Source organism: Pseudoduganella violacea, assembly GCF_014191875.1.
In the GTDB taxonomy this organism is placed as follows: Bacteria; Pseudomonadota; Gammaproteobacteria; order Burkholderiales; family Burkholderiaceae_D; genus Rugamonas; species Rugamonas violacea_A.
In genome coordinates this window covers 226,018-278,599 of record NZ_JACHXD010000010.1, presented here as the reverse complement: position 1 = coordinate 278,599, position 52,582 = coordinate 226,018, and the positions used below count along the sequence as shown (strand labels likewise).

Genomic DNA, 52,582 nt, shown 5'->3' with positions numbered 1-52,582 from the left:
CATGGCCGATGGCGAACAGTGGGGATGCCGCTATTGTCTCAGGTCCGACTGCCGCGCGGAGCAGCGCCTGATGAATTAATCAGTGCTTCCCTAGAGAGGGCGGGAAGGCTTGCGGGGCCGACGTTTCGGAGGAATGCCGTTGCCGCCGTTCCCTACCTTCAATTATGGGGCCATAGTCGGGGCCAAATTAGACTGGCAATCGGATCGAGACAAGTAAAAATGGTGCTATTACGCTAGGGTGGTGATCTTGCCGATGAAGGTCTGAAGGTCAAGCATAAAAAGGCTATGCCCGCCGCGCAAGGGATTGAAAACTTTAGCGGCGGCGCCGCCTGTACAAGGCTGGGCTCGGCGGCTAGTATGAAGGAGTCACTTTTGTTGAGTGACCAACTCTGAGCAGGAGGTCATCATGGATCTTTCCATGCCTCGGGGCTGGGCCACCGCCGCACTGGCCTGCCTTGTCACATCCGCATTCGCACAGCAAGCCCCGGTCGCCGACCGGCCTGAACGCACGCAGGAAACCGTGCAGGTGTCGGCTCGGGCCATTGCAGCCTACCGCCTGGCGCCGCAGGAGTTCTACAACTACGAACAGCGCTACCTGCTGGAAAACGGCATGGTGCTTAGCTTCCACGAGAAGCGGCGGCATTACTATGTCCAATATAAGGATGAAACACCGCTGGAAATCTTTCCGCTGGCCGAAGGCGTCTTCATGACCGCCGCCGGCAGCCGCATGGAATTCAAGGAAGAGGGCGACATCATCGCCATCAGCCATCTCGAGCTGCTGCCGTATGCCGGCGGCCCCGCCATCGATCCTGCCCGCGTCTACGTCGCGCGCAGATAAAGCAGCAGATTCGCCTCCCCTGAAGTGCAGGCAGCATGGCGCCGCTTATCGGCGCGCCATGCGCTTCGTCGTGCCGATCCGGCCGTTCGTCGCCTGCACCGTGCGTTGCGCATGGTCGCTTGCTACCTTGAAAGCGTCCCCGCATATTCCAATACAGGGCGGCGACAATCCGGTAAACCACCTTCCCCAGGGAGCAAAAGCCATGAAAGCCTCGACCCTCAGCGCGCTGCTTGCGATCGCGCTCGCCGCCACCGGCGCCGCCTATGCCGCGCCGCAAACTGAACAGAACAGCGATGTGGTGCGCATCAGCGCCCAATCCACCTACCGCCATTCCAGCAGCGAATTCGCCAGCTACGAAAGCGCCTATCAGCTCAGCAATGGCCAGACCATGAAATTCACCCAGTTCGGCAACCACTTCTATGCCACGCTCAAAGGCGAACCGCGCCACAAGATTTTCGGCCAATCACCAGGGGTGTTCTTGACCGAGAGCGGTGCACTCATCGAATTCCGCGAGGACGGCGAAAAGCTGACTATCACCAATTTCGAGCGCATGTCTCCCCTGGCGCAAACGGGCCAGAACATCACGATGTACGCCAGCCGCTGAGTTGAGCGCCAGGCCCGCCATGGAGTGCCGCGACGGGCCTGGCCGCGCGCCGCCTCAATCCAGGCGGATCACCACTTTGCCGAATACCGCGCTGCTCTGATAGCGCTCGAAGGCGCGCTGGAAATCGGCCAGCGCGAAGACCTCGCCCACCACCGGCTTGAGCTGGTGCTGGCCGATGGCGCGCAGCATGTCTTCATACACATCGCGGCTGCCGGTCAGCACGCCGCGGATGCGCGCATTCTTGAACAGCAGCGGCAGCGTGAAATCGGGCGCCGTTCCCATGCCGGCCAGCAGGCCGACAAAGCCGATATAGCCGCCCTGGCGCAGCACCGAGAGGGAAGTCTGCATGCCGCTCAGGCCCGTCACCTCGATCACCATATCGACGCCGCGGCCGTCGGTGGCGGCCAGGATTTCGCCCGCCAGGTCGGTGCTGGTCTTATAGTTGAGCACCACGTCGGCGCCCAGCTCCAGCAGACGCGCGCGGCGCTCTTCCTTGCTGGTCGTAATGATGACGCGCGCGCCGAACAGCTTGGCCAGCTGCAGCGCCGCCAGCGACACGCCGCCGGTCCCTTGCAGCAGCACCGTGCGGCCCGGCGCGGCGCCGCCTTCGGTCAGCGCATTCCAGGCGGTCAGCGCGGCGATCGGCAGGGTCGCCGCTTCCTCATAGCTCAGGTGGGCCGGGAAGGCCACCAGGGCCTGTTCCGGCAGCACCGCGTACTCCTGCAGCATGCCGTCCAGCGGGCCGCCGTTCTGCGCGGCCTGGCGTTCCGGCGTCAGGTCGCCGGAGATGAAATCGCGCGTCATCATGCTGGTCACGCGGTCGCCCACCTTGAAGCGGCTCACGCCGGCGCCGACCGCCACCACCTCGCCGGCGCCGTCGGAAACCGGCACCAGGGGCAGCGCGTCGGCGGGAATGCCGTACATGCCGCTGGCCACCATATGGTCGCGGTAATTGAGCGAGACGGCGCGCACGCGCACCTTCACCTCATGCGGGCCGATGGCCGGTTCGGCGCGTTCGGCCAGCACCAGGCCGTCCTTGGTAAAGCTGCGCAATTCGACTGCTTTCATGTTTTCTCCGAAAGTGAGGGGTGAAGCCGCCAATGTACAATCGGACATTGCACTCGGTAAAGCGGGTAATATGCAATTCACTCTTGCAAGGAACGCTGGAATGAAAACGGAAGACCGCTTTGCCGAAATCTCGGCCTTTGTCGCCACGGTCAGGCATCAGAGCTTTGCGCTGGCGGCGCAGGCCATGACCTTGTCGTCGTCGGCGGTGAGCCGGCGCGTGTCGGCGCTGGAGGCGCGCCTGGGCGTGCGCCTGCTGACGCGCACCACGCGCAGCCTGCGCCTGACCGAGGCGGGCGAGCACTATTACGCCGACTGCCGCCGCCTGCTGGCCGAGATGGACGCGGCCGACCAGTCGCTGCGCGATGCGGCCGGCGCCGTGAGCGGCCGCCTCAAGCTGGCGCTGCCCGTCAGCTACGGCCACCTGCATGTGCTGCCCACGCTGCCCGGCTTCATGCGGCAGTATCCCGAGGTGGAAATCGACGTCTCGCTGTCCGACCGTTATGTGAATATCGTGGAGGAGAATGTGGACCTGGCGGTGCGCATCGGCAAACTGGTCGATTCCAGCCTGGTGGCCAAGCGCCTGCGTCCGGACGTGCGGCGCATCTGTGCCACGCCGGCCTATCTGGCCGAACATGGCACGCCCGCCACCCCGGCCGAACTGGGCCGGCACCGCGTGCTGCAATTCTCGCTGACGCCTTTTGGCGATGTGTGGCAGCTGACGCGGCGCGGCAAGACGGAATCGGTGAAGGTCAAGCCGCGCCTATGGGCCGACAGCGCGCAGATGACGCATGCGGCCGCGCTGGCGGGCCAGGGCATCGCCATCGTGCCGGCCTTTCTGGCGGCGGCCGATATCGCCGAAGGGCGCTTGCAGGTGGTCCTGCCGGAATGGAAGTTCGCGCCGACCGGGATCTGGGCCGTCTATCCCGGCGGGCGCCATTTGCCGCTGAAGGTGAGAAAACTGATCGCCTATCTGGAGCAGCACCTGCCGGTCTGCCCCTACGATCTGGGCGAGTGAAGGTCCCGGCGCTTACGCTGCGCGCGGCAGCGGATGCAGGGCGGCGACGTCGAGGCGCTCTTCCAGCAGCGCGAAGACGGCGTCCTTGGACAGCACATAGCGCTCCAGCAGCACATCCTTGATCGAGTCCATGACGGCGCGGTAATCGCCGATCGCCTGCAGGGTGTGGCTGTACAGCTCATCGGCCTTGGCTTCCACCTGGCCCAGCGTGTGTTCGGCCCCGCTCTCGCTCTTGAACTGGCTGTAGTCGAGCTTGGAGCGCGAATACATGGAGAGGCGGTTGACCATGGTGTCCAGCATCGAGGTGGCTTTCTGGATATCGTTCTGGCTGCCCACCGAAATGCCGCGCGCGCCGTAGAACAGCTCTTCGGCCGCCACGCCGCCGTACAGCTGCATCACGTCGCGCTCCATTTCCTCCAGGGTGCGCAGCGACATATCGTCGCCGGCCGACAGCACATAGCCCAGCGCATTGAGCTTGGACACCGACTCCGTGCTGATCTTCAGCAGATGCGATTTCTCCTTCACCTCGGCCAGGCTCAGGCCCGCGCGCAGATAGGGATCGATCTGCATGAAGAAGTGGCCCAGCTCGTGCAAGGCGATGCGCTCGCGCTGGCGGGTTTTTTCCGCCGTGGTGGCGCGGTCGGTCAGGCCGATGGTGGCGCGCTCGAAAGCGCGGAACAGCAGATCGGTATTGATTACGGCCTTTTCCTGGATCGAGAGCATGGAGGCGCGCTCCACCACCGTTTCCAGCAGGGCGGGACTGAGATTGTTGGTGATCTCGGCCACCTGGTTCAGGTCTACATCGTTCCAGTCGACGCAGCCTTCTTCCTTGCGCCGCAGGAAGGAGCGCAGCAGCTCCTGGCGCTCGGTCTTGTTGGGCAGGCGGAAATTGATCTTCACCGAGAAGCGGCGCAGCATGGCTTCATCCATCTGCGTCGAGGCGTCGTCGAAGTTGGAGGCCACCACCCAGATCACGCCCTTGCCTTCCTCGCTTTTCACGCCGTCCAGCAGGCCAAGCAGGGTGTTGGCGGTATCGTCTTCCCATTTCTTTTCGCCGCGGCCGCGCGGCATGAACAGGGCCTGGGCCTCGTCCAGGAAGATGATGCAGTTGCCGCGCGCGCAGGCCTTGCGGTACAGCGCGTTCAGGGCCTTGGAACCGCCGCCGATATAGCCCGATTCCAGCGCCGAACCGGATGCCTGGATCAGCGGGTAGTTGAGGCGCTTGGCCAGGTAGCCGGCCAGCTTGGTCTTGCCGGTGCCGGCGGGGCCGGTCAGCATCACATTGAACGGCTTGTCGATATTGTGCGATTTGTAGACGGCGCGGTTGCGTATCATGTCTTCCAGATGCAGCACTTCCTGCTTGATATCGTCCATGCCGATCAAGTCGTCCATGCTGCCTTTCAGCTTGTCGGGCGAGATCACGCTGGCCGACATGCCCATGCCGGGCAGGCCGGATTTGAGCAGGAACAGCACCACGGCCAGCACGAAGATGTCGAAGGCATGACGGCGCAGGAATTCGCCGCTGCCGGCCAGGGCGCCGCCCTCGTCCTGCAGCACGGCCTTGTGCGAGGCCAGGTACTCGTCCTTGGCGATGGCATACGGCAGGCCGTTGCGCAGCAGGACTTCGCGTTCCAGGCTCAGATGCGAGGTGCTGGGCACTTTCACCACATGCAGAGTGGCGGCGTTCTTGAATTTGTAGATATAGCGCGGCGCCTCCGACAGCGGGCGCGCGATCAGCAGGTAGTCGAGCTTCTCGCGCTGGGCCACCAGGGCGGTGATTTCGGAAATGTCCTGCGAACGCAGCACGGGGCTGCCGTCCTGCACGGCCTCGCGGCCCAGGGCGGCCCAGGCCACCAGGGCGCCCGTGAGCAGCAGCAGGGCGACGCGCACCCAGGTATTTTTAAGCGCCAGCTGAAGTTTGTAGAAATTAAACATGGACGTTCGGGCAATCAGGGAGTAACGAAATGCGCGGCGGCGGGGCGCAGGCGGATTGTCGTCGTGACGCTGTGCATGAACGCTGCTTGGGATGCAGCTTTTACTTTCAGACTTGGAAATATGCTGAGCGGCTACGCGGTGTATGGTGGGAATATAGCTCGCTTGCGCGGCTTTGTGTTTGGCTATCGCAAGAAAAAATTTTTCGACGCAACATCAATGGACAGCCTGTTAACATAAGGCTTAGTTGGGCGTTGTCCATTTTTCATACTTGCGGTCCAGGCGCTGGAAACTGCCGTCGTGGCGCATCTCGTCCAGGCTGGAATTCATGCGTTCGATCAAGCGGTCCGGCACCGAAGGATTGCACGCCAGATAAACTTTCACGCGATGAAAAACCAGCAAGGGCACGATCTTGCCCGTCAGTTTTTGCTGGGCCAGCAACTGGCTGCCGGTGCGCATGCCGACCGCCCACAGGTCGATGCGCTTGAGCAGCAGCTTTTGCGGATTGAGCGCGTCGCTCGCGACCGGCTCGACGCGCAAGCCGCGCGCCTGCAGATACTCTTCGCGCGCGTCGCCGTTATAGGTGCCGATGCGCAGGCCGCGCGCGTCGTCCAGGCTGCGCAGGCGCAGGCGCGCATCGGCGCGGCCCATCAGCACCCACTCCGACACGTCGGTCGGCCCCACCCATTTGAACAGGACTTCGCGCTCGGGCGTGCGTGCCGTCGAATACACGCAGGTGTGCGGCGCATGCTGGGCCAGGGTGTAGGCGCGCTTCCACGGCAGCAAGTCGAAGCTGTGCGGGATGTCGCTGCGTTCCAGCATTTCGCGCAGCTTGTCGGTTTCGCGGCCGCCGACGCGGCCTTCGACCAGCATGCTCGCTGGCGGCGAATGCTCGGTGGTCAGGTGCAGTTCCGGCGCCGCGGCTGGCCGGCAGCGGGCCATTGCGGAAATCGGCCAGGGTCTCGGTGTGCAGGCTGGCCGGCGAGGCGGCCCACGCCAGCGCCGGCGCGGCCAGCAGCAGGGCCGCCAGGCCGTGGCGCGGGCGCGCGCCTTTGGCGGCTGGCCGGCTTGCGGCGTCCGCGCCTGGCCGCCATGGGCCGCGCGGAGGGAAGGGAAGCGGCGTGGCCATGGCGGGCGCAGGGCGGGGTTGCGGGACGGGTTCAGTCAACGCGGCGGAACAGGCGGAAACGTTCGCTGCGGTCGGAGGCGCGGCGGCCTTCCCAGACCAGTTGCCAGTGCGGCGCGGGCGGCGCCGCCAAGTCTTTTTTGCTGCGGCCGCGCGTGCTGTCCTGCCACAGCAGCATGGAGCAGTTGCCGTCGTCGACGCGGGCGAAGGGCAGGTGGCCGAAGTAGGCGAAGGAGGCGCGCTGCGCCGGTCCCACATTGCTGTCGATGCAGCGCGTGCCGGCCGGCACGCTGGCCGCCGCCTGGTGCGCCACGGCCGCGTAGCTCTTGCTGTAGTTCATATGCGGCAGGAATAGGGTCATCAGCAGAATCCAGATCAGGATCAAGCCGCCCGAGGACAGCACCACGGCGCGCCACAGCACCGAAGGCTGGCGCGAGATGCGCCAATGCACCAGGGCGAACCAGCCGGCGGTGGCGATGCCCGCCACCACCAGGGCCAGCACGTGCAGCTCGGGCTGGAAGCCGGGCAGCAGCTTGAGCACATTATGCGCCGGACGCGGCGGCCAGCCCGTCAGCTGGGCGTACCAGAAGATCCACAGCACGGCGGCGCACAGGGTCAGCACCATGACCGAGAACCAGTCGATGGCGTTGATGGCGCCGCGCTTCATGGTCAGCAGGCCGAAGGCGGCCATGATGGCCAGCGGCGGCAGCAGCATCAGGAACTGGCCCTGTTCGGGATTCGGGTGGCACAGGGCCAGCAGCGAGGCCACGCTGACGAAGGCGGTCGGCACCACGATGTGCAGCAGATTGCTTTGGCGGCGCCAGGCGTACACCGCCCACAGCGCGAACGGCCAGGCCGGCCAGAAGAACCAGACGCCGACGCGCAGGAAGGCGCGCAGCGAATAGGTGCCGGGCAGGGCCAATTGGTTCAGGTTCCAGGCGGCCCAGGCGGCCAGCGGTTCCTGGCCATAGGGGCGGCTCAAAACGGCAGCCAGCAGCCAGGGCAGCGTCACCAGCAGGGCGGTGGCGGCGGCCAGCGCCAAGTCGCGCAGGGCGCGGCCCACGGGCAGGGCCAGGAAGCGGCCGCACAGGAACAGGGCCAGCAGCAGGGCGGCCGGCGTGACCCAGCCACGCGTCAGCGTCATCAGGCCCAGGGCCAGGCCGATCAGGGCCGCGTTGCGCAGCGAAGGCTTCTCCATATAGCGCACGGCGCGGTACAGGGTCAGGGCCAGCAGCGAGGTTTGCAGCGCCTCGGAGGTCGATTCATGGCTGTGCACCAGCAGGCCCAGGCAGCCGAGGTAGATCAGGGCGGCGGCATCGGCCAGGGTGCGGCCGAAATCGTTGGGTTCGGGCTGGCCGCCGAAGGCCAGGCGCAGCGGCTGGGCCTCGGGCCGGCGGCCCAGATTGAAGGTGGCGTACCACAGCGACAGGGTGCCGAGCAGGAAGACGCCGATGGTGGCCACGCGCGCGCCCAGCACATCGCCGAGCAGCCAGCCGAACAGCTTGATGCCGAGGGCGCCCAGCCAGAAGGCCAGCGGCCCTTCTTCCGGCATGGACAGGCCGGCCACGTTCGGCCACAGCCAGTCCTGCCAGCCGCCTTGGGCCATGGTCCACATCACGCCGAAGCTGGCTGCGTCATCGTTCTTCCACGGTTCGCGCCCGATCAGGCCCGGCAGGATGTACAGCAGGCCCAGGGCATACAGGGCCCAGCGGGGCAGGGCAAGGGTGGCGGCGGCAGGCAGACGGACTGGCTTCATCGGCGTTACAAGTAAGGGAAACGGGAAGAGAGTAGCAGCGATAATAAAAAAAAGGCAGCCGTAGCTGCCTTTTTTTCGCTGAGCGGCAGATTAGCCTGCTGCAACGGCGGTTTTGGAACCGACTTTGCCGAACTTCTGGCGGAATTTTTCCACGCGGCCGGCGGTGTCGACGATCTTGTGTTGACCGGTGTAGAACGGGTGCGATTCAGCGGACACCTCGATCTTCACCAGCGGATACTCTTTACCTTCGTGGGTAGCGGTTTCGCGGGTCTGGATGGTCGAACGGGTGATGAATTTGAAGTCGCAGGACACGTCTACGAACAGGACTTCACGGTAATCTGGATGGATTTCGGCTTTCATGTGCTTCTCTCTCAAGGTTTGGTAGCCAAACAGCACTTCGTCGGTCCTTGCTGCCTCTCGACCCGATTGCCGCTCACTTGCCAGGTGGTTAAAAAATCAACCGCTGATTATACATTGGATGCAAAAAAGCGGCAAGCCGGCTGGTGCCGGGCTTGCCGCTTTGACAGCGCAGGGGCGGAAAATCAGCCGCCGCGGCGCATCAGGTCGAAGAATTCCAGATTGGTCTTCGTCGACTTCATCTTGTCGAGGATGAACTCCATCGCTTCGATCTCGTCCATCGAGTACAGCAGCTTGCGCAGGATCCAGATTTTCTGCAGCTGGTCCGGCTTGATCAGCAGCTCTTCGCGGCGGGTGCCCGATTTGTTCAGGTTGATCGACGGGTAGACGCGTTTTTCGGCCAGGCGGCGCTCCAGGTGCACCTCCATATTGCCGGTACCCTTGAATTCTTCGTAGATCACGTCGTCCATGCGCGAACCGGTTTCGATCAGCGCGGTGGCGACGATGGTCAGCGAGCCGCCTTCTTCCACATTACGCGCGGCGCCGAAGAAGCGCTTCGGACGTTGCAGGGCGTTGGCGTCGACACCGCCGGTCAGCACCTTGCCCGAAGCCGGGATCACGGTGTTGTAGGCGCGCGCCAGACGGGTGATCGAATCCAGCAGGATGACCACGTCTTTTTTCATCTCGACCAGGCGCTTGGCTTTTTCCAGCACCATCTCGGCGACCTGCACGTGGCGGGTGGCCGGTTCGTCGAAGGTGGAGGCCACCACTTCGCCGCGCACCGAGCGCTGCATCTCCGTCACCTCTTCCGGACGTTCATCGATCAGCAGCACGATCAGGGTGACGTCGGGGTGGTTGGCGGTGATGGCGTGGGCGATATGCTGCAGCATCACGGACTTGCCGGACTTCGGCGACGCGACCAGCAGGCCGCGCTGGCCTTTGCCGATCGGCGAGATCAGGTCGATGATGCGGCCGGTGATGTTCTCGGCGCCGTTCATCTCGCGCTCCAGGCGCAGCGGTTCCTGCGGGTGCAGCGGCGTCAGGTTCTCAAACAGAATGCGGTGTTTCGAGGCTTCCGGCGATTCGCCGTTGACCTTGTCTACCTTGACCAGGGCGAAATAGCGTTCGCCATCCTTGGGAGTGCGCACCTCGCCCTCGATCGAGTCGCCGGTGTGCAGATTGAAGCGGCGGATCTGGGATGGGGAGATGTAGATGTCGTCGGTCGAGGCCATGTAGCTGGCGTCGGGCGAGCGCAGGAAGCCGAAGCCGTCCGGCAGCACTTCCAGGGCGCCGTCGCCGAAAATCTGCTCGCCGGCTTTGGCGCGTTTCTTCAGGATTGCGAACATCAGTTCCTGCTTGCGCAGGCGAGCCGCATTGTCGATGTCAAGACCAATGGCCATTTCCAGCAAGGCGGAAACGTGCATAGCCTTAAGTTCAGATAGATGCATATGTGTTGAGTGTCCCGTGACGGGAAATTAGGTAGGGGAGGGAACTGCGTGGATTATTATCAAAAAGGCCAGAGTCTGAGCCCTAGGCCGGCCAGGCAGGCGGCGCTGCGGGCGCAGCGCCGCCTATCTTACTCAAAGATTGCTGTCAATGAAAGAGGTCAGCTGGCCTTTTGCCATCGCGCCGACTTTTTGTGCCTTCATCACGCCACCGGCGAACAGCATCAGGGTCGGAATGCCGCGGATGCCGAATTTAGCCGGCACGGACTGGTTGCTGTCCACGTCCATCTTGGCGACGGTCAGCTTGCCGTCGTATTCCTTGGCCACTTCTTCCAGCATCGGCGCGATGCTCTTGCAAGGACCGCACCATTCGGCCCAGAAGTCCACCAGCACGGGACGGTCAGCTTTCAGCACGTCGGCTTCGAACGACGCGTCGGTAATATGTTTGATGTTTTCGCTCATGTTTTGCCTCAATCGAGGGTGAAATCAATAACGCCTGGGCACGCCATCTTGCCAGCTTTCGCCATCAGGGCCGTCTGTGTTACTGCTTGTATGCAGGAGATGGAGCTGATGCGCGCTAATTCAATATTGGGGTGGCAAGAGGGAATCAGGCGGGGAATGAATCAAATAATAACCCATTTTGCGCGCTTGTGCGGAAGATTGCTCCCCGGTTATTAGTGTTTATTATCTAATGCGGCCGATCCGGGCGCTGCCGCAGGCCGCGCGCCAGCGCCACCAGGTCGCCCAGTTCCCCGGCCGCCAGCGGTTTGCTGCAGGCGCCGAGAATGGTCAGCCCCTGGGCCATGGCCAGCATTTCGGCCGCCTGCAGGATGCGCGGGTCCATGCCAGACAACAGCACCACGCCGCCGCGGAAATCGCTTTCGGCGGTCAGGCGCAGGAATTCGATGCCGTCCATCTCGGGCATGGACAGGTCGCAGATCAGCAGCTCCGGGCGGTGCTTGCCCAGCGCCTGCAGGGCGGCGCGCGCATCGCGCTCGCTGCGCACATCGATGTCGCCATCCACCTCCTCCAGGATATCGCCCAGCATGGACAGCATGAAGGGGTCGTCGTCCAGCAGCAGGACGCGCAAGGGGGCGGTGCTGGCCAGCGCGGCTTCAGTCATCATTGGCGAAAGAGGTGTTGGTCATGATCTGCTCCACGATACGTTCCAGCAGGGGCCACAGACGGGCCAGGATGGCGCGCGCCTGGGCCGCTTCCTCGGCCGGCGCGCCAGCCGGCAGGTTTTCCAGATTTAAGCACAATTCAGCCATGCCCAGCGCACCCACCGTGCGCGCCGAGGACTTGATGCGGTGGCCCAGTTCGCGCATGCGCTGGATTTCGCCGTTGGCCAGCGCCGTTTCCATTTCGCGGAAGCCCGCTTCCGTCGTCTGCAGGAATTTAAACGCGAATTTGCGCACCTTCTGCGGGTGGTAGCCCAGCAGCTTGGCCAGGATCGACAGGTCGATGATTTCCGGATCACCCGCCAGCGTGGGCGTGAAGGCCGGCGCGCGCGCGGCCGGCGGCGTGCCGTCCTGCTCCGCGCGCGGCGGCAGCCAGCGCGCGATGGTGCGGTACATCAGGGCCGGCTGGATCGGTTTCGAGATGAAATCGTCCATGCCGGCGTCGATGCAGCGCGCGCGGTCGTCGCTGGTGGCGGTGGCCGTCATGGCCAGCACCCGCATCTCGGCCAGGCGCGGATCGGCGCGGATGCGGCGCGTCGCTTCCAGCCCGTCCATGAGCGGCATCTGCACATCCATCAGCACGCAGTCGAACGGCGTCTGGCGCAGCAGGTCGAGCGCTTCCGCGCCGTTATTGGCCAGGCACACCGAAGAACCGGCTTCCTCCAGCATTTCCAGCGCGATCTGCTGGTTGAAGGTATTGTCTTCCACCAGCAGGATGCGGGCATCCTTCAGCGCCTGCATCACGGTGGCGCTGCGCGCGCTGTCGACCAGCTCGGCCGCCGCCTCGCTGACCTGGCTGATCAACTGCGGCACGGCGCGGCTGGACACGCCCAGCTGGGCGGTGAACCAGAAGGTGGAGCCGGCGCCGGGCGCGCTGCGCACGCCCACTTCGCCGCCCATCAGCTGGGCCAATTGCTTGCAGATGGCCAGGCCAAGGCCGGTGCCGCCGTATTCGCGCGTGGTGGAGGTGTCGGCCTGCTGGAAGGACTGGAACAGCTTGCCCATTTCCGCGTCCGACATGCCGATGCCATGGTCGCTCACCTCGAACAGCAGCACGCAATGCTGCTCGTCGCCCACCACATGGCGCACGCGGACATCGATGCTGCCTTGCTCGCTGAACTTGATGGCGTTATTGGTGTAGTTGATCAGCACCTGGCCGATGCGCAGCGGGTCGCCGCGCAGCACGGCCGGCAGCGCCGGATCGAGGTCGAAATTCAGGGTCAGCTCCTTGCTGGCTGCCTTCGGCGCCACCACCGTGGTCAGGGTCTGCATCACATGGTCGAGGGAAAAGTCGACCTGCTCGATTTCCAGCTTGCCGGCCTCGATCTTGGAAATGTCGAGGATATCGTCGATGATGCCCAGCAGGTGCTCGCCGGCGAAACGGATCTTTTCCAGGTAGTCGCGCTGGCGCGGATCGAGTTCGGTCTTCAGCGCCAGATAGGCCATGCCGATCACGCCGTTCATCGGCGTGCGGATCTCGTGGCTCATATTGGCCAGGAACTGGCCCTTGGCCTGGCTGGCTTCCTCGGCGATCTTGCGCGCCTCGTCCAGCTGGGCGGTGCGGCGCTGCACGCGCTCTTCCAGGGTTTCGTTCAATTCGCGCAACTCGCGCTCGGCGCGCTTGCTGTCCGTGATGTCGATGCACATGCAGATCAGATAGGCGGGCAGGCCGCGCTCGTCGAACACCGGCTTCTTGAAGGTGCGCAGGTGGCGCAGCTGGCGCATCACCGGATTCCAGATCGCTTCCTCATAGTCGATCAGCACGCCACCGGCAAACGCTTCGCGGTCCTTGCGGCGGATGGTTTCCAGATCCTCGGGCGCATGGAAGGCGCTGTCGTCGCCGCCGTTGAGTTCATGGAAGTGGAAGCCGAACTGCTGTTCGCAGGCGGGATTCATCAGCAGGAAGCGGCCCTGCGGGTCCTTGATGAACAGGCCGGTCGGCATCATCTTGATGATTTCCTGCAGGCGTTGCTCGCCCTGGCGCACCGCGTCCTCGCTGCGCTTGCGGTAGCTGATGTCGGTCAGGCTGGCCACGGCCATGCTGGCGCCGCCGTATTCGTTGCGCAGCGGCTCGACGTTCACCGACAGCCAGCTGGTGCCGCCGTCGGCCTGGGTCACGCCCATCACCACATCGCGCACCGAGCGGCCGCTGGACAGGGCCTCGTGCACCGGATGCTCGTTGTAGTCGAAGGCTTCGCCGTTTTCGCGCACGCCCGGCCACAGCGCCGCGCCGCCCACCGCGGCCGGCCCCAGCATGCGCGCCGCCGCCGCATTGCTTTCCAAAATCGTGCCTTCGCTGTTGAGTACCACCAGGCCATTGGTCACGGTGTTGAAGACGGACGCCATGCGCTGGCTGGAATTGCGCAGCGCCATCTCGGCCAGGCGGCGGTCGGTGATGTCGGTGATCATGGCCAGCGTGCCGGCATAGGCGCCGTCGTCGGCATTGATGACGGTGGTCGAGAGCAGGCCCCACATGGCCGACCGGTCCTTGCGGTAGAAGCGCACGTCGCCCTGCTCGGCCACGCCGGACGGGTAGCGCCGCTGCTGCTGGCGGCGCAGCAGTTCCTGCCCTTCGCTGTCCATGAATTCGCCCATCGGATGGCCCAGCATTTCCTCCATCTCGTAGCCCAGCATGCGCGCCATGGTGGGGTTGACGAAGGTCGTCATGTCCTCGGCGTCGGTCATCCAGATGCCTTCGGCGGCGGTCTGCACGATCAGGCGGTAGCGCTCCGAACTGGCGTGCAGGGCTTCCTCGGTGCGCTGGCGCTGGGTCATGTCGCGCAGCGCGATGACGGACAAGCCCTGGCCCGCGATCTGGATCGGCGACAGGTGGACCATGGCCGGGAAACGGCTGCCATCCTCGCGCCGCGCCGTCAGCACGCGGCCCGGCAGGCGCGGACGGGAAAACAGCTCGCGCGGTCCGCCCGGCGCGCTGCGCATCATGTCCGGCACCAGTTGTTCCAGCGACAGGCCGGCCATCTGGTTCTCTGCATAGCCGAAGCAGCCGCTGCAGGCCGTATTGGCATAGCGCACCCGCCCGTTGCGGTCGGCCACCAGCATGGGGCCGGGCGTGGCCTCCAGCACGGCGGCCACGCGCGCCTCCTCGGCCTGGGCGCGGTCGCTGATGTCGCCCAGGGTGCCGCTCACGCGCAGCGGCTTGCCGTTGGCGGCGCGCGCGATCACCATGCCGCGCGCCAGCACCCATTTATGGCTGCCGTCGCGGCAGCGCATGCGGAATTCCCAGTTGAAGGGGGCGGGATGGGCTTCCGGCTGGTCGAAGGCGGCGATATCGTGGACCAGGCGCGGCCGGTCGTCTTCATGCACATGCTGCAGCCACTCTTCCGCATTGGCCGGGCGCAGCTCGTCCGCCTCGTAGCCGAGGATGGCGCAGTAGCGCGGCGACAGGTGCAGATGCTGCTGTGCCGGCTGCCAATCCCACACGCCTTCGCCCGAGCCCTGCAGCGCGAAGTCGACCATGCGTTCGGCCTCGGTGGCCTGGGTGCGCGCGCCGTGCAGCTCGCGGCGCAGGCGCTGCAGGCGCCATACCATGGCGCCGACCAGCAGCAGCACGACCGCCGCCACCCCGCCGGCCAGCACTTCCCAGGCGCGCCAGGCCGAGGGCGGCTGATACAGAAAATCGTCGAGATCGACCTCGCCCTTGAGCATGTCCAGGCTGGCGTAGGTATTCAGGATGGCGCGCCAGCGCGCCGGGCTGCTTTCGCCCAGGCCGGCGGCGGGCCGGTCGAGCAGGGGGATGGTCTGGTGCGCCTCGTACAGCAGGTGTTCGCGGCTGTTGCGGTCCGGGTAGCGGGCGCGGATCAGGTCCACGATTTCGGCCGGGTGTTCGATCGCATACTGCCAGCCGCGCAGGGTGGCGGCGCGCATGGCGCGCGCGCGCGCCGGATGCTCGCGCAGCTCACTCTCGGTGGTATACAGCACGTCGCCGTAGAAATCGATGCCGACCGTGCGCGGCGACAGCACGTCATAGTGCAGGATGCTGCGGTCCAGCACGAAGGGCGCGTCGGTCACATAGGCCGAGGCGGCGTCGATGCGGCCGGCGATCAGCTCTTCCAGGCTGCGGCGCGCCGGCAGCATTTGCAGGAAGCCCAGATCGACGCCATCCTGCTTCAGATAGGCCAACAGCTCGCCGTTGTTCGGCGCCAGCATGATGCGGCGGCGCGCCCACGGCAGCGGTTTGCCGTCCTCGCCGCGGCGCTTGAGCCAGACGGCGGGCGAATGCTGGAAGATCGAGGCCAGCACCACCAGCGGCTGGCCGGCCGCGCGCTGCAGCAGCAAGCCGCTGTTGCCGACGCCATACTGGGCCTGGCCCGACAGCACGTTCTGCGTCAGGTCGGCGTCGGCCTGCCCTTCGAGCAGGGTCACGTCCAGGCCGGCCTCGCGGTAAAAGCCCTTGTCCTGGGCGGCGTAGTAGCCGGCGAATTGGAACTGGTGGCGCCATTTGAGCTGCACCGTGACTTTCTCCGCCGCCCCGGCCGGCGCCAGCGTGCAGACCAGGACCAGCACCGCGGCCCGGCAAGCGAGGCGGCGCAGGGCGGGAGCTGGGCTGCTTGGTCGATGGCGATGCAACAAGGGCTTCCCTTTCTGGCAGCTGGAAGACGTGCTGGCGCGATGGGCCCGGCTCGGCTAGCGGGGCCAAACAACTATAGCATCGAAATTTTGCTCGTGGCGACTACTTTTTGCGGAGGAAAAGCGGGGATCTTTCCCAGCGCACCAGGGCGTGGAAAAAGCGGCAAGCCGGCGCGCGCGGCCGGCTGCGGCCCGGGCGGCGTTCGGGGAGGCTCGGAGAGATTTGGAGAGATTTCCCGCCCTCAGGCGAAACTGCCGGCGAACTGGTAACGGTGGCCTGGATGCCACATGGTGGCAAGGGAGGCGATGCGCCCGGCCGAGCGGGTCTGGCGGCGTAGCACCAGGCAGGGCTGGCGCGTGTCGATGGCCAGCATGTCGGCGATGTCGCGCGGCGGCGCCAGCGCCTCGATGCTGTAGGTCGCGCCCTGCAGCGGAGCGGCGGCCATCAGGTATTCGTTGGGCGTGATATGGGCGAAGTCCTGCTCCATATAATCGGGGGCGCACAGCGGGTTGACCCAGCGGTCCTCGACCTGGATCGGCACCCCGTTTTCGTAGTGCACGATCACCGAGTGGAACAGCAGGTGGCCGGGCGCCAGGTCGAACTGCTTGGCCAGCAGCTCGCTGGCCTTGCCGCGTTCGAGCTGCTGCAGGCTGCTGCGGTGGGCGTGGCCGCGCGCGCGCACTTCCTCGGCGATGCTCTTGATTTCGAGCAGGGTGGCCTGGTATTTTTGCTGGGCGACGAAAGTGCCCGAACCCTGGCGCCGGGTCAGCACCTGTTCGGCCGTCAGTTCGCGTACGGCGCGGTTGACCGTCATGCGCGAGACGCCGAATTGCTTGGTCAGGGCCTGCTCGGAGGGGATCACATCGCCTTCCTTCCAGTGCCCGGCGGCGATCTGCTCCAGCAGATAATCCTTGATGCGCTGAAAAATAGGGGTATGGTCTAGTGCTGTTTGTTCCATCCGTTCTCCGAAGCGGCAATGCGGCAGGCCCGTGCCTGCGCGGCGACCCGTGCTTGCGCGGCGATTTTAGCACCGGCCTGGGCGAATTCAAAAGCAAGAGGCGGGATGCGGGCGCGCGGCGGGCTGGCTATGATGGGAACATCAGACGATTTCATGGAGTAGCGGCATGGGCAAGAGTCAATTCAAGAGCGAGGCGCAGCGCTGGGCCGCCGTCCAGCAGCGCGATAGCGCGGCCGACGGCCAGTTCTATTATTCGGTGCGCACCACCGGCGTGTTTTGCCGCCCTTCCTGTGGCGCGCGGCCGGCTCTGCGCAGCAATGTGAGTTTTCACGACAGCATCGCGGCGGCCGAGCAGGCCGGCTTCCGGCCCTGCAAGCGCTGCAAGCCGGACCAGCCGCCGCTGGCCGAGCGCCACGCCGCCATGGTGGCGAAAATGTGCCGCCTGATCGACGAGGCCGAGAGCGAGCCGGATCTGGACAGCCTGGCCGAGGCGAGCGGCATGAGCCGCTTCCACTTCCACCGCATCTTCAAGGCCCAGACCGGGCTGACGCCGAAAGCCTATGCCAGCGCCGTGCGCCAGCGCCGCATGCAGGAGGGCCTGGCGCAGGAAGAGTCGGTGACGGCGGCCATCTACGCCTCCGGCTTCAATTCCAGCGGCCGTTTCTACGCCGCCTCCCAGGGCGCGCTGGGCATGACGCCGAGCGCCTTCCGCAGCGGCGGCAAGGGCGCCACCATCCGCTTCGCCATCGGCGCCAGTTCGCTGGGCGCGATCCTGGTGGCCAGCACCGCGAAGGGCATCTGCGCCATTTTGATGGGCAACGATCCCGACGCCCTGGCGCGCGACCTGCAGGACCGCTTCCCGCAGGCCGAAATCATCGGCGCCGAACCGGATTTCGAGCAGGTGGTGGCGCGCGTGGTGGGCATGGTCGAACATCCCGAAATCGGCCTCGACCTGCCGCTCGACGTGCGCGGCACGGCCTTCCAGCAGCGCGTCTGGCAGGTCTTGCGCGAAATTCCGGCCGGGCGCACCGTCAGCTATAGCGAATTGGCCGAGATGGTCGGCGCGCCGAAGGGCGCGCGCGCCGTGGCCGGCGCCTGCGCCGCCAATGCGATCGCGATCGCCGTGCCTTGCCACCGCGTGGTGCGCAACGACGGCTCGATTTCCGGCTACCGCTGGGGCGTCGAGCGCAAGCAAATCCTGCTCGAACGCGAGGGTTCGAAGTGAGCGAGGCCGATTCGCCGGCGGCGCAGGAATCGGCGGCGCGCGAGGCGCAAGGCGGAACGGCCGCCAGCCGCGTCGACTGGACGCGCATCGGCGCCGAGCTGGATGCCTGCGGCTGCGCCGTGGTGCGCGCCGCCCTCTCGCCGGCGCAGTGCCAGGCGCTGGCGGCCGGCTACGCCGATGCGGCGCAGTTCCGCAGCCGGGTGCTGATGGAGCGCCATGGCTTCGGCAAGGGCGAATACCAGTACTACGCCTACCCGCTGCCGCCGCTGGTGGCCCAGCTGCGCGAACGCATGTATGGGCCGCTGGCCGCCATCGCCAACCGCTGGCATGCGGCGCTGGGCATCGACACGCGCTTCCCGGAACGGCACGCCGACTATCTGGAACGCTGCCACGCGGCGGGCCAGCTGCGCCCCACGCCGCTGCTGCTGCAATACGGCGCGGGCGACTACAACTGCCTGCACCAGGATCTGTATGGCGAGCATGTCTTCCCCCTGCAGGCGGCGTTCCTGCTGTCGCGCCCCGGCCAGGATTTCGAAGGCGGCGAATTCGTGCTGACCGAGCAGCGCCCGCGCATGCAGTCGCGGGTCGAAGTGGTGGCGCTGGGGCAGGGCGACGCGGTGATCTTCCCCGTGGCGCAGCGCCCCGTGAACGGCACGCGCGGCGTCTACCGCGTGAATATGCGGCATGGCGTCAGCCGCCTGCGCAGCGGCACCCGCCACACCCTCGGCATCATCTTCCACGACGCACAATAATCAGGGCAGCTCGCCGCTGGAATGCGGATCGATGGAATAGGGGTGGTGCTCGTCGAGGAAGCCCGGCTGGGCGCGCACGCGTTCGATCCAGGCGCAGACATGGGGGGAATTCGCGCAAGGGCAGACCGGCTTCGTCGGCCCGGTGCGTGTAGGCGAACAGCGAGATATCGGCAATGCTGTAGTCGTCGCCCGCGATGAAGGAGCTGCTGGATAGCTCCCGCTCCAGAATCTGCAGCGCGCGCAGACCGCCCGCGCGGCGCATCTCCACCAGGGCGGCGGGCCGGCGCGCCAGCTTGCCGGTCGTCGTCCAATGGCGCAGCGAGGCGATATTCACTACATAGTCCTGCTCGAACGACATCCACTGCTGCACCTTGGCCGCCGCAAAAGCATCGGCCGGCAGGTAGCGCGTGCCGTGCGCAAGGAACGTCAGAATGGCATTCGATTCGGCCAGCACGCGCCCATCGTCCAGGCGGATGGCCGGCACGGCGCCGGTGGGGTTGATGGCCAGGTATGCTGGCGCATGGCCCTCTCCCTCGAAGATGCTGACCAGCTCCGTGCGATAGGGCAGGCCAAGATGGCTCAGAAGCAGGCGTACTTTATAGGCGTTTTGCGAGGGCAGATAATCGAACAGCGTCAGCATGGCGGCAACTCCGGAAGCAAAGGCTTGATTGGACCAGAGCGTGAATTTCGCTACACTCTGGATCTTGCTTTCCAATTCGAGAGGACAGTCCATGCACTTCCGCCGCACCCTGTTGGCCGCCGCCGCGCTGGTAGCCGCCCATGCCGCCCAAGCCGGCACCATGATCGACAACGCCAACGGCTACACGCTGAATGCCGGCGGGGAGCTGCTGCGGTTCCAGGCGCTGGCCTTTGACGACCAGGGCCGCATTGTCGCCGTTGGCGACGCGCAGGAAGTGGCGGCCAAGGCCAAGGGCTACCGACGCGTCGACGTGCAGGGCAAGACTGTGTTGCCCGGCCTGATCGACGCCCACGGCCACGTCTTTGGCCTGGGCTATATCGCCAGCGGCGTGGAACTCTACAGCTCCACCTCGCTCGACGGCGCGCTCAAGACCGTGCAGGCCTTTGCCCAGGCCAATCCGCAGCGCGGCTGGATCGTCGGCAATGGCTGGAACCAGGAAATCTGGAAGCTGGGCCGCTTCCCCACGGCCGCCGAACTCGATGGCGTCACGGGCGAACGTCCCGCCATGCTGCGCCGCGTCGACGGCCATGCCGCCTGGGCCAACAGCAAGGCCCTGCAACTGGCCGGCATTACGCGCGACACGAAAGACCCGGCCGGCGGCAAGATCGAACGCGATGCGGACGGCAACGCCACCGGCATCCTGGTCGACAACGCGATGGAGTTGATGGATGGCGTGGTGCCGCGTCCCGGCGATGTGGAACGCCGCGCCGCGCTCGATGGCGCCCTGGCGGCCCTGACCAAGGTCGGCCTGACCAGCGTGCACGACGCCGGCATGGGCGAAGCCGAGGACGCGCTGTTCCGCGAATATGCCGACAAGGGCAAGCTCACCACCCGCGTCTACGCCATGATCGGCGACACCGGCGAAGCCTTCGACCGCCTGTCAGCGCGCGGCCCGCTGGCATCCTACGCCAACGACCTGTATGCGCTGAGCGCCGTCAAGCTGGTCTCCGACGGCGCCCTGGGCAGCCGTGGCGCCGCCATGATGCAGCCCTACAGCGACGCGCCGCACACCCACGGCCTGCTGTTCTACAAAAACGCGGAGATGCTGGCCAAGATGGAAAAGGCCATGAAGGCCGGCTACCAGGTCAACATCCACGCCATTGGCGACGCCGGCAACCGCCAGATCCTCGACGGCTATGCCGCCCTGCTGAAAAAATATCCCGGCGCCGCCCAGCGCCACCGCATCGAGCACGCGCAGGTGGTGGCGCTGGGCGACATCCCGCGCTTCAAGCAGCTCGGCATCATCCCCTCGATGCAGCCCACGCACGCCACCTCCGACCAGAACATGGCCGAACAGCGCGTCGGCCCGCAGCGCATCAAAGGCGCCTACGCCTGGCACAGCTTCCTCAAGCAAGGCTCGAAGATCGCCTGCGGCTCCGACTTCCCCATCGAATCGCCCAACCCGTTCGAAGGCCTGCACGCCGCTGTCACGCGCCAGGACAGCGCCGGCCTGCCGGTCGGCGGCTGGTACAAGAACCAGGCCATGAGCCGCAAACAAGCCTTCCGCTGCTTCACCCTGGACGCGGCCTACGCCGCCCGCCAGGAAAAAGCCATCGGCACGCTCGAAGCCGGCAAATGGGCCGACTTCATTGTCGTGGACGCCGACCTGTTCAAAGTTCCCGCCAGCGCCATCGGCAAAATCCGCGTCCAGCAAACCTGGCTCAGCGGCAAACCCGTCTACACCGCCCCCTAAGCTTTGCGCCAAATCAAACAATGTCCCACCCTGGTGTCAGGCACTGGAGTAGGACATTCTTTGATCTAAATCAGTAAATGTCCGACCGTGGTGCCTGACACCAGGGTGGACATTGTTTGCGGTAGATCAAAGCCGGTGGGGTAGAATTCGGTTGACTTGGTTGTATAGACAACTTATGCTTGGCGCATATGTGGGCATTGCTGCCTGCGTGTTCCCTATTTTATGGAGACGATATGAGCACCCCTTCGAGCAGCCTGGAAAATGATCCCCGTTTCGATGCTTCCCGCGAGATCCGCGCGCCGCGCGGTTCTGAGCGGGTGTGCAAGACCTGGGGCGCGGAAGCGGCCTACCGCATGCTCCAGAATAATCTGGACAAGGAAGTGGCGGAGAATCCGAAGCATCTGGTGGTCTACGGCGGCATCGGCCGCGCTGCCCGCAACTGGGAGTGCTTCGATCAGATCCTGGCTTCGCTCAAGGAGCTGGAAGAGGACCAGACGCTGCTGATCCAGTCCGGCAAGCCGGTGGGCGTGTTCCAGACCCACGCCGATGCGCCGCGCGTGCTGATCGCGAACTCGAACCTGGTGCCGAAGTGGGGCAATTGGGAGCATTTCAATGAGCTGGACCGCAAGGGCCTGTTCATGTACGGCCAGATGACGGCTGGCAGCTGGATCTATATCGGCACCCAGGGCATCGTGCAGGGTACCTACGAGACCTTCGCCGAAGCGGGCCGCCAGCATTTCGGCGGCGACCTGAAAGGCCGCTGGATTCTGACGGCGGGCCTGGGCGGCATGGGCGGCGCGCAGCCGCTGGCCGCGACCATGGCGGGCGCGGTGTCGCTGACCATTGAGTGCCAGCAGAGCAGCATCGACTTCCGCCTGCGTACCCGCTACCTGGACAAGCAGGCCGCCTCCATCGACGAGGCGCTGGCCCTGGTGCAGCAGCACAAGGCGGCCGGCGAGGCGATTTCCATCGGCCTGCTGGGCAATGCGGCCGAGGTGCTGCCGGAGCTGGTCAAGCGCGCTAAGGCCGGCGGCATCATCCCCGATATCGTGACCGACCAGACCTCGGCCCATGACCTGATCAACGGCTATCTGCCGAACGGCTGGAGCGTGGCCGAGTGGAAGGCGGCGCAGCAGGATGCGGCCAGCCACGAGCGCCTGACCAGCGCGGCCGCCGCGTCCTGCGCCGTCCACGTGCAGGCCATGCTGGACTTCCAGCAGCTGGGCGCCAAGGTGGTCGATTACGGCAACAACATCCGCCAGGTGGCCTTGGACCAGGGCGTGAAGAACGCCTTCGACTTCCCCGGCTTCGTGCCGGCCTATATCCGTCCGCAGTTCTGCGAAGGCCGCGGCCCGTTCCGCTGGGTGGCGCTGTCCGGCGATCCGGAGGATATCTACAAGACCGACGCCAAGATCAAGGAGCTGTTCCCGCACCACGCGCAGGTGCACCGCTGGCTGGACATGGCGCGCGAGCGCATCGCCTTCCAGGGTCTGCCGGCGCGCATCTGCTGGCTGGGCCTGGGCGAGCGCCATATCGCCGGCCTGGCTTTCAACGAGATGGTGCGCAAGGGCGAGCTGAAAGCGCCGATCGTCATCGGCCGCGACCACCTGGACACCGGCTCGGTGGCCAGCCCTAATCGCGAAACGGAAAGCATGAAGGACGGCACCGACGCCGTGTCCGACTGGCCGCTGCTGAACGCCCTGCTGAACACCGCCGGCGGCGCGACCTGGGTTTCGCTGCACCATGGCGGTGGCGTGGGCATGGGCTATTCCCAGCACTCCGGCGTGGTGATCGTGGCCGACGGCACCGACGCCGCCGCCAAGCGCCTGGCGCGCGTGCTGGTCAACGACAGCGGCTCGGGCGTGATGCGCCATGCCGATGCCGGCTACGAATCCGCGGTCGCCTGCGCCAAGCGCAACGGCCTGAATCTGCCAATGATTAAATAAAGAGACAAAGCACATGAACAAAACGCAGAACAACGCCTGGACCCTGAAGCCCGGCAAAATCACCCTGGCCGAATTGCGCGCCGCCTGGAACGCGCACGCGCCGGTGGCGCTGGCCGCCGAAGCCTATCCGGTCATCGAAGCGTCGGCCGCCACCGTGCGCGCCATCGTCGAGAAGGGCGCGGCCGCTTACGGCATCAACACCGGTTTCGGCCTGCTGGCCAAGACCCGCATCCCGGACGACAAGCTGGAACAGCTGCAGCGCAACCTGATCCTGTCGCATTCCGTAGGCACCGGCGAGCTGATGTCCGACCACGTCGTGCGCCTGCTGATGTTGATGAAGATCGGCAGCCTGGCGCGCGGCTTCTCCGGCATCCGTCCGGTGGTGATCGACACCCTGATCGCCCTGTACAACGCCGGCATCGTCCCGGCCATTCCGGCCAAGGGTTCGGTCGGCGCCTCGGGCGACCTGGCGCCGCTGTCGCATATGACGCTGGCGATCCTGGGCGAAGGCCAGGTGCGCGTGAACGGTGAGCTGATGCAGGCGGCCGACGCGCTGAAAGCCGCCGGCATCGCGCCGGTGGTGCTGGCCGCGAAAGAAGGCCTGGCGCTGATCAACGGCACCCAGGCGTCCGCCGCGCTGGCGCTGCATGGCCTGTTCATGGCCGAGCGCCTGCTGGAAGCGGGCATGGTCACGGGTTCCCTGTCGCTGGACGCGGCCAAGGGCAGCGATTCGCCGTTCGACGCCCGCGTGCACGAGGTGCGCGGCCAGCCGGGCCAGATCGCCGCCGCTGCGATCTACCGCCAGCTGGTGGCCAATAGCGCCATCCGCGCCTCGCACCTGGTGGGCGACGAGCGCGTGCAAGACCCGTACTGCCTGCGCTGCCAGCCGCAAGTCATGGGCGCCTGCATGGACCTGATCGCCAACGCCAGCCGTACCTTGCTGATCGAAGCCAATGCCGTCACCGACAATCCGCTGATCTTCTCCGGCGACGATGTGCAGATCGTCTCGGGCGGTAACTTCCATGCCGAGCCGGTGGCCTTCGCCGCCGACACGCTGGCGCTGGCGATTGCCGAAATCGGCAGCATTTCCGAGCGCCGCATTTCGCTGCTGATCGACGCCACCTTGTCCGGCGGTCTGCCGCCTTTCCTGGTGAAAGACCCGGGCGTGAATTCGGGCTTCATGATCGCCCACGTCACCGCCGCCGCGCTGGCGTCTGAGAACAAGTCACTGGCCCATCCGGCCAGCGTGGACACCATCCCGACCTCGGCCAACCAGGAAGACCATGTGAGCATGGCCACCTTCGCGGCGCGCCGCCTGGACGATATGGCGCACAATACCGCCGTCATCGTCGGCATCGAGCTGCTGGCGGCGGCGCAGGGCATCGACTTCCACCGTCCGCTGCAGTCTTCGCCGCAACTGGAGCAAGTGCACGCCCAGCTGCGCCAGAAGGTGCCGTTCTTCGACGTCGATCGCCTGTTCGCGCCGGACATCGAGGCGGCCAAGCAGATGGTGCTCAAAGGTGAGCTGAGCGCCGGCTGCAAAAATCTGTTCACGCCGCTGCATCCTTAAGCGGCAGGGAGGACGTATATGGATTATCAATTCAAGGCCGGCGGCATTCCGCTGCTGGTGTCGATGCCCCATGTGGGCACCGATATTCCGGACGATATCGCGGCCCGCTTCACGCCGGGCGCGCTGGACAAGCCGGACACCGACTGGCATCTGGTGCAGCTGTATGACTTCCTGCAGGAGATGGGGGCGTCTACGCTGTCGGCGCGCTGGTCGCGGTATGTGATTGACCTGAACCGTCCTCCCGAGAACACCAATCTGTATCCGGGCCAGGATACGACCGGCCTGTGCCCGCTCGACACTTTCCACCGCGAACCGCTGTACCAGGACGGCCAGCAGCCGGACGAGGCGGAAGTGCAGCGCCGCCTGGCCGCCTACTGGAAACCGTATCACGACCAGCTGCGCGCGGAACTCGACCGCCTGCTGCATCTGCACGGCCGCGTCGTGCTGTGGGACGCGCACTCCATCGCCTCCATCGTGCCGCGCTTCTTCGAAGGCAAGCTGCCCGACCTGAACTTCGGCACGGCCGATGGCGCCAGTTGCGCGCCCGCGCTGACCGAAACCATCGCCGGCCTGGCGCAAGCCCATGGCGGCTATACCGTGGCCGTCAACGGCCGCTTCAAGGGTGGCCATATCACGCGCCACTACGGCAAGCCGGAACGCGGCGTGCATGGCATCCAGCTGGAGATGTGCCAGTCCACCTATATGAATGAAACCCTGCCTTTCGCCTATCGCGACGATCTGGCGGCGCGGGTGCAGCCCTTGCTGCGCCAGCTGACCCAGGCCGCCGCCGATTGGACCAGGCAATGACGGCGCTGTTCGCGCGCAATGCGCTGCTGCCGGACGGCTGGCATCGGAATGTGCTGTTGCAGTGGGACGCGGCGGGCAGCCTGACAGCGGTAACTCCGGATGCGCAGCCCGGCCAAGGCGTCGAAACCGCGCACTACGTCATGCCGGGCATGATCAATCTGCATTCGCACAGCTTCCAGCGCGCGCTGGGCGGCCTGACCGAGAAGGCAGGCGATAGTCCGGACAGCTTCTGGACCTGGCGCGACCTGATGTACCGCTTTGCGCGCAGCATCACGCCGGAACAGATCGAGGCGATTGCCGCCCAGCTGTTCAGCGAATGCTTGCGCCACGGCTATACCTCGATCTGCGAATTCCATTATGTGCAGCGCGCGCCGGACGGCGCGATGTATGCGCAGCCGGCCGAAACGGCGCAGCGCGTGATCGCGGCGGCGCAACTGTCGGGCATCGGCATCACCATGCTGCCGGTGCTGTACAGCTATTCCGGTTTCGGCGAGGCCGCGCTCAAGCCCGAGCAGAACCGCTTCAAGACCGATGCGCAGGATGTGTTGAACATCGTCGGCGCGCTGGAAAGCCAGCGCGGCGCCCAGGTGGAAGTGGGCGTGGCCCCGCATTCGCTGCGCGCCGCCTCGGTGGCGCAGATCCGCGAAGTGCTGGCGGCGCTGCCGGCCCAGCGCCCGGTGCATATCCATATCGCCGAGCAGCAGGGTGAGGTGAAACAGTCGCTCGATTACAGCGGCCGCCGTCCGGTGCAGTATCTGTATGACCATCTGCCGGTGGACCAGCGCTGGTGCCTGGTGCACGCCACCCATCTGGTGGACGAGGAGGTGGGCGCCATCGCCCGCAGCGGCGCGGTGGCCGGCCTGTGTCCGACGACGGAGGCGAATCTGGGCGACGGCTTGTTCCCGCTGGAGCCTTTCCTGCAGCAAGGCGGCCGTTTCGGCGTCGGCAGCGACAGCCATATTTCTCAGGGCGCGGTGGAAGAGCTGCGCTGGCTGGAATATGGCCAGCGTCTGCAGCAGCAGCGCCGCAATATCGCCGTCTCGCGCGAACAACGCAATGTGGGTGACTTTTTATGGCAGGCCGCGCTGCAAGGCGGCGCCCAGGCGGCGGGCCGTCCCGTGGGCGCGCTCAGCGTGGGCAAGCGCGCCGACCTGATCGTGCTCGATAATGAGCATCCGAATCTCGATGGCCTGGATGCGCAAGAGGTTTTGGGCAGCCTGGTCTTCTGCGGAAATGATAATCTAGTCAAAGATGTCATGGTCGGCGGCCAGTGGGTGGTGCGCGGCCAGAAGCACGCGGCGCAACCGGCCATCACCGCGCGCTTCAAACAGACGCTGGCCGAACTGCGCGGACTGGGAACATGACTGCACTGATCCAGTATGCAAGTCTGCACGCTTCGCCATGGAAGAATGGCGGCGGCAGCACGACGGAAATCGCCGTGGCGCCTGCGGGCGCCAGCTTCGATGAATTCGACTGGCGCATCAGCCTGGCGACGATCGCGGCCAGCGGGCCGTTTTCCGTTTTCCCCGGCATCGACCGCACGCTGACCCTGGTGGAAGGCGCTGGCGTGGTGCTGGATGTGGGCAATGAACGGCGCGTGGCGCTCAGCGAGCGCGAACCGGTGGTGGCCTTCCCCGGCGAGACGGCCGTTTCGGCCACCATCGAAGGCATCACCACCGATTTCAATGTGATGACGCGCCGCGCGCGCTGCAGCCACCAGCTGGAGCGGCGCGAGGTGCGCGACTTTTCCACGCTGGAGCGGCGCAGCGAATTGACGGTGCTGTTTCTGGCCGAGGGCGAGAGCCTGACGGTGGCGAGCGGCAGGGAACGCGTGGCGATGGTACGCTACGACGCGCTGGTGCTGGACCGCGAGGATGTGTGGACGCTGGAGGCCGGACAGGCCACCGTGTTCATCGTCGATATCATTCCAAACGAAGAAGAGTAAAGCATGAGTGCAGTGTGGGATCTGCTGATCGTCAATGTGCACCTGGCCACCATGGCCGGCGAAGGCTATGGCGAAGTGCGCGACGGCGCGGTGGCGGTGAAAGATGGCCGCATCGCCTGGCTGGGCGCGCGCGCTGACGCGGCGCGCCATGGCAGCGCGGACGAGGAACGCGATGGCGGTGGCTGCTGGCTGACGCCCGGCCTGATCGACTGCCATACGCATATCGTCCACGCCGGCAACCGCAGCGATGAATTCGAGGCGCGCCTGAACGGCGCGACCTATGAGGATATCGCCCGCGCCGGCGGCGGCATCATGTCCACCGTGCGCGCCACGCGCGCCGCTTCGGACGAAGAACTGTTGGCGCAAAGCCTGCCGCGCATCGCCAGCCTGCTGGCCGAAGGCGTGACCACGATCGAAATCAAGTCCGGTTACGGCCTGGACCTGGAGTCGGAACGCAAGATGCTGCGCGTGGCGCGCCGCGTCGGCGCTGAGCTGCCGCTGCGGGTGGCGACCACCTTCCTGGGCGCGCACGCGCTGCCGCCGGAATATGCAGGACGTGCCGACGATTATGTGCAGGCCGTGTGCGAGATGGTTCCCGCGCTGGCCGCTGAAGGCCTGGCCGATGCGGTGGATGCCTTCTGCGAACGCATCGGCTTCAGCCGCGAACAGACCGAGCGCGTATTCCAGGCCGCGCAGCGGCATGGCTTGCCGGTCAAGCTGCATGCGGAGCAGTTGTCCGACCAGGGCGGGGCGGAGCTCGTGGCGCGCTACGGCGGCCTGTCCGCCGACCATCTGGAGCATTTGAGCGAGAGCGGCATCGCCGCCATGGCGCAGGCGGGTACGGTGGCCGTGCTGCTGCCTGGCGCTTACTACTTCCTGCGCGACACCACGCCGCCGCCGGTTGCCGCGCTGCGCGCCGCCGGCGTGCCGATGGCTGTCTCCACCGACAACAATCCCGGTACCTCGCCCATGACATCGCTGTTGCTGGCGATGAATATGGTCTGTACCTTGTGGCGTCTGACGCCGCTGGAGGCGCTGTCCGGCTGCACCATTCACGCTGCGCGCGCCCTGGGCTTACAGGATGAAGTGGGCAGCCTGGAAGTGGGCAAGCGCGCCGACTTCGCGCTGTGGCGGATCGCCCGTCCGGCCGACCTGTCCTATGCCTTCGGCTTCAATCCCTGCCGCGCCGTGGTCAATGGCGGCGTATGGCGCCAGCCGCTGCTGGATATGGCCAGCCTGGCGGCGGCCCGGACCAGCTCCGGCGGCTGAGTGGGAAGCGCGCGTCCCTGGCTGGTCGCCGCGCTTTTATCCGCCGCGGCGCCGGCGCTGGCCGATGACGCGGTTTTGCGCATCGGCTCCAAGCGCTTCACCGAATCGTATGTGCTGGGCGAGGTGCTGGCGCAGACGGCCGCGCCGCATGCCCGGACCGAACACCGCCAGGGGCTGGGCAATACCGCCATCGTGCTGGCCGCGCTGAAAGCGGGCAGCATCGACGTCTATCCCGAGTACGTCGGCACCATCGACCAGGAAATCCTCAAGCATGCCAAGCCCGCCACGCTGGACGAGATCCGGCGCGAGCTGGCGCAGCAGGGACTGGGGGTATCGCAGCCGCTGGGCTTCAACAATACCTATGCCTTGGCTGTACGTGGCGATGCGGCGGACTTGCGCGCGCTGAGCGATCTGGCGCGGCACAAGGAATTGAAGTTCGGCCTGTCGCATGAATTCATCGGCCGCGCCGACGGCTGGCAGGGGCTGGCGCGCAGCTACGGCATCAGCCAGCGGCCCTCCGGTCTCGATCACGGCATCGCGTATGAGGCGCTGGCACAGCGCCAGGTCGACGTGATCGACATCTACTCCACCGACGCCAAGATCAGTCAATACGGCTTGCGCGTGCTGGACGACGACCGCGCCTACTTCCCGCGTTACGACGCCGTGCTGCTGTACCGGCTGGACGCGGCCAAGCGCTTCCCCGCCGCCTGGCAGGCCATGCGCGGCCTGGAGGGACGCATCGCCGCCGGAGACATGATCGCGATGAACGCCGCCGCCGAAATCGAAGGCAAAAGCTTCAGCGCCGTGGCGCGCGACTGGCTCGCCGCGCAAGCAGCCAAAAGCGCCGTTGCGGACGCTGCGCCGCCGCGCGCGACGCCAGCCAAGGCCGATCGTCCCGGCCTGCTCGCCAAGATTTTTGACGACAATCTGTGGCCGCTGACGCGCCAGCACGTCACGCTGGTGGCGCTGTCCGTGCTGCTGGCCTGTGCCGTGGGCATTCCGCTCGGCGTGCTGGCGGCCTATGCGCCGCGCCTGCGCCAGGCTGTGATGGCGGTGGTTGGCGTGTTGCAGACCGTGCCTTCGCTGGCCCTGCTGGCGATCCTGATCCCGCTGCTGGGCGCCATCGGCACCTTGCCGGCGCTGATCGCCCTATTTGTATACGCGCTGCTGCCTGTTGTGCGCAACACATGCACCGGCATTCTCGGCGTGCCAAAGGGATTAAAGACCGCCGCGCTGGCGCTGGGCCTGAGGCCCAATCAGCGCCTGCTGCATATTGAACTGCCGCTGGCCTTGCCCGTGATCCTGGCAGGGGTGAAGACGGCGGCGGTCATGAGCGTGGGCACGGCCACCATTGCCGCCTTTATCGGCGCGGGCGGTTACGGTGAGCGCATTACCACCGGCCTGGCCTTGAACGACAACGATATGTTGCTGGCCGGCGCCTTGCCCGCCGCCGCACTGGCCCTGCTGACGCAAGGCTTGTTCGAACTGGCCGAGCGCATGGTGGTGCCGCGTCGCCGGATTTCAAGCCAGCAGATGTAAGGAAGATGCGACTGTTGGTAAGGAATTGTAAAGGACCGGGATTTCGTCAAAGGGCAGGAATATAGTGAACTCGTTGATTCATCTCCCCTCCCACTTGACAATGGGTTCCGCCCCGCGCAGCGCAAGCTGACGCGGGATTTTTTTTGCCTGGCGTCCGCGTGTAAGCGCCTGCGCCAGCTGGTCCACTTACAACAAGGAGAGAGAGTTCGAAGGAGAGAAAGCCGCGGCGGTGTTTGTCGATGCCAAGCAGCGCGCCGTGGTGACCAATATAGCTTACGACAAGGACAACAAGCCTTTGCGCCGCTACTGCGCCGAACCCAGTCCGGACGCCTTGTCCGCCTTCGCCGCCAAGGCCGGCCTGGATGTCTCGGTTCCGACCAAGGGCGACATCGGTTATTCGCAAGCTTTCTCGGAGGGCGCGGCCAGCATAGGCTTGCGCACGCAGAGCATCCAGCTGCTGCGCGACATCATGTTCACCAACTGCGAGGCCTTCATCAACGCTGGCGTGACCGAATTCGGCCTGGAAACGCTGCAGCGACGCTTCCAGAGCACGATGGTGGCGGTGCTGGCCATCGAGCAGCTGACCGGTGCGGTGAAGGCGCCGGCGGTGACGATCAGCGGCCAGGCCGGCGGCACCAATGCCGATGTGCTGGGCGATGCGATCAAGCTGGTTGAAGTGGCCAGCGCTTCCTTGCAGGCGGCGCAAAGCAGCGAGGACAGCGCCGCCGCCAATGCCAAGACCGCGAAGCAGGAGTTGGAGGACTTCAAGAAAAAGAATCCGGCCGATACCAGCAGCGACGATTACATCGCGGCCAAAACCAAGGCTGACAAGGCCGACGCCACATTGAAGACCGCAAAGGAGCTGACGCAGACGCGACGCACGGATCTGGCGGAAGCTAAGGCTGTACGGGCGGCGGCTGGAACGACGGGCGGCAGCATGTCGAACGCGGTATTCGCCGTGGAGCCCGCGCGCGCGCCGGTGGATGCGGCAACGGCGCAGCATATCAGCCAGGCGGTCACGAAAATCGTGGAATCCACGCTGGAACTGGGCTTTGGCCGCGAGGTCTGCACCACGCTGTTCGGCCAGATGATTTCGCAGTCCGTCACGGAGCGTAAAAAAGAGCTGCTGCAGAACGCGGAAGCACTGCGCAAGTCCTGCCTGCATTTCCTGGATCAGGATGCGCGGTTGGCTGAGGCCGCGGTCAGGCGCGCCGAGTTGCAGATAGATCTGGCCCAGCGTTCCTTCGAGATGCTCGGCAGGATTCTGAATATGGTCGCCATGAAGCAGGTGAGCGCCGCCGACGGCACCACCATGATCGCCGCGCTGCGCGAATCGACGGGTGCGATTGTCAAGAATATGGAAGTGGACGACGTCAAAGCCAAAGTCTTCCTCAAACTGCAAAACTTCCCGGTTCTCAGCAAATTTGGTGTGCCGAGCACGGCTCAATAGGCAGCGTGACGTTGCCCGGCGCCGCTTATGAAGCCTGCTCTAATTCTTCAACATCGGTCTGACCGGCTGGCCTGGGCGCTGCGGCTGGCGTATGCAGCGCCCAGGCCACGCTGGCCAGGCAGACCACCATGCCCAGCCACTGCACGGGGCCGGGCCGGAAATTCTCCATCCGGATCGACAGCAGCACCGAGATCACCGGCGTCACCACGCCGATATACACCGCCTTCTGCGCGCCAAGGCGGTGGATCAGCGTGAAGTAGCAGGCGAAGGCGATCACGGAACCGAACAGCGCAAGGTAGACCAAGCCACCCCAGTAAGTTGGCGAAGGCGGCAGGCGGAACGAGGCGCCGCTGACCACGGCCCACACTACCACCAGCAGCGTGCCCCAGAGCATGGCCCAGGCCATGGTCAGCAGCACGTTGGAATCATGCTCGCGCACTTTCACCACCAGCAGATTGCCGACCGAGCTGGCGACAGTGCCGGTCAGCGCCAGTCCCAGGCCAAGCAGGAAGTGGCCATCGCCGCCGCGCAGGATTTCCTGCCAGGCCGCCCAGATCGATTCATGGAACAGCAGCGAAACCCCGGCCAGCGCGCCGGCGCCGGCGCTCCAGGTGCGCTTGCTGATCCGTGTGCCGAAAGCGATGCGGCCCAGCAGCGGCGTCCAGAATACCATCAGCACATACAGCACGGCCACCAGGGCCGATACCAGATACTGCTCCGACGAATAGGTGCAGATATAACTGAGGGCGAAGGTGCTGCTGCCCTGCAGGAAGGTCCAGCGCTGGGCGGGCCAGGAAACGCGCAGGCGCTGGCCGCGCAGCGCGCACCAGGCAAACAGCGCCGCCGAGGCGAGCGCGAAGCGGTAGACCACCGAAACGGCGGGCGGCACGTCACCCAGTTGCAGCGTGATGGCGAAGAAGGTGGAACCCCAGATCAGGGAAGCGAGAATAAAGAGGACAGGAGAAGACATCCCCTCAGTATACGGTCTTTCTCCGCTCCCTACATGAAGCGGCTCAGTAGGCCAGTTTCAGGCGGCGGTACAGGAAGCTCAGGACGAACAGGGGGCCGATCAGCAGGAAGCGCAGATCCTCGAAGAAGGAAGGCTTCTTGCCCTCGATCTTATGCCCGATAAACTGCCCGATCCAGGCCAACACAAAGACCAGCAAGGACAGCGGCAGCACGGCGCGCGGCGGCAGCGCGGCGAGGATGGCGAGCATCGCCGCCGCCATCAGCAGCATGCCGGCGGCGAAGGGCGGCGACAGCTTGAAGTAATAGACCATGCTCAGCCCCACCGCCACCAGCGCAAGCAGGGGATGCGCGGCCCACAGCAGGCCAAGCACAGTAAACATAATCACCGGCACGCAAACGAAGTGAATCAGTTCGTTCACGGGATGCAGATGGCTTTCGCTATAACGGGCGAGCAGGGTATCGATCGCTCTGGCTTCGGGCATGGCGTATCTCCTGTTTGCTTTTATGGCATTAATTCTACACCCGCTCAGGCGAGCTATTGCTAAATCCGTGGACATCATGGTAGCTGCTTGCCGCCGCACTTCAAGTAGAATTCTGCGAATGAGCAAACCCGCCCCAGACTTAAACCTGCGCAAGCGCTGCTTCGATCCGGTCGTTGACGAGCGCACCCGCCTCCTGATATTGGGAAGCCTGCCGGGCGAGAAGTCGCTGGCGCTCCAGCAGTATTACGGCCATCCGCAAAACAAATTCTGGCAGCTGATGTCGGACGTGATCGATGAGAAAATGACGCCGCTGGTCTATGCCGAGCGCTTGGCAACGCTGCTGCGGCACGGCATTGGCCTGTGGGATGTGGTGGCGGAAGCGCACCGCGCGGGCAGCTTGGACAGCAATATTCGCAATCGTGACGACAACGACCTGCTGGACCTGCTGACCCGCTATCCCGGGATAACCGCGATCGCCTTTAACGGCGGTACGGCGGGCAAACTTGGCCTCAAAGCCTTGGGCCAGCACGCCACGCGCTACCGCATCCTGCAACTGCCATCGAGCAGCCCGGCCTATACGGTGCCATACGCAGAAAAATTGCGGCAGTGGCAGGTGCTGCGGGGCGATTGATTGCTGGCTATGGCTAGTCGCCGATCAGGCACAGAGAGCTGGCTCCATCATGAACGGCAGTCACGACAAGGCGGCGATCGAGTGTCGCTAGCTGGCCACCATGGGTTTGAGCCAGCGCAAGCAGATAACTATCGGTAGTCTGCGCCGCATTCAGTAAACGCATGGTATCGATTTTCCCACTGTCCAGCAGACTGATATCATCGCTCCAAAATACGTGCCCGTTGAGCAAGCGCATGGTGCGTAACAAGGGGGCCACCGCAGCTGGACTTCCAGGCGAGTTGGGATAGCTAGCGTGACCAATAATGCGCAACGCGCCGTTTTCTGTGATAGGGCAGGTGGCCCATGCTTTTTTCCCATCCCTCGCGAACCACTCATGCGCAATGTCGTGCTGGACGTGGCTGGGATCAACCAGTGCGATCAAAACATTTACGTCCAGCAGGTAGGTCATCCTGGGAGCTCGTCGCGCAATTTGTTGACTATTTCCAGTGAGGCCGGTACGGCCCCCGTTTGCGGCTTGAGTAGCGGTACACCGTTGCGCGTGGTGTAACTGGGCTTCTGCGGTTGAAGTGCCTGTCGGGCGAGCGCAGAGATGACCTGACCGACGCTTTTGCGATGAAGCGCAGCAAGCCCTTTCGCGGCAGCGAGCACATCATCGTCGATTGCTAAAGTGGTGCGCATCTTTCTCTCCTTAGCTTGAGCTTCAGGCATTATCCATCATACATCACTTGCATTTACATTTCCTGGCGTTGCGTTGGAGTGCTGCGCTAGGACTGTGTATCGGGTGTCAAAATTAACGAAAACCTCACTCAACTTCTGGCTCTTGATATTGCAAGTGACCGGCATAACGCCCGGCCTCCACTCCCGTTTCAATTCGGCGCTGCCGCCCCTTTCTCCAGCCGCTCCGCCTGCGCAGTCAGTTGCGCGCGTGCTCTGTCGTCGCCGGTTTTTGGAATGACGATCTCGCGCAGGATCCTGGCGTTGGCGACATCGAATGCGCGATCTGCCGGCGTGGCCACATCCGGCTTGACGCCGACCCCTTCCCAATTTTTCTGCGTGACCGGGTTGATCGATTGGCCGGTCGAAATGAAGGCGACCAGGCCCGCGCCTATCGGAAAGGAATCGCCGGGATTGGCGCCGCCGCCGGTCACTTCGCCGACGAGGGTGGCGCGTTTCTGCGTTTGAAAATTGTAGGCGCATTCCTCGGCCGCCGAGAAGGTCTGTTTGGACGTCAGTACATATACTGGACGCGTGTAGTGCACGGCAACGGCGGTGCTGGTCCAGTGCTGTTTGTTGCGATGGGCTTTGCGGAAGACCATATCGTTCAAATGCCGCTGATCGCCCTCGGCGAAAAAGTGGCTCATCAGGTAGGCAACGGTTTCGCCCTCTCCACCGCCGTTCTTGCGTAAATCCAGAATGATTGCCTCGGTATTCTTCAATAGCGTCATCGCCGCGCTGATGGACGCCGCGGAAAACGAGGCCGGTTCGAAACCGCGCAGTTCCAGATAACCCACATTGCCCGGCAGGCGTTCGACCCGGAATACGCCACCCGCCACCCGCTCGGCCTGTCGGCGTTGCTGGTCCAGTTCTTCGGCGCTGGGCGCCACGTCTTCCGGCACCGCTTTGAACTCAGGATCGAAGCGCACGCTAAAATGCAAATCCTGGCCGACGCTGCGCAGATCGGCGGTTAAAAAATCTGCCAGCGCGGCGGCCGTATCGGCGCTGGCATAGGCGTTCTTCGCATGCCTGGCGCGCAGGTGCGCGGCTACTTTCTTTGCCACCTGCGGGAACACGTAATTGTCTTCGACCGATTGTGCCAGTTCCTTGACGATGGCTTGGCGCGCCGCGGCATCCAGCGCCGCGCTGGGCGATGGCGCTTCGTGTGCGGATGCGTGGGCGGCGGCGGCGAGCAAGAGCGTGATTAGCATGCGGGGCATAGAACCTTCCTTTGTCTCTTCGATGGTCGTTTGAGTGATTATTGAATGATTGCGCGGCATTGCCGCCGTGCCGTCGATCATAGCAATCCCCGCTTGTTTTTTCTGCGGATTTTCTGTGTAATATCCGGGTTTTTCCGAGATAAACTCAGTCATGGATCAAATCGATGCGAAAATCGCTGCCATTCTCCGCAACGACGCCAGAATCAGCTACAAGGAGATCGCGGAACGCATCCATCTGTCGGCCAATGCGGTGGCCGAACGGATGCGGCGTATGGAAACCGCTGGCGTGATCCTGGGCTACCATGCGCGCCTTGATCCGCATGCGCTCGACTTGTCCCTGCAGGCCGTCATCGACGTCAAGATGCTGCCCGGCGTGACGGCGCAAGCGTTCGAAGCGACGCTGCAAACCATTCCGGGCGTGGTGGAAGCGGTCCTGATGACCGGCAGCTTCGATTACATGGTGCGCGTCGCCTGCGCCAACCAGGAGGCCTTAGTGCGGCTGACCGAAAATCTCAGGGCGCGCGGCGGCGTGCAGGACACCAACACGCGAATCATGCTGCGTTCGCTCCAGATCGCGGCGCCGCTCATCTGAAGCTTTCATCCCCGATCAACCCACGTCACGGATCTTATGCACCGACGGGTCATTTTTCTTTTTGCGTTCCTGCTCTTCTGCAAAACCGCGCTTGCCGCTGAACTCAACTACCCCATCATCACCCAGCACCATACTGCCTGGAGCGCGAAGGACGGCGTGCCGGGACGGATCACGGGCCTGGCGCAGACCCCGGATGGCTGGCTGTGGATGGCGAGTTCGCGCGGATTGTTCCGCTTCGATGGCGTGAGCTTCGAAAAATACCAGGACATCAAGCAGCCGCTCGCCTCATCCAGCGTACTCACGGTCGGCACTCTGCCTTCCGGCGCGCTGTGGGCCGGTTATCGCTTCGGCGGCTTCAGCGTGCTGCAGGACGGAAAGCTGAGCCACTTTGGCGCCAAGGACGGCCTGCCACCGTCAACCGTCCGTACCGTCGTGCATGATCTGGATGGCGGTGTCTGGGTGGGCACGGCGAGCGGCCTGTATCACCGCGCGCCGGGCGCGCCAGCCTGGCGCCTGGCCCAAATCGATGGCGTATCCGCCAAAGCGCGGGTGGGCGCCATCCTGCTGGACGATGCTGGCACGCTGTGGGTGCGGACGGTGGACGCGACTGTTGCCCGCGCGCGCGGCGAGAGCGCTTTCCGCCGCGCGGCCGATGGCGGCAGCTATGGCCAGATCGTCAAGGCGCCGGACGGCAGCATCTGGATGTCCGATCTGGACAAGGCCGGCCTGCAGATGCTGCATGCTCCAACCGGGCGGCCGGTGTTCCAGCCCCCGGCCTTGCCGGCAATCTCGTATCTGGCCTTCGATCAGCAGGGCAATGCCTGGGCCGCGCCCAGCAAGGAATTCGGCGTGCTGCGCGTCGGCCGCGCGCAGGCTCCCGACCGCGTCACCTGGCTGGACGAGCCGCAAGGCTTGAGCGGCACCGTGAACGCCATGCTGGTGGACCGGGAGGGCAATACCTGGATCGGCACGGGCAAAGGGCTGGACCGCTTCCGCGCCAATCGCCTGGAATCGATCGACGTGCCGGACTATCTGGCCGACGCGCGCCCCATCGCCGCCGGTCCGAACGGCAGCCTGCGCGTAGACCGCTATGTGCTGGAGCGGCCCGGCCAGGGTAGGGAGGCCGCCACCTTGATTGGTCCGCCGCCCACGGCCAAGAACATCGTGACCAATGTGTATAGCGATCCTGACGGCAGTTTCTGGATCGGCTCCCTCACCGAGCTTTTCCATGTGGTCGATGGGAGGAGCCAGACCATCGATCTGCCGCCCACGGAAAAAAAGGAGGCCGCCATCAGCGGCATGGCGAAGGACGCCACCGGCGCGCTATGGATCATCCGCTCCAGGCTTCAGCGTTATCGGAACGGCGTCTGGCAGTCGGGCGGCGGCCATCGCCAACTGGAAGACTTCAAAGCCATCGCCATCTTTTGCGATTCCAGAGGGCGCATGTGGTTCGGCTCCACCACCAATGAGATCGCGCTGCTGGATGGCGAACAGCTGCGCATTCTGCAGGAGTCCGATGGTCCGCGGCTCGGCTCCATCAAGCAATTCACGGAATACCGCGGCGAGATCTGGATCGGCGGCGAAGATGGCGTGGCGGTCTACGACGGCAAGCGCTTTGCCACGATCTCGGCGCGCGCGGGCGATGCGTTTTCGGGCGCATCCGGCCTGGTCTTCGACGCGAAAGGCACCTTGTGGATCAACGGCCTGTATGGCATCAGCGGCATCACGGCGGCGGAACTGGCGGCGGCCAGGCGCGACAGCGCCTACAAGGTGCGCTTCAGCCGCTATGATTTTCTCGATGGTTTGCGCGGCACACCGGCGCAGTACGCGCAGACGCCGACGGCGCTGATGGGAACGGACGGCCGGATGTGGTTCAGCACCTCTTTCGGCATCTACAATCTGGCGCCAGAAGCCATGGCGCGCAATCCGCTGCGTCCCACCGTGCTGGTGCGCCGTCTGCGTTCGGGCGAGATGGTCTTCGACGCCACGGGAACGCCGGCACTGCCGCCGGGTTCCACGTCGGCGCAGATCGATTACACGGCCCTCAGCCTGACCATGCCCGAGCGCATGCAGTTCAAGTACCGCCTGGAAGGCGTGGACGAGGCTTGGCAGGAAGCGGGAACGCGGCGCACCGCTTACTACACCGGCCTGGCGCCGGGCCATTACCGCTTTCGCGTGATTGCCTCGAATAACGACGGCCTGTGGAACGAAAGCGGCGCCAGCCTGGATTTTTCGATTCAGCCCAGCTTCGTGCAGACCATCTGGTTCAAGTCCCTGTGCGCGGCGGCTTTCCTGCTTGCGCTGTATCTGTTCTACCGCTGGCGGCTGGCGCTGGCGACGCGGCGCGCGCGCGAGCATTATCACGTCCGCCTGCTGGAGCGGGAGCGCATCGCGCGCGCCCTGCATGACACCCTGCTGCAAGGCGTGCAGATTCTGACCACGCGCTTCCAGCTGGCGATGGCGCCCCTGCCATCCGGCCTGCCGGAACGGCGGATGATGGAAAAGGCGCTGGATGCGGCGGACCAGGTGATCGCCGAAGCGCGCGACCAGGTGAGCGATCTGCGGCTTGGCCCCGAGACTGGCGACAGGCTCCAAAGCGCGTTGCGGCAACTGGCGGGATGGCGCGCCGAGCAGCAGGTGGAATGCGTGGTCGGCGTGACGGGCGCACCGCGCGATGTGCCGGCCCAAGTCTGCGACGAGATGGCGGCCATCGCCAGGGAAGCGTTCAACAACGCGCTGCAGCACGCGCAGGCCGGCCGCGTCGACATCACGCTGGCCTACCGGGATGATGGTCTGCGCCTTGGCGTGAAGGACGATGGCCGGGGCATGGCGCCGGCGATCCTGCAAGCGGGCGGTCGCAGCGGCCATTGGGGCTTGCCCGGCATGCGCGAGAGGGCGGCGGCGCTCAAGGCGGAACTGGAAATCCGCAGCGCGCCGGATGCCGGGACGGAGATCGCCCTGATCGTCCCCGCGCACCTGGCTTACCGCGCAGCCGACCGTGCGGCGCGCTGGGGATGGTTGCGCCGCCGTTGAGCGGCCGGATTGCGGCTGTTCGACGCGGCTTCGCAAGGGAGCGTACCTGGCGCGCGGAGCGGGGCTATCTAAGTCCGGCTGTTTCCACCGTCGTCGGCCGGCTCCAGCACCGCCAGCAGGCGCGCCAGGCTGGCATCGAGCGCGGCCAATTCGCTGCCGCTGTGCGGCGCCAGGATACGGCGCTCGTTGTCCACATGGGCCGCCACCGCGCGGTCGATCAGGAGCAAGCCGTCGTCCGTCAGCTGCACCAGAATGCTGCGCGCATCCTCTGCATTGGCCAGGCGCTGCACCAGGCCGCGCGTTTCCAGCCCTTTCAGGCGGTGGGTCATGGTGCCGGAGGTGATCATCAGCGCCGAAAACAGATGGGTCGGCGCCAGGCAGTAGGGCGCGCCCGAGCGGCGCAGTGTCGCCAGCACGTCGAATTCCCAGCTGCTCAAGCCATGGGCGGCAAACACCGCGTCGAGGCGGCGCTGCACCAGCGCCGCGCAGCGCTTCAGGCGGCCGATCGTCCCCATGGGGGCCACGTCCAGTTCCGGGCGCTCGCGGTTCCATTGTTCGAGTATCTTGTCGACCGCATCGGCCGGCCGTTTCTTCGCCATCGGATTTTCCTTAAATTTATCTTGATCTCAAGATTATAAGCTGGAATAATTATCTTGAATTGAAGATAAATGGAGAGCATGATGCCGCGCATATCCTGGGGAAATGTCTTGCTGACCGCGCTGGCGCCGGTCATCTGGGGTTCGACCTATATCGTCACCACCACCTTTCTGCCGCCGGACCGGCCGTTCACGGCGGCCCTGCTGCGCTGCCTGCCCGCCGGCCTGTTACTCAGCCTGTTCGTGCGGCGCCTGCCGGCGCGGCGCGACTGGGGCCGGCTGGCGCTGTTGGCGGCGCTGAATATCGGCTGCTTCCAGGCCTTGCTGTTTGTCGCCGCCTACCGGCTGCCGGGTGGCGTGGCGGCGGTGGTCGGCGCCATCCAGCCCTTGCTGGTGATGGGCATGGCCTGGTCGCTGGATGGCGCAAGGCCGGCGCGCGTTGCGGTCTGGGCCAGCGTCGCCGGTGTGCTCGGCATGGCGGCCCTGCTGCTGACGCCGGGCGCCGCCTGGGATGCGCTGGGCATCGCCGCCGCCCTGGCGGGGGCGGCCTGCATGGCGGCCGGCACCTATCTGGCGCGCCGCTGGCGTCCCGATGTGCCGGTGCTGGCCTTCACCGGCTGGCAGTTGCTGGCCGGCGGCGCGATGCTGCTGCCGCTGGCGCTGCTGGCCGATCCGCCGCTGCCGGCGCTGGGCAGCGGCGCGGTGATGGGCTATGCCTATCTGTCGCTGGCTGGCGCCCTGGTCGCTTACGCCTTGTGGTTCCGCGGCATTGCGCGCCTGTCGCCGGTGGCCGTGTCCTCGCTTGGCCTGCTCAGCCCTTTGACCGCCGTGATCCTGGGCTGGGCCTTGCTGGGACAGAGCATGCGCGGCTGGTCACTACTGGGATTGATTACTGTGTTCGGCAGCGTGCTGGCCGTACAATGGGCGCAAGCCGCCGCGCCACAACAACGTGTTTTAGGAGCTTGATGTGTACGAAAATATTAAAAACCTGATTGAATCCCGCACCTCGGTCAACAACTTCGACAGCAGCCGCGCGCTGAGCGATCAGCAAGTCGCGGAACTGGTGCGCCTGGCGACGCTGGCGCCATCGGCTTACAACTTCCAGAACTGGAAATTCGTGGCCGTGCGTTCGCCGCAGGCCAAGGCCCGCCTGCTGGACGTCGCCTATGGCCAGAAAAAAGTGGCGGAAGCTGCCGTCACCTTCATCGTCTGCGGCACGCTGGCCGCGCATGAGGGACTGGCCGGCGCGCTGCAGCCTTCGCTCGATGCCGGCATCATCAACGCTTCGATGCTGCAAAGCTGGGTGGGGATGGCGCACGGCGCGCACCACGACAATCCGCAACTGCAGCGCGATGAAGCGATCCGCTCCGCCTCGCTGGCGGCCATGACGCTGATTCTGGCGGCCGAGGGCATGGGTCTGGATACCTGCCCGATGGGCGGCTTCGATCAGCAGGGCGTGGCGCGCGAATTCGGCCTGTCCGAGCGCGATGTGCCGGTGATGCTGGTGACGGTGGGCTACGCCACGCAGGAAAATTGGCCGCAGAAGCCGCGCAGGCCGCTGGCGGAAGTGATGGAGTTTGCCTGAAATGAAAAGGCCACGGTGGATGCCGTGGCCTGTGGATTAACGGTAGAAGGCTTCGACCTTGCCCTTCAGCTTGATCAGCATGGGGCGGCCCTTGCGGTCCAGGGTTTTACCGGCTGGCACCTTGATCCAGCCTTCGCTGATGCAGTATTCCTCGACGTCGAAGCGGTCTTTGTCATTGAATTTGATGCCGATATCGAACTCGAACACGGCCGCGACATGGTGCGGGCTGCGTGGGTCGACGGACAGGTGATCGGGCAGTGGGGGGCGGGTAGTAGTATCGTTCATGGCCGAAATTATCCGCCAGAACGCGTTCCAGCACAATCTCCGCTTGCCGAACGTTGTGGACAAATCCCCCATCTTTTCATAGACTTGCCCTTCAAAAAACACGGGAGGCAGGCGCATGACGGCAAGACGCAAGGTTCTGGCAGCAATGGCAGCAACGGTGGCAGCGGCGGCATTCAGCCCGCTGCAGGCGGCGGAGGCATTCAGCAAGGCGGCTCCGCTGTCCATCGGCGACACCTTCACCATCGATTCCCGCCATCTGGGCGAAACCCGCCGCATCAATGTGTATATGGCGCGCGGCTGGAACGACGCGCCCGACGCGCCGCTGCCGGTGCTGTATATGCCGGATGGCGGCCTGGCCGAAGACTTCCTGCATGTGGCCGGCCTGCTGCAGGTTTCGGTGGCCAACGGCACCATGCGCTCCTTCATGCTGGTCGGCATAGAAAACACCCAGCGCCGGCGCGACCTGACCGGCCCCACCGAAGTTGCCGAAGACCGCAAGATCGCCCCCGTGGTGGGCGGTTCGGCGGCTTACCGCAGCTTTATCCGGGAAGAGCTGATGCCGCAGGTGAAGGCGCGCTACCGCACCACGCAGGAAAGCGCCATCATCGGCGAGTCGCTGGCTGGCCTGTTCGTGATGGAAACCTTCCTGCAGGAGCCGCAACTGTTCGACACCTATATCGCCATCGATCCAAGTCTATGGTGGAACAAGCGCCAGCTGCTGCAACAGGCCGGCGCCAGGCTGCGCGCCCATAAGCGCCTCGATAAAACCCTGTACGTGGCGGCCAGCGGCGAAAAAGGCATGCCGGAACTGGCGCAGCAGTTGGAGGCCGCTCTGGCCGGCAGCAAGGTCGAAGGCCTGCGCTGGCAGTTGGCGCCGCTGCCCGACGAAACCCACCTGACGGTCTACCACCCGGCCGCGCTGCGTGCCTTCCGCAGCGCGTTCAAGCCCGGATAAGATGAAAATCGACTCGCTTCAGCTGCTGCGCGCCGTGGCCGCGCTGCTGGTGGGGCTGAACCATGCCCTGTTTACGATCAAGCGCAAGGCCGGTGTCGACACCGTGGATATGGCGCAGGCTGAAGCGCTGGGTAAGCTGGGGGTGGAACTGTTCTTTATGATCAGCGGCTACATCATGGTGATTTCGACGCGCGACCGCAGCGCGCCCGGCGCGCAGCCTCTGGCATTTTTCTGGCGCCGCTGCATCCGCGTTGTGCCGCTGTATTGGCTGGCCACGCTGATCTACGCCTTGAAGCTGGCGCTGAGCGGCGAAGCGCCGTCGCTGGCTGCCATGTTCAAGTCCTTGCTGTTTATCCCTTACGAGAACGCCAAAGGTTACTGGCATCCGGTTTATGGGTTGGGCTGGACCCTGAATTATGAAATGCTCTTTTATGCCCTGTTTGCCCTCGCCCTGACGCAGAAGCTGGGGCGCGGCGTGGCCGGCTTGCTGCTCTTGATGGGCGCTGCCGTGGGGGCCGGGCTGTGGCTGAATCCGGCGCCGGGCAGCGGACCTGAACAGCTGCTGGCATTCTGGTGCGCCCCCATCCTGCTGTGCTTCTGCGCCGGGATGGCGCTGGGCTGGTGGCGCCTGGCACTGGGGCAGCGGGTGTGGCGGCTCAGCTTCCGGATCCAGGCAGCATTGGCGCTGAGTTTTATCCTGGCCTACTGCATCGGCATCCAGTGGTGGCAAGGGGCGCAGCTGTTCTCGCCGCTGGCGGCGCTGGGGGCGATGTTCGTTTGCGGCCTGGCTGCGGAGCCGTCGATTGGCGCCGGCCGCGTATCCAGCCTGCGGCGCGGTATTGTATTGTTGGGCGGCGCGTCCTATAGCCTGTACCTGACGCACAGTTTCGTGCTGGGACCGGCCGGCCGCGCTTGGGGACTCGCCGGTTGGCATGGCGGGACATCGGCTTTCCTGGCGCTGACGCTGGTACTTACCGTGCTGCTTGCTTTGGCGGTATATCGCTGGCTGGAGCAACCCCTGCAAGCATTCCTGCTGCGCCGCCTGCCAGCACCGGCGGCGCTGGCGGCGAAACCTGGCTAGTTGCCGCCGGCCTTGCGCCGGCTTGCTCAGTGGCCTGGGCAAATTGCGTCGACAGGAATTGCGCGATCTTGCGCTGCGTGATTTCCAGATAGGGAATATTCATGTGATCGGTGCCGGGCACGGTCTCGTCCAGGTGCAGGCGGTTCAGGCGCGTCACCAGTTCATCGGTGTGCGAGTGCGGCACCACATCGTCGCTGGCGGCGCGCAGCACATAGGTCGGCGCGGTCAGGCGCTCGGCATGCTTGACCGATTCGAAGCGGTGCTTGAGCACCATCCCGATCGGCATGGCGCGGAAGCGGCGCCGCGCCAGCGCCAGGATGGAGTCATAGGGCGTGATCAGCACGATCGAATGCACGGCGCGTTCCATCGCCACCTGCACCGCCACGCCGGAGCCCAGGCTGCGGCCCACCACGGCAATGCGCGCCGCATCGGCGTTGGCGCTATCGCGCAGCCAGTCGAACAGCATGCGCCCATCTTCCACCATATGTTCTTCGCCCGGCTCGCCCTGCGATTCGCCGTAGCCGCGGTAATTCATGGCCAGCACCGCCATGCCGGGGAACAGGGTGCCGGCGTCGCGCGCCACCCAGGACACTTCCTCCGAGCGGCCGCCGAAATAGATCACGGCGGGGTAGGGGCCGGGCTGGCGCGGCGTCATCAGCCAGCCGGCCAATTTGGTGCCGTCGGCCGCGCGCAGCACCACGGCGCGCGTGCGATGGCCGCTGCTGCGCGGGCTGCGCACCTCGCGCTTGACGTTGGGATTGAACAGCAGCTTGCGCTGGCTGGCCGCCACCACGGCCGTCAGCCCGGCCCAGACAAAGCCCATCATGCCTGCGGCCGCCGCCATTTTTCTGGAGTTGTTCATGCCTCCAGTGTAGCGAGAATCGCCGCCGCCTTGCGCGCGGCAGACGAGAAAAAGCCGGCGGCGGCAACAGCCCGCGGGTTCAGCGCGACACGCCGTCCGTCACGGCGGCGGCCTGCACGCTGGTCGGCGCGGCGGTCAGGCGCTTGACCATGGCGTTCACGGCCACCATCTGCTGTCCCGATTTCAGCGCGTAATTGCTGTCGGTGTAGCCGAACCAATCCCAGCAACCGTTCGGGTTGAACGGGATGTCGGACTTGTTCACCTGCGGATACAGCACGATGATGTTATTCGTGTCGGCCCAGGCGTTGTAGCTGGTCTTGCCGTAGAAATCGTCCTGCACAGATTCAGCGGACTGCAGGCAGCCGTGGAAGGCCACGTGCACCTTGCAGGCATTGCCGCTGCCGCTGCAGGCTTTCGGCACATAGGCGAACGCATCCTCCGCCATGCCGCTATCGGCCTTGGCGAACTCGCGCTGGTTGAACTTGATGATCTGGCCCGACAGGTTGCTGGCCGGCGGCCTGGCATTGCCGTAGATGTGGTTGAAGATGGCGCCCGCCTGGTCGTAGGCCTGCTGCTGCACGGTGCAGTGGCTGATATAGGGCGCGGCATTGTCGGCGCAGGGATTGCCGAAGGAGGGCGTCAGCAGCGCGTGGCCGGCCGGCACATTGTTCACGTACTGGACATTCGATTTGTCCACGCCCACCTGTTTGAAGAAGGACACGGTGGCGTTCACCGCCTGCTGGTAGACCACGGTGTCGCGCGTGCCGCTGAAGACGTAGATGCGCGCCTTGTTCAAGCCCGTGAGCGGGTCGATCTGGCCGGCGTCGGCGAAGCTGCGCGCGGCGGACGCCATCAAGGCCGGATTGGGCGGCACGAACGGCACCTGGCCCATGCAGATGGCGGCATAAGCGAGGAAGCCGTTGGCGGCGCAGTAGTAAGGGCCGCCCGCCACCACGCCGGCGCCGACCACGGAATTGGAATAGGCGACCTGGTATTGCACCGCCATGAAAGCGCCGGACGAGAGGCCCGAGACGGAAGTGGCATTCTGGTCGGCGCCCAGCGCCGGCAAGGGCGGGCTGGCGTGGACCCAGGGAGCGGCGGCCAGCAGAATGGCGGAAGCGGCAAGCGAGGATGACAGTTTCATCTTCGGACTCCTAAGTGGCGAACATCGGGGATGGCCCGCCCGTGCACAGGGTTGCAGGGCGGGAGTTTGACGCGCTGCACAATCAGATGCACCGGCGATCATCCCACACAAAACCGCAGCCAAGCATGCTTAAAATTTCGGAGTGGCGAAAATACAAATCACTTGCAGCACCGGCCTTTTCTGACCAGCATAAGGTCTTGCCCGGGACGGAAGGCCGATGCTTCCGGCCCCGGGAAAGGGAGGGGAAACGGCTTAGCGCGCCAGCACTTGCACCGCGATACCGGACGGCGTGGCCGGCGCGCGGTACACGCGCTGGGTGGCTTTCTGGAAGTCCTCAGGCTTCGCTTTTGGAATGTCCATGAACTTTTGCGGATTCAGGTCGATCAGCGGGAACCAGGAACTTTGCACCTGCACCATGATGCGGTGGCCGCGGCGGAAGGTGTGGTTGACGTCGCCCAGCTGGAAGTTCAGCGCTTCCACTTTGCCGGGCGTGAACGCTTCCGGCTTTTCGAAGCTGTGGCGGAATTTGCCGCGCAGGGGATTGCCGCGCACCAGCTGCTGGTAGCCCGCCATCTTCACCGCGCTGGCGCCGTCTTCCTTGGCCGGCGCCGGATACTCCTGCGGATAGACGTCGATCAGCTTGACCACCCAGTCGGCGTCGCTGCCGCTGGTGGAGACGAAGAGCTTGGGCGCGACCGGGCCGGCCAGCGTCACATCTTCTTCCAGCACCTCGCTCTGGTAGACCAGCACGTCGGGACGGCTGGAGGCAAAGCGCTGGTCCGACACCATGTATTCGCGCGGCACGCCGGTGGCCGCGTAGCCGATATACGGCACCGGTTTTTTCGGATCGCTGACGTATTCGTCGTACTCGCCGCCGCCGGCCGCCGGCTGCTGCCAGTGCAGGGTGCCGTTGGCGCCGAAGTAGAGCGTGCGCGCCTTGGCCTGCTGCGGCGGCCAGGCGCTGTACTGGCGCCAGACATTGCTGCCGGTTTCGAAGGCGTTCACATTGGCCGTGGCCTGTTCCGGCTTCACGCCTTTCAGATGCTGCTCGAAGAAGGGGAACTGGATCTTCTGGCGGAAGTGCTCGGAAGTCTTGCTGTCGAATTTCACCGGACCCAGATTGCGGCCCTCGCCGCCGGCCCAGCCGCCATGCGACCAGGGGCCGATCACCAGGCCGTTGAAGATGCCGGGGTTGTTGCGGCCGATGGCCTGGTAGGTGGTGAACGGGCCTTGCAGGTCTTCCGCGTCGAACCAGCCGCCCACGGTCAGCACGGCGGCGCGCACGTTTTTCAGGTGCGGCGCGATATCGCGCGACTTCCAGAACGCGTCGTAGGAGCTGTGCTCAATGGTCGGCTCCAGATAGGTGCGCTGCTTGGGCTGGAGCTGGGCCAGGATGTTGGCCAGGCTCTGATGCTTGAGGAAATAGTCGTAGCCGTCGGCCATGCCGTAGTCGAAGCTTTCCCAGTTCTTCGGCTGGGCGGTGGGATTCTGCTCGCTGGTGAAGGCGGAGTAGAAGTCGAAGTTCGCCGCCAGCATCAGCGCGCCGCCGTGGTAGGCGTCGTCGCCCATGAACAGATTGGTCACCGGCGCCTGCGGCGAGGCGGCCTTGATGGCCGGATGCGAATCGATGATGCTGGCCGAGGTGTAGAAGCCGGGATAGGAAATGCCGTAGATGCCGGCCTTGCCGTTATTGCCCGGCACATTCTTCAGCAGCCACTCGATGGTGTCGTGCATGTCCTGGCTCTCATTGCCTTCGCCGGGCGCGCGCTGGGCGTTGATGTGCGGCGTCATCTCCTGCCATTTGCCCTCCGACATATAGCGGCCGCGCACGTCCTGGCGCACGAAGATATAGCCGGCCTGCTCGAATTCGCGCGAAGGGCCGAGCGACTTGGGATAGAACTCCACGCCGTACTGCAGCTTGCCCTGTTCGCGCACCCCGGCGCTGTAGGGCGTGCGTTCGATCAGGAAGGGATAGCTTTTCGAACTGTCTTTCGGCACATAGACCGTGGTGAACAGGCGCGCGCCGTCGCGCATGGGAATGCGGAATTCGTATTTGGTGTAGTGTTCGCGCGGGCTGCTTTTCGGCGCTGCGGGCGCGTCGTCGGCGGCCAGCACGGCGGCGCGGTCAAAGCCATGGGCGGCGCCGCAGAGCGCCAGGGAAAGGGCCAGTACGGAAAGAGGTCGGATCATGGTCGGCACTGTGGGGTGGAAAGTCCCACAGTGTAAACCGTATGACGGAAAAGGCAATCTTGCCCGGCGCGGCGTATCGCCGCCTCAATCCGGGTCGCTGCCGCGGCCGCCGCGCAGGCGGATGCCTTCGGCGCGCAAGCGTTCCAGCTTGCCCGCGTACAGCTCGTGGTCGCGCCGCGTGGTGCTGTTTTCCAGCGCCAGCTTCAGGTGCTTGTCGGCCAGGCGCAGATCGCCCAGCTTATAGGCCGCCAGGGCCAGCCAGAAGTGGAATTCGTGGTAGCCGGGCTGGCGCTCGACTTCGCGCGCGAACAGGGCGCGCGCCTTGAAGTACTGGCCTTCCTCCATGGCTTTCAGGCCCAGGTTGAAGTAATGGAAGGGCGGATTGGGCTCCATGCGCGCCAGCTGCTCGCGCACGGTCTTGGCTTCGGCGTCGCGGCCCATGCTGTCCAGGATGCGCGCCAGGTTGTACAGCGGCACGGTGCTGGAGGGCGTCAGCTGGGCCATATAGCGCATGGTGCGCTCGGCCAGCGCCAGGTCGCCATGCTGCTTGTAGATCACGCCCAGGGTGTTGTAGGCGCTGTAGAAGTCCGGGTCTTGCAGGATGGCGCCGCGCGCCCACCAGTAGGCGTTGTCCAGCTTGCCCGCCACCAGCGATTCGGCGGCGCGGTTGTTCATGAACATGGCCAGCACGGTCTTTTCGTCGATCTGGCGCGCATCCAGGCTGCGGATGTCGGCCGGCGGCAGGAAGTCGATCACCAGGTAGGCATTGGCGTCATAGCTGGCCTGGTACATCTTGTTGCGGCCCAGGACAATGTTCACATGGCCGCTGGAGATGTACAGGCTGCCGGAGCGGCTCCAGCTTTCGTCCACAGACACGTTCTGGAACTGCACCTGCAGCCCCATTTCGCGCGCCAGCGCCGCCGTCATGATGACCAGGGAAATGCAGTTGCCGGCGCGCGCCTCGAAAGTCTGGGCGGCGGTGCGGGTGTTGGCGGAATCGTATTCGATCTTGAGCTGGTCGCGCCGGTAGAGGGCGTCGAACAGGGCGCGGTGGGGCGGTTTGTCGCGTTGGCTGCGCAGGGCTTCGTCCACATAGCGCTTCATGGCCGGCGTCGCCGCCAGGATCTGCTCGGCGCCCACGTCTTCGCTGGCGACGGCAAAGCTTTGGTCGCTGAAAAGCTGGGCCGCCGGCGGCGCGGCCGGGTGGATGGTGGTGCTGGAACAGGCGCTCAGCAGCAGCGCGCACACAAGGACAATCAGACGTTTCATCATGCACCTCCCTGGGGAAAGTATCCTCGCCTGGGGAGATGCTGTCAAACAGGAAATGCTTATTGCGCAGGCAGCGCGACCACGTCTTCCGGCTGGCCTTGCGCGTCGAAGCGGCGCGCCACAGAGACGGCCTGCACGCCCAGCGTGGCCAGGGCGTCGCGCACGTCCTCGACCTCGGCTTCCAGGTCGCAGCCCAGGTCCAGCGGCCGCGCGCTGGCGGCGAGCAGGGCGCCGCCCGGCGCCGCGTACAGGTTCACGCGCAGTTGCATGCTGCCGCCGCTGTCGGCCGGACCGACGATGGCCGCGGCCTGGGCGGCGGACTGGCCCTGCAGGGCTTGCGCCAGCTCGGCCATCATGGCCAGCATCGCATGTTCGGCCTGGCCCTGCTGCACGGCGCCGAAGAACAGATCCTGGTACAGGAAGTTCAGTTCCAGCGCGCGCTCGCCGGCCAGGCAGCGCCGCACCAGCGGCGCGTATTGCTGGGTCCAGGCGCGGTAGCGTTCCATACGGCTGGCGAAGTAGGCGTCGGCCTGGTCTTCGCCGGCGGGGATGGCGTAAAAGGGATCGTCGGCCCGCTTCAGCGCGAAGCCGAGCAGGAAGCGCAGCTCGACCGCCTCGTCGCCGGCGCCGAACGCGGGGCCGCTCCAGCCGGCGATGCTGCGCTGCAGCGCCGGCGCTTCGCTCATCTTCTTTTCCGTCAGCGAGGCCGCCGCTTCGCGCACCATGGCGTTGAGCTGGCCGTAGCTGATGCGTTCGGCCTCGCCCAGGTCGTAGGCGTGGCGCACCAGCACCAGTTTTGCTTGCGGGCTTTCCAGGCCGCCGCTGCGCAGGCTTTGCAGCAGCGCGTCGTAGGCGGCGTCGTCCTGGAAGCATTGCTCCAGTTTCAAGCCGCCCTGGCTGCGCGCGAACACGGGAATGGCGAAAGCGTCGATTTCCAGCGCCGGGGCGCCTTCGCGGCGCAGCTGCACGGTGCCGGCGGCTTCCTCGATGGCGCTGCGCAGCAGCTGGTAGGCGCCCACGTCTTCATAGCGCGCCTGTTCGATGGCGCCGTACAGGATCTCGTCTTTTTGCTGGTTCAGGTAGCGGCGCAGCAGGCGCGCGAAGTCCTGCTCCTTGTCGCGCAGTTCGGCGCCCAGGCTGTCGCCATCCTCCTGCTCGGCCAGTTCCAGCGCCAGGGCGCACAAGGCCTGGCTCAGGACTTCTTCTTTTTCTTCGGGGGGCGTGCTGGATTTACGCGGGGCGGGGCGCTTATTCTTGGGCATGGGATTCGTGAATGCCCGTTGGCGGGCTTAGTGGTCGAAATGGAAGGATTCGTGCAGCTCGTCGAGCAGGTCGGCGGTTTCGTCGGGGCTCAGGCCCAGATGGCGGCAAGCCGGTTCACCGCCCTTGTCCCACTCCAGCGAGGCGCGGTTGCCATGGTAACGCTGAATGCCGTGTTCGGCCAGTACCGAGGCCGCAACCAGGGAGCGGATGGCGTCGTCGGTGCTGTCGTCCTCCAGCACTTCGTAATCGTGGTGGTGCAGGATGGCCCAGGACACGTCGGGCGAGAGCCCCCAGTTGCGCGCCAGCAGGCAGCCGATGGCGGCGTGGTTGGTGGTGTGGTGCTCGTCCTCGATGGCGGTGATCTTGCGCGTGGCCGATTTGCAGGCCAGCTCGAAAGTCTGGCGGTAGTCGGGGAAGCGCGCCATCAGCAGCGGCACGCCGATATCGCAGAACAGGCCGAAGGTATGGGCGATGTCGGGCGGGGCCACGCGCAGCTTGCGGGCCAGGAACACCAGGGCCTGGGCGCGGCGCGCCGACACTTCCCAGAACTGGTTCAATTCGGCTTGCTGGCCCTCGATGGCCTGGCGCGCCAGCAGCCCGGTGAGCAGGGCGGCGCACTGGTTAAGGCCGAGGAAATTGATGGCCTGTTCCACCGACTTGGCCTTGCGCGCGGCGCCGAAGAACGGCGAGTTGGCCAGCTTCAGCAGGGCGCCGGACATGCCGACGTCGTTGCCGATGATGCGCGCGATGCGGCGCGGCGAGGGATCGTCGGTCCCCAGCTCGCGTTGCAGGTCGACCAGCAGGCTGGGCCGCGGCGGAATGCGGATCGAACGCAGCAAAGCGTCTTCGACCGATGTTTCTTGTACCGGGGCGGGGGCTGCAACTGTCGTCATATCGATATGGGGTGGACTGGCGTACCTGAACTATAGCCTACCTGCAACTATATTGCCCGGGTGGCCAAGCTCCGATTATCGCCGGTTTTGGCGGCTGGACGACGGCCGGAGCGGGGAATATTTCCTCTAAATCAGGGAATTGTTGTCCAAGTGCGGCGATTTCATGGCGAAAAGACAGCAAGAATGGGCAAGCTTGAAGGGATGGCACGATAGCTTGGACGGCGGCAAGCCGGCTGGCGCCAGCCGGGCTAGAATAGCCGGCATGACAACTTTCATCGCCGGCATCGATTTTGCCGCCCCGTCGCGCGAGGTGGCGCGGCGCCTGATCGGCGTCACCGTGCTGGTGGACGGCGTGGGCGGGCGCATCGTGGAAACCGAGGCCTACGACCGGGAAGACCCGGCCTCGCACAGTTTTTCCGGGCCGACGCCGCGCAACCAGGCCATGTTCGGTGCGCCGGGCCACGCCTATGTGTATCTGTCCTACGGCATGCACTGGTGCCTGAACTTCGTCTGCCGCGAGGAGGGCCATGGGGCCGGGGTACTGATCCGCGCGCTGGAGCCGGTGCTCGGGCTGGAGGCGATGCGCGCGCGGCGCGGCCAGCACAATGAACGCTTGCTGTGCGCCGGGCCGGGGCGGGTGTGCCAGGCGCTGGGCGTGACGCGCGCCCATAACGCGCTGGCGCTGAACGCCCTACCGTTTGAACTGCTGCCGCGCAGCGGCCGGGTGCGCATCGCGGTCGGCCCGCGCATCGGCATTTCCAAAGCGGTGGACCTGCCCTGGCGCTTCGGCCTGGCCGGTTCGCGCTTTCTGAGCAAGCCCTTCCCGGGCGCCTGAACCGGGTCGCGCCGCGCGCATGCGGCTGCCGCCGGCGCGCCGCTCCGGCATCGCATACTCCTCGTCCGCGTCCTCCTGTGCCGCCGGCGCGGCCGGCGCTTGCCCGTCCGCCGCGGCGGCCTCCGGCTCCGGCGCGGCCTCGCCCAATTCGAACACGGCCACCGCCTCGCTCAGGCTGATGGCCTGCCGCTGCAGGCTTTCGGCCGCCGCCGCCGCCTC

The 52,582-nt window shown here is 65.3% G+C and carries 47 protein-coding genes and 1 pseudogene (1 of these 48 cut by a window edge); 23 read left to right on the top strand and 25 right to left on the bottom strand.

Annotation, left to right across the window (positions count from 1 at the left end):
• Nucleotides 1–406: 406 nt before the first annotated feature.
• Both FHS03_RS18605 and FHS03_RS18600 read left to right on the top strand, forming a co-directional pair.
• Nucleotides 407–838 carry a hypothetical protein gene (locus FHS03_RS18605; RefSeq protein ID WP_183442435.1) on the top strand — a complete coding sequence of 144 codons (432 nt, stop codon included), beginning with the start codon at nucleotides 407–409 and terminating at the stop codon, nucleotides 836–838.
• Between the two features lie 202 nt (nucleotides 839–1,040).
• Nucleotides 1,041–1,442, top strand: a complete 402-nt coding sequence (locus FHS03_RS18600; RefSeq protein ID WP_183442434.1) for a hypothetical protein — start codon at nucleotides 1,041–1,043, stop codon at nucleotides 1,440–1,442.
• A gap of 54 nt (nucleotides 1,443–1,496) precedes the next feature.
• Here the strand turns inward: FHS03_RS18600 and FHS03_RS18595 are convergent, their stop codons facing one another.
• A complete protein-coding gene (locus FHS03_RS18595) occupies nucleotides 1,497–2,510 on the bottom strand; it encodes a zinc-dependent alcohol dehydrogenase family protein (RefSeq protein ID WP_183442433.1) in 1,014 nt (337 codons plus the stop codon).
• 100 nt (nucleotides 2,511–2,610) lie between these two features.
• Here FHS03_RS18595 and FHS03_RS18590 point away from each other — a divergent pair, with 100 nt between their 5' ends.
• A complete protein-coding gene (locus FHS03_RS18590) occupies nucleotides 2,611–3,525 on the top strand; it encodes a LysR family transcriptional regulator (RefSeq protein ID WP_183442432.1) in 915 nt (304 codons plus the stop codon).
• Between the two features lie 12 nt (nucleotides 3,526–3,537).
• On the opposite strand, the gene FHS03_RS18585 is transcribed toward FHS03_RS18590, so the two are convergent.
• Nucleotides 3,538–5,460 (bottom strand): AAA family ATPase, encoded by a 1,923-nt coding sequence (locus tag FHS03_RS18585; protein ID WP_183442431.1) that lies wholly within the window; start codon nucleotides 5,458–5,460, stop codon nucleotides 3,538–3,540.
• Between the two features lie 75 nt (nucleotides 5,461–5,535).
• Here FHS03_RS18585 and FHS03_RS18580 point away from each other — a divergent pair, with 75 nt between their 5' ends.
• Nucleotides 5,536–5,697, top strand: a complete 162-nt coding sequence (locus FHS03_RS18580) for a hypothetical protein (RefSeq protein WP_183442430.1) — start codon at nucleotides 5,536–5,538, stop codon at nucleotides 5,695–5,697.
• A gap of 3 nt (nucleotides 5,698–5,700) precedes the next feature.
• On the opposite strand, the gene FHS03_RS18575 is transcribed toward FHS03_RS18580, so the two are convergent.
• The 8 genes from FHS03_RS18575 to hutC form a co-directional block, all read right to left on the bottom strand.
• Nucleotides 5,701–6,399, bottom strand: a complete 699-nt coding sequence (locus FHS03_RS18575; RefSeq protein WP_183442429.1) for a substrate-binding periplasmic protein — start codon at nucleotides 6,397–6,399, stop codon at nucleotides 5,701–5,703.
• 218 nt (nucleotides 6,400–6,617) lie between these two features.
• Nucleotides 6,618–8,339, bottom strand: coding sequence for an ArnT family glycosyltransferase (locus FHS03_RS18570; RefSeq protein ID WP_183442428.1), 1,722 nt, complete (start codon nucleotides 8,337–8,339; stop codon nucleotides 6,618–6,620).
• Between the two features lie 90 nt (nucleotides 8,340–8,429).
• Complete coding sequence (locus FHS03_RS18565; RefSeq protein WP_176347368.1) at nucleotides 8,430–8,699, bottom strand: type B 50S ribosomal protein L31; 270 nt, start codon at nucleotides 8,697–8,699, stop codon at nucleotides 8,430–8,432.
• Nucleotides 8,700–8,881: 182 nt separating this feature from the next.
• Nucleotides 8,882–10,144, bottom strand: coding sequence for a transcription termination factor Rho (gene rho / locus FHS03_RS18560; RefSeq protein ID WP_050411450.1), 1,263 nt, complete (start codon nucleotides 10,142–10,144; stop codon nucleotides 8,882–8,884).
• A 132-nt stretch (nucleotides 10,145–10,276) separates the two neighbouring features.
• Complete coding sequence (gene trxA, locus FHS03_RS18555) at nucleotides 10,277–10,603, bottom strand: thioredoxin TrxA (RefSeq protein WP_183442427.1); 327 nt, start codon at nucleotides 10,601–10,603, stop codon at nucleotides 10,277–10,279.
• A gap of 226 nt (nucleotides 10,604–10,829) precedes the next feature.
• Nucleotides 10,830–11,267 (bottom strand): response regulator, encoded by a 438-nt coding sequence (locus FHS03_RS18550; protein ID WP_229426276.1) that lies wholly within the window; start codon nucleotides 11,265–11,267, stop codon nucleotides 10,830–10,832.
• Nucleotides 11,257–15,912, bottom strand: coding sequence for a PAS domain S-box protein (locus FHS03_RS18545; protein ID WP_229426275.1), 4,656 nt, complete (start codon nucleotides 15,910–15,912; stop codon nucleotides 11,257–11,259). The genes FHS03_RS18550 and FHS03_RS18545 overlap by 11 nt, the downstream gene beginning before the upstream one ends.
• A 239-nt stretch (nucleotides 15,913–16,151) precedes the next feature.
• Entirely contained in the window at nucleotides 16,152–16,868 is a 717-nt protein-coding gene (hutC, locus tag FHS03_RS18540; RefSeq protein ID WP_183442426.1) for a histidine utilization transcriptional repressor HutC, read from the bottom strand.
• A gap of 166 nt (nucleotides 16,869–17,034) precedes the next feature.
• Here hutC and ada point away from each other — a divergent pair, with 166 nt between their 5' ends.
• Together ada and FHS03_RS18530 are read left to right on the top strand one after the other, a co-directional pair.
• Nucleotides 17,035–18,093, top strand: a complete 1,059-nt coding sequence (ada, locus tag FHS03_RS18535) for a bifunctional DNA-binding transcriptional regulator/O6-methylguanine-DNA methyltransferase Ada (RefSeq protein ID WP_183442425.1) — start codon at nucleotides 17,035–17,037, stop codon at nucleotides 18,091–18,093.
• Entirely contained in the window at nucleotides 18,090–18,845 is a 756-nt protein-coding gene (locus tag FHS03_RS18530; protein ID WP_183442424.1) for a 2OG-Fe(II) oxygenase, read from the top strand. Before ada ends, FHS03_RS18530 begins: the two co-directional genes overlap by 4 nt.
• Here the strand turns inward: FHS03_RS18530 and FHS03_RS18525 are convergent.
• A complete protein-coding gene (locus FHS03_RS18525) occupies nucleotides 18,823–19,578 on the bottom strand; it encodes a glutathione S-transferase family protein (protein ID WP_221208171.1) in 756 nt (251 codons plus the stop codon). The two genes, FHS03_RS18530 and FHS03_RS18525, sit on opposite strands and share 23 nt — an antisense overlap.
• Between FHS03_RS18525 and FHS03_RS18520 the strand changes: the two genes are divergently transcribed.
• The 9 genes from FHS03_RS18520 to FHS03_RS18480 all read left to right on the top strand — a co-directional run bounded on the left by FHS03_RS18520 (nucleotide 19,577) and on the right by FHS03_RS18480 (nucleotide 31,764).
• The gene (locus tag FHS03_RS18520; protein WP_183442423.1) at nucleotides 19,577–21,238 is read left to right on the top strand and encodes an amidohydrolase; all 1,662 of its coding nucleotides are present in this window, start codon (nucleotides 19,577–19,579) and stop codon (nucleotides 21,236–21,238) included. The two genes, FHS03_RS18525 and FHS03_RS18520, sit on opposite strands and share 2 nt — an antisense overlap.
• A 233-nt stretch (nucleotides 21,239–21,471) precedes the next feature.
• Complete coding sequence (hutU, locus tag FHS03_RS18515; protein ID WP_183442422.1) at nucleotides 21,472–23,184, top strand: urocanate hydratase; 1,713 nt, start codon at nucleotides 21,472–21,474, stop codon at nucleotides 23,182–23,184.
• 13 nt (nucleotides 23,185–23,197) lie between these two features.
• Nucleotides 23,198–24,754, top strand: a complete 1,557-nt coding sequence (hutH, locus tag FHS03_RS18510; RefSeq protein WP_183442421.1) for a histidine ammonia-lyase — start codon at nucleotides 23,198–23,200, stop codon at nucleotides 24,752–24,754.
• 18 nt (nucleotides 24,755–24,772) lie between these two features.
• Complete coding sequence (hutG, locus tag FHS03_RS18505; RefSeq protein ID WP_183442420.1) at nucleotides 24,773–25,561, top strand: N-formylglutamate deformylase; 789 nt, start codon at nucleotides 24,773–24,775, stop codon at nucleotides 25,559–25,561.
• Nucleotides 25,558–26,925 (top strand): formimidoylglutamate deiminase, encoded by a 1,368-nt coding sequence (locus FHS03_RS18500; protein ID WP_183442419.1) that lies wholly within the window; start codon nucleotides 25,558–25,560, stop codon nucleotides 26,923–26,925. Before hutG ends, FHS03_RS18500 begins: the two co-directional genes overlap by 4 nt.
• A complete protein-coding gene (locus FHS03_RS18495) occupies nucleotides 26,922–27,506 on the top strand; it encodes a HutD/Ves family protein (protein WP_183442418.1) in 585 nt (194 codons plus the stop codon). Before FHS03_RS18500 ends, FHS03_RS18495 begins: the two co-directional genes overlap by 4 nt.
• Before the next feature lie 3 nt (nucleotides 27,507–27,509).
• Nucleotides 27,510–28,775 carry an imidazolonepropionase gene (gene hutI, locus FHS03_RS18490; protein WP_183442417.1) on the top strand — a complete coding sequence of 422 codons (1,266 nt, stop codon included), beginning with the start codon at nucleotides 27,510–27,512 and terminating at the stop codon, nucleotides 28,773–28,775.
• Nucleotides 28,776–30,314, top strand: a complete 1,539-nt coding sequence (locus FHS03_RS18485) for an ABC transporter permease/substrate-binding protein (RefSeq protein ID WP_371871734.1) — start codon at nucleotides 28,776–28,778, stop codon at nucleotides 30,312–30,314.
• 229 nt (nucleotides 30,315–30,543) lie between these two features.
• Complete coding sequence (locus FHS03_RS18480) at nucleotides 30,544–31,764, top strand: hypothetical protein (RefSeq protein WP_183442416.1); 1,221 nt, start codon at nucleotides 30,544–30,546, stop codon at nucleotides 31,762–31,764.
• Between the two features lie 25 nt (nucleotides 31,765–31,789).
• Here the strand turns inward: FHS03_RS18480 and FHS03_RS18475 are convergent, their stop codons facing one another.
• Complete coding sequence (locus tag FHS03_RS18475; protein WP_183442415.1) at nucleotides 31,790–32,734, bottom strand: DMT family transporter; 945 nt, start codon at nucleotides 32,732–32,734, stop codon at nucleotides 31,790–31,792.
• A gap of 43 nt (nucleotides 32,735–32,777) precedes the next feature.
• A complete protein-coding gene (locus FHS03_RS18470) occupies nucleotides 32,778–33,215 on the bottom strand; it encodes an Mpo1 family 2-hydroxy fatty acid dioxygenase (protein WP_183442414.1) in 438 nt (145 codons plus the stop codon).
• A 118-nt stretch (nucleotides 33,216–33,333) separates the two neighbouring features.
• On the opposite strand from FHS03_RS18470, the gene FHS03_RS18465 reads away from it, so the two are divergent.
• Nucleotides 33,334–33,846, top strand: a complete 513-nt coding sequence (locus FHS03_RS18465; protein ID WP_183442413.1) for a DNA-deoxyinosine glycosylase — start codon at nucleotides 33,334–33,336, stop codon at nucleotides 33,844–33,846.
• A gap of 13 nt (nucleotides 33,847–33,859) precedes the next feature.
• Here FHS03_RS18465 and FHS03_RS18460 read toward each other — a convergent pair whose 3' ends face one another.
• The 3 genes from FHS03_RS18460 to FHS03_RS18450 all read right to left on the bottom strand — a co-directional run bounded on the left by FHS03_RS18460 (nucleotide 33,860) and on the right by FHS03_RS18450 (nucleotide 35,933).
• On the bottom strand, nucleotides 33,860–34,294 hold the full coding sequence (locus FHS03_RS18460) for a TA system VapC family ribonuclease toxin (RefSeq protein ID WP_183442412.1): 435 nt from the start codon (nucleotides 34,292–34,294) through the stop codon (nucleotides 33,860–33,862).
• Nucleotides 34,291–34,524, bottom strand: a complete 234-nt coding sequence (locus tag FHS03_RS18455; protein WP_183442411.1) for a CopG family transcriptional regulator — start codon at nucleotides 34,522–34,524, stop codon at nucleotides 34,291–34,293. Before FHS03_RS18455 ends, FHS03_RS18460 begins: the two co-directional genes overlap by 4 nt.
• A gap of 188 nt (nucleotides 34,525–34,712) precedes the next feature.
• Complete coding sequence (locus tag FHS03_RS18450; RefSeq protein WP_183442410.1) at nucleotides 34,713–35,933, bottom strand: S41 family peptidase; 1,221 nt, start codon at nucleotides 35,931–35,933, stop codon at nucleotides 34,713–34,715.
• Here FHS03_RS18450 and FHS03_RS18445 point away from each other — a divergent pair.
• Nucleotides 35,932–36,372 carry an Lrp/AsnC family transcriptional regulator gene (locus FHS03_RS18445; protein ID WP_183442409.1) on the top strand — a complete coding sequence of 147 codons (441 nt, stop codon included), beginning with the start codon at nucleotides 35,932–35,934 and terminating at the stop codon, nucleotides 36,370–36,372. The genes FHS03_RS18450 and FHS03_RS18445 overlap by 2 nt on opposite strands.
• A gap of 36 nt (nucleotides 36,373–36,408) precedes the next feature.
• Nucleotides 36,409–39,405, top strand: a complete 2,997-nt coding sequence (locus tag FHS03_RS18440; RefSeq protein ID WP_183442408.1) for a sensor histidine kinase — start codon at nucleotides 36,409–36,411, stop codon at nucleotides 39,403–39,405.
• 68 nt (nucleotides 39,406–39,473) lie between these two features.
• Here the strand turns inward: FHS03_RS18440 and FHS03_RS18435 are convergent, their stop codons facing one another.
• Nucleotides 39,474–40,004: a MarR family winged helix-turn-helix transcriptional regulator gene (locus FHS03_RS18435; RefSeq protein ID WP_183442407.1), complete on the bottom strand. Its 531-nt coding sequence runs from the start codon at nucleotides 40,002–40,004 to the stop codon at nucleotides 39,474–39,476.
• 69 nt (nucleotides 40,005–40,073) lie between these two features.
• Between FHS03_RS18435 and FHS03_RS18430 the strand changes: the two genes are divergently transcribed.
• Both FHS03_RS18430 and FHS03_RS18425 read left to right on the top strand, forming a co-directional pair.
• Nucleotides 40,074–40,967: an EamA family transporter gene (locus FHS03_RS18430; protein WP_371871733.1), complete on the top strand. Its 894-nt coding sequence runs from the start codon at nucleotides 40,074–40,076 to the stop codon at nucleotides 40,965–40,967.
• Nucleotide 40,968: 1 nt separating this feature from the next.
• Nucleotides 40,969–41,586: a nitroreductase family protein gene (locus tag FHS03_RS18425; protein WP_183442406.1), complete on the top strand. Its 618-nt coding sequence runs from the start codon at nucleotides 40,969–40,971 to the stop codon at nucleotides 41,584–41,586.
• Nucleotides 41,587–41,622: 36 nt separating this feature from the next.
• Here the strand turns inward: FHS03_RS18425 and FHS03_RS18420 are convergent, their stop codons facing one another.
• Nucleotides 41,623–41,871, bottom strand: coding sequence for a DUF3297 family protein (locus FHS03_RS18420; RefSeq protein ID WP_183442405.1), 249 nt, complete (start codon nucleotides 41,869–41,871; stop codon nucleotides 41,623–41,625).
• Between the two features lie 115 nt (nucleotides 41,872–41,986).
• On the opposite strand from FHS03_RS18420, the gene FHS03_RS18415 reads away from it, so the two are divergent.
• Together FHS03_RS18415 and FHS03_RS18410 are read left to right on the top strand one after the other, a co-directional pair.
• Nucleotides 41,987–42,826 carry an alpha/beta hydrolase gene (locus FHS03_RS18415; protein ID WP_183442404.1) on the top strand — a complete coding sequence of 280 codons (840 nt, stop codon included), beginning with the start codon at nucleotides 41,987–41,989 and terminating at the stop codon, nucleotides 42,824–42,826.
• Nucleotide 42,827: 1 nt separating this feature from the next.
• Nucleotides 42,828–43,907, top strand: coding sequence for an acyltransferase family protein (locus FHS03_RS18410; protein WP_183442403.1), 1,080 nt, complete (start codon nucleotides 42,828–42,830; stop codon nucleotides 43,905–43,907).
• On the opposite strand, the gene FHS03_RS18405 is transcribed toward FHS03_RS18410, so the two are convergent.
• From FHS03_RS18405 to FHS03_RS18380, 6 genes are all read right to left on the bottom strand, one after another.
• Complete coding sequence (locus FHS03_RS18405; RefSeq protein ID WP_183442402.1) at nucleotides 43,798–44,769, bottom strand: alpha/beta hydrolase; 972 nt, start codon at nucleotides 44,767–44,769, stop codon at nucleotides 43,798–43,800. The two genes, FHS03_RS18410 and FHS03_RS18405, sit on opposite strands and share 110 nt — an antisense overlap.
• Before the next feature lie 79 nt (nucleotides 44,770–44,848).
• A complete protein-coding gene (locus tag FHS03_RS18400) occupies nucleotides 44,849–45,913 on the bottom strand; it encodes an extracellular catalytic domain type 2 short-chain-length polyhydroxyalkanoate depolymerase (protein ID WP_183442401.1) in 1,065 nt (354 codons plus the stop codon).
• Nucleotides 45,914–46,165: 252 nt separating this feature from the next.
• Nucleotides 46,166–48,103, bottom strand: a complete 1,938-nt coding sequence (locus FHS03_RS18395; RefSeq protein ID WP_183442400.1) for a CocE/NonD family hydrolase — start codon at nucleotides 48,101–48,103, stop codon at nucleotides 46,166–46,168.
• An 84-nt stretch (nucleotides 48,104–48,187) separates the two neighbouring features.
• On the bottom strand, nucleotides 48,188–49,375 hold the full coding sequence (locus FHS03_RS18390) for a hypothetical protein (protein WP_229426274.1): 1,188 nt from the start codon (nucleotides 49,373–49,375) through the stop codon (nucleotides 48,188–48,190).
• 56 nt (nucleotides 49,376–49,431) lie between these two features.
• A complete protein-coding gene (locus FHS03_RS18385) occupies nucleotides 49,432–50,634 on the bottom strand; it encodes a hypothetical protein (protein WP_183442399.1) in 1,203 nt (400 codons plus the stop codon).
• A gap of 27 nt (nucleotides 50,635–50,661) precedes the next feature.
• On the bottom strand, nucleotides 50,662–51,528 hold the full coding sequence (locus FHS03_RS18380) for an HDOD domain-containing protein (RefSeq protein WP_183442398.1): 867 nt from the start codon (nucleotides 51,526–51,528) through the stop codon (nucleotides 50,662–50,664).
• A gap of 262 nt (nucleotides 51,529–51,790) precedes the next feature.
• Between FHS03_RS18380 and FHS03_RS18375 the strand changes: the two genes are divergently transcribed.
• The gene (locus tag FHS03_RS18375) at nucleotides 51,791–52,363 is read left to right on the top strand and encodes a DNA-3-methyladenine glycosylase (protein WP_183442397.1); all 573 of its coding nucleotides are present in this window, start codon (nucleotides 51,791–51,793) and stop codon (nucleotides 52,361–52,363) included.
• Here the strand turns inward: FHS03_RS18375 and FHS03_RS18370 are convergent.
• Nucleotides 52,265–52,582 (bottom strand): annotated as a pseudogene (locus FHS03_RS18370) (methyl-accepting chemotaxis protein) (its annotated part continues 1,464 nt past the right edge of the window); the annotation flags it as partial. The gene FHS03_RS18375 and the pseudogene FHS03_RS18370 sit on opposite strands and share 99 nt — an antisense overlap.

What these genes read in the sequence shown, in the direction of transcription:
- FHS03_RS18605 (WP_183442435.1), top strand. Translation starts at nt 407, where the DNA reads ATGGATCTTTCCATGCCTCGGGGCTGGGCCACCGCCGCACTGGCCTGC.
- FHS03_RS18600 (WP_183442434.1), top strand. Translation starts at nt 1,041, where the DNA reads ATGAAAGCCTCGACCCTCAGCGCGCTGCTTGCGATCGCGCTCGCCGCC.
- FHS03_RS18595 (WP_183442433.1), bottom strand. Translation starts at nt 2,510, where the DNA reads ATGAAAGCAGTCGAATTGCGCAGCTTTACCAAGGACGGCCTGGTGCTG.
- FHS03_RS18590 (WP_183442432.1), top strand. Translation starts at nt 2,611, where the DNA reads ATGAAAACGGAAGACCGCTTTGCCGAAATCTCGGCCTTTGTCGCCACG.
- FHS03_RS18585 (WP_183442431.1), bottom strand. Translation starts at nt 5,460, where the DNA reads ATGTTTAATTTCTACAAACTTCAGCTGGCGCTTAAAAATACCTGGGTG.
- FHS03_RS18580 (WP_183442430.1), top strand. Translation starts at nt 5,536, where the DNA reads ATGAACGCTGCTTGGGATGCAGCTTTTACTTTCAGACTTGGAAATATG.
- FHS03_RS18575 (WP_183442429.1), bottom strand. Translation starts at nt 6,399, where the DNA reads ATGGCCCGCTGCCGGCCAGCCGCGGCGCCGGAACTGCACCTGACCACC.
- FHS03_RS18570 (WP_183442428.1), bottom strand. Translation starts at nt 8,339, where the DNA reads ATGAAGCCAGTCCGTCTGCCTGCCGCCGCCACCCTTGCCCTGCCCCGC.
- FHS03_RS18565 (WP_176347368.1), bottom strand. Translation starts at nt 8,699, where the DNA reads ATGAAAGCCGAAATCCATCCAGATTACCGTGAAGTCCTGTTCGTAGAC.
- rho (WP_050411450.1), bottom strand. Translation starts at nt 10,144, where the DNA reads ATGCATCTATCTGAACTTAAGGCTATGCACGTTTCCGCCTTGCTGGAA.
- trxA (WP_183442427.1), bottom strand. Translation starts at nt 10,603, where the DNA reads ATGAGCGAAAACATCAAACATATTACCGACGCGTCGTTCGAAGCCGAC.
- FHS03_RS18550 (WP_229426276.1), bottom strand. Translation starts at nt 11,267, where the DNA reads ATGATGACTGAAGCCGCGCTGGCCAGCACCGCCCCCTTGCGCGTCCTG.
- hutC (WP_183442426.1), bottom strand. Translation starts at nt 16,868, where the DNA reads ATGGAACAAACAGCACTAGACCATACCCCTATTTTTCAGCGCATCAAG.
- ada (WP_183442425.1), top strand. Translation starts at nt 17,035, where the DNA reads ATGGGCAAGAGTCAATTCAAGAGCGAGGCGCAGCGCTGGGCCGCCGTC.
- FHS03_RS18520 (WP_183442423.1), top strand. Translation starts at nt 19,577, where the DNA reads ATGCACTTCCGCCGCACCCTGTTGGCCGCCGCCGCGCTGGTAGCCGCC.
- FHS03_RS18525 (WP_221208171.1), bottom strand. Translation starts at nt 19,578, where the DNA reads ATGGACTGTCCTCTCGAATTGGAAAGCAAGATCCAGAGTGTAGCGAAA.
- hutU (WP_183442422.1), top strand. Translation starts at nt 21,472, where the DNA reads ATGAGCACCCCTTCGAGCAGCCTGGAAAATGATCCCCGTTTCGATGCT.
- hutH (WP_183442421.1), top strand. Translation starts at nt 23,198, where the DNA reads ATGAACAAAACGCAGAACAACGCCTGGACCCTGAAGCCCGGCAAAATC.
- hutG (WP_183442420.1), top strand. Translation starts at nt 24,773, where the DNA reads ATGGATTATCAATTCAAGGCCGGCGGCATTCCGCTGCTGGTGTCGATG.
- FHS03_RS18500 (WP_183442419.1), top strand. Translation starts at nt 25,558, where the DNA reads ATGACGGCGCTGTTCGCGCGCAATGCGCTGCTGCCGGACGGCTGGCAT.
- FHS03_RS18495 (WP_183442418.1), top strand. Translation starts at nt 26,922, where the DNA reads ATGACTGCACTGATCCAGTATGCAAGTCTGCACGCTTCGCCATGGAAG.
- hutI (WP_183442417.1), top strand. Translation starts at nt 27,510, where the DNA reads ATGAGTGCAGTGTGGGATCTGCTGATCGTCAATGTGCACCTGGCCACC.
- FHS03_RS18475 (WP_183442415.1), bottom strand. Translation starts at nt 32,734, where the DNA reads ATGTCTTCTCCTGTCCTCTTTATTCTCGCTTCCCTGATCTGGGGTTCC.
- FHS03_RS18470 (WP_183442414.1), bottom strand. Translation starts at nt 33,215, where the DNA reads ATGCCCGAAGCCAGAGCGATCGATACCCTGCTCGCCCGTTATAGCGAA.
- FHS03_RS18465 (WP_183442413.1), top strand. Translation starts at nt 33,334, where the DNA reads ATGAGCAAACCCGCCCCAGACTTAAACCTGCGCAAGCGCTGCTTCGAT.
- FHS03_RS18460 (WP_183442412.1), bottom strand. Translation starts at nt 34,294, where the DNA reads ATGACCTACCTGCTGGACGTAAATGTTTTGATCGCACTGGTTGATCCC.
- FHS03_RS18455 (WP_183442411.1), bottom strand. Translation starts at nt 34,524, where the DNA reads ATGCGCACCACTTTAGCAATCGACGATGATGTGCTCGCTGCCGCGAAA.
- FHS03_RS18445 (WP_183442409.1), top strand. Translation starts at nt 35,932, where the DNA reads ATGGATCAAATCGATGCGAAAATCGCTGCCATTCTCCGCAACGACGCC.
- FHS03_RS18450 (WP_183442410.1), bottom strand. Translation starts at nt 35,933, where the DNA reads ATGACTGAGTTTATCTCGGAAAAACCCGGATATTACACAGAAAATCCG.
- FHS03_RS18440 (WP_183442408.1), top strand. Translation starts at nt 36,409, where the DNA reads ATGCACCGACGGGTCATTTTTCTTTTTGCGTTCCTGCTCTTCTGCAAA.
- FHS03_RS18435 (WP_183442407.1), bottom strand. Translation starts at nt 40,004, where the DNA reads ATGGCGAAGAAACGGCCGGCCGATGCGGTCGACAAGATACTCGAACAA.
- FHS03_RS18430 (WP_371871733.1), top strand. Translation starts at nt 40,074, where the DNA reads ATGGAGAGCATGATGCCGCGCATATCCTGGGGAAATGTCTTGCTGACC.
- FHS03_RS18420 (WP_183442405.1), bottom strand. Translation starts at nt 41,871, where the DNA reads ATGAACGATACTACTACCCGCCCCCCACTGCCCGATCACCTGTCCGTC.
- FHS03_RS18415 (WP_183442404.1), top strand. Translation starts at nt 41,987, where the DNA reads ATGACGGCAAGACGCAAGGTTCTGGCAGCAATGGCAGCAACGGTGGCA.
- FHS03_RS18410 (WP_183442403.1), top strand. Translation starts at nt 42,828, where the DNA reads ATGAAAATCGACTCGCTTCAGCTGCTGCGCGCCGTGGCCGCGCTGCTG.
- FHS03_RS18405 (WP_183442402.1), bottom strand. Translation starts at nt 44,769, where the DNA reads ATGAACAACTCCAGAAAAATGGCGGCGGCCGCAGGCATGATGGGCTTT.
- FHS03_RS18400 (WP_183442401.1), bottom strand. Translation starts at nt 45,913, where the DNA reads ATGAAACTGTCATCCTCGCTTGCCGCTTCCGCCATTCTGCTGGCCGCC.
- FHS03_RS18395 (WP_183442400.1), bottom strand. Translation starts at nt 48,103, where the DNA reads ATGATCCGACCTCTTTCCGTACTGGCCCTTTCCCTGGCGCTCTGCGGC.
- FHS03_RS18390 (WP_229426274.1), bottom strand. Translation starts at nt 49,375, where the DNA reads ATGATGAAACGTCTGATTGTCCTTGTGTGCGCGCTGCTGCTGAGCGCC.
- FHS03_RS18385 (WP_183442399.1), bottom strand. Translation starts at nt 50,634, where the DNA reads ATGCCCAAGAATAAGCGCCCCGCCCCGCGTAAATCCAGCACGCCCCCC.
- FHS03_RS18380 (WP_183442398.1), bottom strand. Translation starts at nt 51,528, where the DNA reads ATGACGACAGTTGCAGCCCCCGCCCCGGTACAAGAAACATCGGTCGAA.
- FHS03_RS18375 (WP_183442397.1), top strand. Translation starts at nt 51,791, where the DNA reads ATGACAACTTTCATCGCCGGCATCGATTTTGCCGCCCCGTCGCGCGAG.